Annotated in this window: 46 protein-coding genes (2 of these 46 only partly in view); 28 read left to right on the top strand and 18 right to left on the bottom strand. The window is 72.6% G+C overall.

Annotation, left to right across the window (positions count from 1 at the left end; all coding sequences use genetic code 11):
* Both OOJ98_RS27850 and OOJ98_RS27845 read right to left on the bottom strand, forming a co-directional pair.
* Positions 1-268, bottom strand: partial view of an FABP family protein gene (locus OOJ98_RS27850; protein WP_267057792.1) — the start only. It extends 308 nt beyond the left edge of the window; 268 of the gene's 576 nt are visible here — the first part of the coding sequence; it begins with the start codon at positions 266-268; its stop codon lies off the left edge, out of view.
* A gap of 585 nt (positions 269-853) precedes the next feature.
* Positions 854-1,981, bottom strand: coding sequence for a diaminopropionate ammonia-lyase (locus tag OOJ98_RS27845; RefSeq protein ID WP_267057791.1), 1,128 nt, complete (start codon positions 1,979-1,981; stop codon positions 854-856).
* Between the two features lie 124 nt (positions 1,982-2,105).
* Here OOJ98_RS27845 and OOJ98_RS27840 point away from each other — a divergent pair, with 124 nt between their 5' ends.
* Complete coding sequence (locus OOJ98_RS27840; RefSeq protein ID WP_267057790.1) at positions 2,106-3,020, top strand: LysR substrate-binding domain-containing protein; 915 nt, start codon at positions 2,106-2,108, stop codon at positions 3,018-3,020.
* A gap of 1 nt (position 3,021) precedes the next feature.
* Here the strand turns inward: OOJ98_RS27840 and OOJ98_RS27835 are convergent, their stop codons facing one another.
* Entirely contained in the window at positions 3,022-3,666 is a 645-nt protein-coding gene (locus OOJ98_RS27835; RefSeq protein WP_267058267.1) for a TetR/AcrR family transcriptional regulator, read from the bottom strand.
* 179 nt (positions 3,667-3,845) lie between these two features.
* Here OOJ98_RS27835 and OOJ98_RS27830 point away from each other — a divergent pair, with 179 nt between their 5' ends.
* From OOJ98_RS27830 to OOJ98_RS27815, 4 genes are all read left to right on the top strand, one after another.
* Positions 3,846-4,487, top strand: a complete 642-nt coding sequence (locus OOJ98_RS27830) for an SRPBCC family protein (protein WP_267057789.1) — start codon at positions 3,846-3,848, stop codon at positions 4,485-4,487.
* A gap of 141 nt (positions 4,488-4,628) precedes the next feature.
* The gene (locus OOJ98_RS27825) at positions 4,629-5,462 is read left to right on the top strand and encodes an FAD binding domain-containing protein (RefSeq protein WP_267057788.1); all 834 of its coding nucleotides are present in this window, start codon (positions 4,629-4,631) and stop codon (positions 5,460-5,462) included.
* Complete coding sequence (locus tag OOJ98_RS27820) at positions 5,459-8,266, top strand: molybdopterin-dependent oxidoreductase (RefSeq protein ID WP_267057787.1); 2,808 nt, start codon at positions 5,459-5,461, stop codon at positions 8,264-8,266. Before OOJ98_RS27825 ends, OOJ98_RS27820 begins: the two co-directional genes overlap by 4 nt.
* 620 nt (positions 8,267-8,886) lie before the next feature.
* Positions 8,887-10,392, top strand: a complete 1,506-nt coding sequence (locus OOJ98_RS27815; RefSeq protein WP_267057786.1) for a SulP family inorganic anion transporter — start codon at positions 8,887-8,889, stop codon at positions 10,390-10,392.
* A 97-nt stretch (positions 10,393-10,489) separates the two neighbouring features.
* Here the strand turns inward: OOJ98_RS27815 and OOJ98_RS27810 are convergent, their stop codons facing one another.
* Complete coding sequence (locus OOJ98_RS27810; RefSeq protein WP_267057785.1) at positions 10,490-11,641, bottom strand: hypothetical protein; 1,152 nt, start codon at positions 11,639-11,641, stop codon at positions 10,490-10,492.
* Positions 11,642-12,252: 611 nt separating this feature from the next.
* On the opposite strand from OOJ98_RS27810, the gene OOJ98_RS27805 reads away from it, so the two are divergent.
* The 3 genes from OOJ98_RS27805 to meaB are packed head-to-tail and all read left to right on the top strand — an operon-like array spanning position 12,253 to position 17,215.
* On the top strand, positions 12,253-14,061 hold the full coding sequence (locus OOJ98_RS27805) for a methylmalonyl-CoA mutase subunit beta (protein ID WP_267057784.1): 1,809 nt from the start codon (positions 12,253-12,255) through the stop codon (positions 14,059-14,061).
* Entirely contained in the window at positions 14,061-16,235 is a 2,175-nt protein-coding gene (gene scpA / locus OOJ98_RS27800; protein ID WP_267057783.1) for a methylmalonyl-CoA mutase, read from the top strand. Before OOJ98_RS27805 ends, scpA begins: the two co-directional genes overlap by 1 nt.
* Entirely contained in the window at positions 16,232-17,215 is a 984-nt protein-coding gene (meaB, locus tag OOJ98_RS27795; RefSeq protein ID WP_267057782.1) for a methylmalonyl Co-A mutase-associated GTPase MeaB, read from the top strand. Before scpA ends, meaB begins: the two co-directional genes overlap by 4 nt.
* 69 nt (positions 17,216-17,284) lie before the next feature.
* Here the strand turns inward: meaB and OOJ98_RS27790 are convergent, their stop codons facing one another.
* Positions 17,285-18,241, bottom strand: coding sequence for an MBL fold metallo-hydrolase (locus OOJ98_RS27790; RefSeq protein WP_267057781.1), 957 nt, complete (start codon positions 18,239-18,241; stop codon positions 17,285-17,287).
* A 103-nt stretch (positions 18,242-18,344) separates the two neighbouring features.
* On the opposite strand from OOJ98_RS27790, the gene OOJ98_RS27785 reads away from it, so the two are divergent.
* The 5 genes from OOJ98_RS27785 to OOJ98_RS27765 all read left to right on the top strand — a co-directional run bounded on the left by OOJ98_RS27785 (position 18,345) and on the right by OOJ98_RS27765 (position 23,709).
* Entirely contained in the window at positions 18,345-19,259 is a 915-nt protein-coding gene (locus tag OOJ98_RS27785; protein ID WP_267057780.1) for an AraC family transcriptional regulator, read from the top strand.
* A gap of 160 nt (positions 19,260-19,419) precedes the next feature.
* Entirely contained in the window at positions 19,420-21,273 is a 1,854-nt protein-coding gene (locus OOJ98_RS27780) for an FAD-dependent monooxygenase (RefSeq protein WP_267057779.1), read from the top strand.
* Positions 21,274-21,771: 498 nt separating this feature from the next.
* On the top strand, positions 21,772-21,957 hold the full coding sequence (locus tag OOJ98_RS27775; RefSeq protein ID WP_267057778.1) for a hypothetical protein: 186 nt from the start codon (positions 21,772-21,774) through the stop codon (positions 21,955-21,957).
* 202 nt (positions 21,958-22,159) lie between these two features.
* Entirely contained in the window at positions 22,160-22,699 is a 540-nt protein-coding gene (locus OOJ98_RS27770; RefSeq protein ID WP_267057777.1) for a hypothetical protein, read from the top strand.
* Between the two features lie 197 nt (positions 22,700-22,896).
* The gene (locus OOJ98_RS27765; protein WP_267058266.1) at positions 22,897-23,709 is read left to right on the top strand and encodes an SAM-dependent methyltransferase; all 813 of its coding nucleotides are present in this window, start codon (positions 22,897-22,899) and stop codon (positions 23,707-23,709) included.
* On the opposite strand, the gene OOJ98_RS27760 is transcribed toward OOJ98_RS27765, so the two are convergent.
* Entirely contained in the window at positions 23,706-24,644 is a 939-nt protein-coding gene (locus OOJ98_RS27760) for a helix-turn-helix transcriptional regulator (RefSeq protein ID WP_267057776.1), read from the bottom strand. The two genes, OOJ98_RS27765 and OOJ98_RS27760, sit on opposite strands and share 4 nt — an antisense overlap.
* A 90-nt stretch (positions 24,645-24,734) precedes the next feature.
* Positions 24,735-24,971: a DUF397 domain-containing protein gene (locus OOJ98_RS27755; RefSeq protein ID WP_267057775.1), complete on the bottom strand. Its 237-nt coding sequence runs from the start codon at positions 24,969-24,971 to the stop codon at positions 24,735-24,737.
* 257 nt (positions 24,972-25,228) lie between these two features.
* Between OOJ98_RS27755 and OOJ98_RS27750 the strand changes: the two genes are divergently transcribed.
* On the top strand, positions 25,229-26,065 hold the full coding sequence (locus tag OOJ98_RS27750) for an MOSC domain-containing protein (protein ID WP_267057774.1): 837 nt from the start codon (positions 25,229-25,231) through the stop codon (positions 26,063-26,065).
* Between the two features lie 3 nt (positions 26,066-26,068).
* On the opposite strand, the gene OOJ98_RS27745 is transcribed toward OOJ98_RS27750, so the two are convergent.
* A complete protein-coding gene (locus OOJ98_RS27745) occupies positions 26,069-26,443 on the bottom strand; it encodes a VOC family protein (RefSeq protein WP_267057773.1) in 375 nt (124 codons plus the stop codon).
* 279 nt (positions 26,444-26,722) lie between these two features.
* Here OOJ98_RS27745 and OOJ98_RS27740 point away from each other — a divergent pair, with 279 nt between their 5' ends.
* Positions 26,723-27,172, top strand: coding sequence for an OsmC family protein (locus OOJ98_RS27740; protein WP_267057772.1), 450 nt, complete (start codon positions 26,723-26,725; stop codon positions 27,170-27,172).
* Between the two features lie 162 nt (positions 27,173-27,334).
* Positions 27,335-28,120 carry an alpha/beta fold hydrolase gene (locus tag OOJ98_RS27735; RefSeq protein WP_267057771.1) on the top strand — a complete coding sequence of 262 codons (786 nt, stop codon included), beginning with the start codon at positions 27,335-27,337 and terminating at the stop codon, positions 28,118-28,120.
* A 45-nt stretch (positions 28,121-28,165) separates the two neighbouring features.
* On the opposite strand, the gene OOJ98_RS27730 is transcribed toward OOJ98_RS27735, so the two are convergent.
* Both OOJ98_RS27730 and OOJ98_RS27725 read right to left on the bottom strand, forming a co-directional pair.
* Positions 28,166-29,125, bottom strand: a complete 960-nt coding sequence (locus OOJ98_RS27730; protein WP_267057770.1) for an SDR family oxidoreductase — start codon at positions 29,123-29,125, stop codon at positions 28,166-28,168.
* A 124-nt stretch (positions 29,126-29,249) separates the two neighbouring features.
* Positions 29,250-30,452 carry a serine hydrolase gene (locus OOJ98_RS27725; protein ID WP_267057769.1) on the bottom strand — a complete coding sequence of 401 codons (1,203 nt, stop codon included), beginning with the start codon at positions 30,450-30,452 and terminating at the stop codon, positions 29,250-29,252.
* A 458-nt stretch (positions 30,453-30,910) separates the two neighbouring features.
* Here OOJ98_RS27725 and OOJ98_RS27720 point away from each other — a divergent pair, with 458 nt between their 5' ends.
* The gene (locus OOJ98_RS27720; protein ID WP_267057768.1) at positions 30,911-31,843 is read left to right on the top strand and encodes a LysR family transcriptional regulator; all 933 of its coding nucleotides are present in this window, start codon (positions 30,911-30,913) and stop codon (positions 31,841-31,843) included.
* Between the two features lie 122 nt (positions 31,844-31,965).
* On the opposite strand, the gene OOJ98_RS27715 is transcribed toward OOJ98_RS27720, so the two are convergent.
* The 6 genes from OOJ98_RS27715 to OOJ98_RS27690 form a co-directional block, all read right to left on the bottom strand.
* Positions 31,966-32,946 (bottom strand): AraC family transcriptional regulator, encoded by a 981-nt coding sequence (locus OOJ98_RS27715; RefSeq protein WP_267057767.1) that lies wholly within the window; start codon positions 32,944-32,946, stop codon positions 31,966-31,968.
* A 183-nt stretch (positions 32,947-33,129) separates the two neighbouring features.
* Positions 33,130-34,836: an MFS transporter gene (locus OOJ98_RS27710; protein WP_267057766.1), complete on the bottom strand. Its 1,707-nt coding sequence runs from the start codon at positions 34,834-34,836 to the stop codon at positions 33,130-33,132.
* Positions 34,837-34,913: 77 nt separating this feature from the next.
* The gene (locus OOJ98_RS27705; RefSeq protein WP_267057765.1) at positions 34,914-35,399 is read right to left on the bottom strand and encodes a MarR family winged helix-turn-helix transcriptional regulator; all 486 of its coding nucleotides are present in this window, start codon (positions 35,397-35,399) and stop codon (positions 34,914-34,916) included.
* Positions 35,400-35,807: 408 nt separating this feature from the next.
* On the bottom strand, positions 35,808-36,074 hold the full coding sequence (locus tag OOJ98_RS27700; protein WP_267057764.1) for a hypothetical protein: 267 nt from the start codon (positions 36,072-36,074) through the stop codon (positions 35,808-35,810).
* 311 nt (positions 36,075-36,385) lie between these two features.
* The gene (locus OOJ98_RS27695) at positions 36,386-36,559 is read right to left on the bottom strand and encodes a hypothetical protein (RefSeq protein ID WP_267057763.1); all 174 of its coding nucleotides are present in this window, start codon (positions 36,557-36,559) and stop codon (positions 36,386-36,388) included.
* Positions 36,560-36,646: 87 nt separating this feature from the next.
* Positions 36,647-37,942: a PAS domain S-box protein gene (locus OOJ98_RS27690; RefSeq protein WP_267057761.1), complete on the bottom strand. Its 1,296-nt coding sequence runs from the start codon at positions 37,940-37,942 to the stop codon at positions 36,647-36,649.
* Positions 37,943-38,350: 408 nt separating this feature from the next.
* Between OOJ98_RS27690 and OOJ98_RS27685 the strand changes: the two genes are divergently transcribed.
* From OOJ98_RS27685 to OOJ98_RS27675, 3 genes are read left to right on the top strand one after another with little or no spacing between them, the layout of a single operon-like run.
* Positions 38,351-39,724, top strand: coding sequence for an acetyl-CoA carboxylase biotin carboxylase subunit family protein (locus OOJ98_RS27685; protein WP_267057760.1), 1,374 nt, complete (start codon positions 38,351-38,353; stop codon positions 39,722-39,724).
* A complete protein-coding gene (locus OOJ98_RS27680; RefSeq protein ID WP_267057759.1) occupies positions 39,721-41,730 on the top strand; it encodes a PEP/pyruvate-binding domain-containing protein in 2,010 nt (669 codons plus the stop codon). Before OOJ98_RS27685 ends, OOJ98_RS27680 begins: the two co-directional genes overlap by 4 nt.
* Positions 41,727-43,106: an MFS transporter gene (locus tag OOJ98_RS27675; RefSeq protein WP_267057758.1), complete on the top strand. Its 1,380-nt coding sequence runs from the start codon at positions 41,727-41,729 to the stop codon at positions 43,104-43,106. The genes OOJ98_RS27680 and OOJ98_RS27675 overlap by 4 nt, the downstream gene beginning before the upstream one ends.
* Positions 43,107-43,118: 12 nt before the next feature.
* Here OOJ98_RS27675 and OOJ98_RS27670 read toward each other — a convergent pair whose 3' ends face one another.
* Positions 43,119-43,760 carry a hypothetical protein gene (locus OOJ98_RS27670; RefSeq protein WP_267057757.1) on the bottom strand — a complete coding sequence of 214 codons (642 nt, stop codon included), beginning with the start codon at positions 43,758-43,760 and terminating at the stop codon, positions 43,119-43,121.
* A 427-nt stretch (positions 43,761-44,187) separates the two neighbouring features.
* Between OOJ98_RS27670 and OOJ98_RS27665 the strand changes: the two genes are divergently transcribed.
* Positions 44,188-47,211, top strand: a complete 3,024-nt coding sequence (locus OOJ98_RS27665) for a BTAD domain-containing putative transcriptional regulator (RefSeq protein ID WP_267057756.1) — start codon at positions 44,188-44,190, stop codon at positions 47,209-47,211.
* Between the two features lie 65 nt (positions 47,212-47,276).
* Here the strand turns inward: OOJ98_RS27665 and OOJ98_RS27660 are convergent, their stop codons facing one another.
* Positions 47,277-47,456, bottom strand: a complete 180-nt coding sequence (locus OOJ98_RS27660; protein ID WP_267057755.1) for a hypothetical protein — start codon at positions 47,454-47,456, stop codon at positions 47,277-47,279.
* Positions 47,457-48,002: 546 nt separating this feature from the next.
* Between OOJ98_RS27660 and OOJ98_RS27655 the strand changes: the two genes are divergently transcribed.
* The 7 genes from OOJ98_RS27655 to OOJ98_RS27625 all read left to right on the top strand — a co-directional run.
* Positions 48,003-49,169, top strand: coding sequence for an AfsR/SARP family transcriptional regulator (locus OOJ98_RS27655; protein ID WP_267057754.1), 1,167 nt, complete (start codon positions 48,003-48,005; stop codon positions 49,167-49,169).
* Positions 49,170-49,460: 291 nt separating this feature from the next.
* A complete protein-coding gene (locus tag OOJ98_RS27650) occupies positions 49,461-52,238 on the top strand; it encodes a penicillin acylase family protein (protein WP_267057753.1) in 2,778 nt (925 codons plus the stop codon).
* 320 nt (positions 52,239-52,558) lie between these two features.
* Entirely contained in the window at positions 52,559-53,617 is a 1,059-nt protein-coding gene (locus tag OOJ98_RS27645) for a ketoacyl-ACP synthase III family protein (protein ID WP_267057752.1), read from the top strand.
* Positions 53,614-55,224, top strand: a complete 1,611-nt coding sequence (locus tag OOJ98_RS27640; protein WP_267057751.1) for a class I adenylate-forming enzyme family protein — start codon at positions 53,614-53,616, stop codon at positions 55,222-55,224. Before OOJ98_RS27645 ends, OOJ98_RS27640 begins: the two co-directional genes overlap by 4 nt.
* The gene (locus OOJ98_RS27635; RefSeq protein ID WP_267057750.1) at positions 55,214-56,632 is read left to right on the top strand and encodes a type III PLP-dependent enzyme; all 1,419 of its coding nucleotides are present in this window, start codon (positions 55,214-55,216) and stop codon (positions 56,630-56,632) included. The genes OOJ98_RS27640 and OOJ98_RS27635 overlap by 11 nt, the downstream gene beginning before the upstream one ends.
* A gap of 5 nt (positions 56,633-56,637) precedes the next feature.
* Positions 56,638-56,907, top strand: a complete 270-nt coding sequence (locus OOJ98_RS27630; protein WP_267057749.1) for a phosphopantetheine-binding protein — start codon at positions 56,638-56,640, stop codon at positions 56,905-56,907.
* Positions 56,908-57,016: 109 nt separating this feature from the next.
* Positions 57,017-57,671, top strand: the 5' portion of a protein-coding gene (locus tag OOJ98_RS27625) for a TauD/TfdA family dioxygenase (protein WP_267058265.1). It continues 305 nt past the right edge of the window; 655 of the gene's 960 nt are visible here — the first part of the coding sequence; its start codon is at positions 57,017-57,019; its stop codon lies beyond the right edge, outside the window.

Raw genomic sequence — 57,671 nt, 5'->3', positions numbered from 1 at the left:
TCTCACGCGCCGACGGGCGCAGGGGCGCGCCGTCCTCACCGATGAGCCAGGCCCGCGCCTGGTAGTGCAGGAACGGACGGCCGTCGTGGGTGAAGGTGACTTCCTGCGCGTAGGCGAAGTCCCCGTCGAGCGTCGGGTAGCCGCCCTCGCCGGTGCCGTACCAGGTGCCCAGGAAGCCGAGGACGGGCGCGAGCAGCGCGTGCGGCGCGGGCGCGGCGTCCGGGCGGTGGGCGTCGGGGTAGGGGAGTTCCGGTGCGGGGTCGAACACGGTGGGCGCTCCTGGGTCGGGGGTCGATACCGGACCAAAGCCTAGGGTGTCGCCCCTAGAAGGAAACGCCCTCCACTTCGCGAACGCCCCCCTGCACCAGACGGACAGACGCTACCCACACCGTCCGGCTGGTGCGGCGCCGGCCCGGCGGGACGCCTCGCGCCAGCCGGGCAGGAGCCATCCACACCGTCCGGCACCAACTGGTTTGGGGGCGCGGGGAACTGCGCGACCAGGCACGCACGATCCGCACCCTGAGAACGGCCCCCTGGGGCTCCGCCCCGGACCCCCTGCCCGGCTGCAAAGGCGCTCGTCCTCGAACTCCCCAACGCCGCAACGCCGCCAGCCCGCCGAGGCCGCCTCGGCCGGGCATGCCGCCCAGAGCCCAGGGCACCCCACCCAGGGGCGCGGGGAACTGCGCGACCAGCCCAGCACGGTCCGCACCCAACCCCCGGCGGCGCCACCCGCCGCAGCGCCCTGCCGGTGCGTCGACCGGGTGCCTGCAATCCCGCCGCTCCGGCCGCGACCCGCCCCGGTCGCCATCGACACGCCGCCACCGAGGCCACGCCCCCGGCCCCGAGCACGTCGTCAACTCCCTTCCACCGCACCCGGATTCGCCGCAACCCCCTCCGTACTCAGGAGTACGACCACCGACGACGGCCCGAGCCCCAACACCGCGCGGCGTTCGTCCGCGCCCGGCCCGGTGAGTGCGGCTTCGAGGCCGGCGAGGGCCGCGGCGCCGCACGGGCCGGAGGAGACTCCGTGGGACGCGAGGCGAGTCGTCGCGCGGGAGGCGGCGGCGTCGGAGACGGCGACCGCGGCGTCCAGGCCGTCGCGCAGGTAGGGCCAGGCGATGCTGGACGGGGTACCGCAGTTGAGTCCGGCCATGGCGGTGTCGCCCGTGGTGACGCTGACGGGTGCCCCCCGCGTGAGGCTCCGCAGGACGCAGGCCGCGGCCTCGGGTTCGACCGAGAGCAGCGCCGGAGCGTGCCCGGAAGGGCGGCTGCGGTAGTGCGTCACGACGGCTTGGGCCAGCGAGCCCACACCCACCGGCACGGCGACCAGGTCGGGCCCCGCGCCGGCCCCCCGCGCGGCCAGCTGCTCGTCGATCTCGGTGCAGAGCGTGGAGTAGCCCTCGACGATCCACCCCGGGATCCGCTCGTAGCCGGGCCAGGCCGTGTCCTGGACCAGGACCGCGCCGGGCTCCGCGGCGGCCTGCGCCGCGAGGCGTACCGCGTCGTCGTAGGGACCGGCCACCTCGGTGACCGAAGCGCCCTCCGATGCGATGGCGGAGACCGCCCGCGGATGGACACCGCGCGGCACGAAGACGCGGGCGTTCTGGCCGAGCAGCCGGGCCACGCGGGCCACGGCGCGGCCGTGGTTGCCGTCGGTGGCGGTCACCAGCGTGACCGGGCCCTCCCCTTCGCCGCTCGCGTCCCGCTCGGCGAGGACGCGCCGCACCGCCCACGACGCCCCCAGCACCTTGAACGCGGGCAGCCCGAGACGCGACGACTCATCCTTGACGAAGACCCGCCCGAGCCCCAACTCGGCTGCGAGGGAGGGGAGTTCAACAAGCGGAGTTGCGGCGTAGCCGGGCAGCGCGGCGTGGAAGTCACGCACCTCCGCCGGTGCGGGTCCGCACCGCCAGGTTCGGGCACCGGTGCGGGCGGACCAGGGCAGGGGCAGGGCGCGAAGGGATGCGGTGTTCTGAGGCACCTGCCCAGGGTGCGGCCCGCACGGTGCTTCGGTCCAGCTCATGTTTCCGACCTATACTCGTCGGACGATTCGACGGGATCGACAACGGCCGGCGCCCCGCGACGGCGAGTGGAGCGGGCCGCCCATGTTCGATCTGCACCGACTGCGCCTCCTGCGCGAGCTCAAGTACCGCGGCACGCTCGCGGCAGTCGCCGCCGCCCTGTCCTACGCCCCGTCCTCCGTCTCCCAGCAGCTCTCTCAACTGGAGGCGGAGGTCGGGGTGCCGCTCCTCGAACGGGTCGGCAGGCGCGTGCGCCTGACGGAGCAGGCGGAGATCCTCGTCGGCCACACCGAGGCGGTCCTGGAACGGCTGGACCGCGCGGAGGCGGAGATCGCCACCTCCCTCGCCGACCTCACCGGCACCCTGCGCATCGCCTCGTTCCAGACGGCGGCCCTCGCGCTGGTACCCACCGCGCTCGGCCTGCTGCGCGACCGTCATCCACAACTCCGCGTCCATGTCACCCAGTTGGAGCCGGAGAGCGCGCTCCCCGCCCTCCAGGCACGCGACTTCGACCTGGTGGTCGCCGAGGAGTACCCGGGGGACCCCGCCCCGCGCCCGGCGGACCTCGAAGAGGAGGACCTGCTCGACGACGCGCTGCACCTCGCGTCCCCGAACGCGGCCGACCCGTCGACACGCGGGGATCCGGCCGCCGCGCTGCGCCGACTCGCCCGTCATCCATGGGTCATGGAGCCCGAGGGGACCACCGCCCGGCGCTGGGCGACGGCCCTGTGCCGCGATGCCGGGTTCGAACCCGACGTACGGTTCGAGAGCCCCGATCTCCTGCTCCACCTCCGCCTGGTCGAGCAGCGGCACGCGGCGGCGTTCCTGCCCGAGCTGGTCTGGAGCGGCCGCCGGCCGACCGTCCCGCTCCATCCGCTCCCCCACGGGCGGGGCATCCGCCGCGTCTTCACCGTCGTACGCCGCGGTAGCAGTGCCCACCCTGCCCTGCGGGCCTGCCGGTCCGCCCTGGCCCGAGCCGTCGCGCGTCCGCTCAACTGACTCAGGGGGCAGGCAAGTCGGCGCTCTCGGCGAGCAGTTGCCGCAGCTCGGCTTCGTAGACGCGCGCGGGGTCGAATCCCATGCCCGCGAAGTGGCCGGCGACTTCCAGGGACAGGACGCCGTGCAGCCGGGTCCAGACGGTCAGCGCCCGACGGCGGGCGGCCTGGGCGGTCAGGGGCGTACGGGACGGCTCCGCCTCGCAGGCCTCCAGCAGCGGGGCCATGACGATGTCGGCGATCGCGGTGGCAGCGGGCGACGGGCGCCCCGGGACCGGGGTGCCGCACACGAGGAGGTAGCGGTGCGGGTCGTCGAGGGCCCAGCCGCGCAGGGTCCGGGCGAGGGCGGCGAGGTCCGCGCCGGGGCCCGAGGGCGCGCTCAGCGCGTCGGCGAGGCCGCGGTATGCGTCGTCGACGAGTTCGGCGATCAGTTCGTCACGGCCGGCGAAGTAGCGGTAGAGAGCCGGCCCGCTCAGGCCCATCCGCTTGGCGATGGCGTTGAGCGAGAGCGCCCCGGCCCCTGCGGTGGCGATCTGCTCCCACGCGTACCGCTTGATCTCCTCGCGCACCTGCTCGCGGTAGCGCTCGCGCGGCGAGCGCGGCACGTGCGCGCCGACGGGCCGGCCGGGCGCCGCGCCGAGCGGGTTCATATCGGGTCGCGCCATGCGGTGTCACCCCCTCCTTCCCCCGGTGCGCTATAAGGAAGATTGTTAGTTAGAGGCTATCACGAACCCTCTTGACGAGCCGTTTTCGCGAGCGTTATAACTTCTAACGAACGGCAAGCCACATAACACGCACCCGAAGACACCCTCTCTCGAAGGAGCTCCCCATGTCCCTGTTCACCCCGCGCGGCAACGGCACCCGGGCCGCGCTCGTCACCCTCCCGCTCGTCGCCGGGCTCCTCGCCACGGCCGTGGCGCCCGCAGGGGCGGCCTCCTCCCGCCCGGCCGAGCCGCTCACCTGCCGCGGCCAGGGCGTCGACCCCGGCGCCCACGTCCGCTACCGCACCGAGACCGTCATCCACGCGTCCCTCGGCACCATCTGGAAGCTGCAGACCGACGTCGCTCGCTGGCCGTCCTGGCAGGGCGCCGTCTCGACCGCGGAACGCCTCGACCACGGCCCCTTCCGCGCGGGGTCCGCGTTCCACTGGACGACCCCGGTGCCGCCCAACCCGTCGACCCCGGCCACCGAGTTGGACATCACCTCCACCGTCCGGCAGGTGGAGCGCGGCTCCTGCATCCGCTGGACGGGGCCCGCGACCGGCGAGGGGCTGCACATCGACGGCGTCCACGTATGGAACTTCACCAAGGTCAGGGGCGGCGTCCTCGTACGCACCGAGGAGACCCACACCGGCCCGCAGGTCGACGCCAACGTGCCCGCAGCCACCGACATCCTCCGCACGGGCCTCGACGCCTGGCTGCGGGACCTGAAGAGCGCCGCCGAAGCCCGCACCGCCGGCCCGCGGGGCTGACCCCCGGGCCGGGCACCACCTGGTGAATCATCCAATGCGCATGCCCCCGCGCCGCTGTTTTCCGTGCGCCGAACCAGTCGTTTTCGGCCTCGCTCCGGGCTTCACTGGCCTGGATGCAGTGGTCGAAGGGCGTGGAGAGACATGGATCTGAACACCGTGATGGACGTACGGGACGCGCGGCTCCGTGAACCCTGGCAGACGGGAGACGCGTGGCTCGGCGGGGGCACGTATCTGTTCTCCGAGCCGCAGCCGCATCTGCGGCGTCTCGTGGATCTGAGCCGGATGGGCTGGGATCCGCTGACCCTGGGCGCGGACGGCTCGCTGAAGATCGCGGCCACCTGCACCATCGCCCAGCTCTACCGGTTCGGGCGGGCGCTGCCCGTGGCGTCCGCGCCCCTCTTCGAGCAGTGCTGCCGCGCCTTCCTCGCCTCGTTCAAGATCTGGAACATGGCCACCGTCGGCGGGAACCTGTGCAACGGGCTCCCTGCCGGGCCCGTCATCTCCCTGGCCGCCGCACTCGACGGCAACTGCCTGCTCCAGTCGCAGGCGGGTGCCGTGCGCGACGTGCGGGTCGTCGACTTCATCCGGGGCGCGGGCGTCAAGGACCTCGGCGAGGGCGAACTGCTCCGCTCGGTCACGCTCCCCGCACGTGCCCTCGCCTGCCGCACGGCCTTCCGGCAGGCGTCGCTGTACGGGCTCGGCCGCTCGGGCGCCCTGGTCATCGGGACGCTCGACGCGGCGGACGGCTCGATGGCGGTGACGGTCAGCGCGGCGACCGTCCGCCCGTTCCGCTTCTGGTTCCCGCTCCCGCCCGAGCGGGGCGAGCTCCAGCGGGCGATCTACACGCACATCGCCGACGAGGACTGGTACGACGACATCCACGGACTGCCTCAGTGGCGGCGGCACATGGCGCTGCGCCTCGCCGAGGAAGTCCGCATCGAACTGACCCGCCCTTCCGAGGGCGGTGTGCGATGAGCTTCGGCATCGAGGTCAACAAGCAGCACTTCGAGGCCGAGCCGCGGGCCGGCCAGTGCCTGCGGACGTATCTGCGCGAGCGCGGCTGGTTCGGCGTGAAGAAGGGCTGCGACGGCGGCGACTGCGGGGCGTGCACCGTCCACGTGGACGGTGAGCCGGTCCACAGCTGTCTGTATCCGGCGGTACGGGCCGAGGGCCGCAGCGTGACGACGGTCGAGGGCCTCGCCTCACCGGAGGGTGAACTCCACCCCGTACAGCGGAAGTTCCTCGACGCGCAGGGATTCCAGTGCGGGTTCTGCACCGCCGGGTTCCTGATGACGACGGCCGCCCTCGAAGCCGAGCAGGGCACCCCGCACGACGACGGGAAGCTGGCCGACCTGCCCCGCGCGTTCAAGGGCAACATCTGCCGGTGCACCGGATACCGCGCCATCGAGGACTCGGTGCGCGGCGTGCGGCACACCGAACGGCCCTGTGCGGGCAAGGCGGTCGGCAGGAGTCCGGGGGCTCCGGCGGGCCCCCTCGTCGTGACCGGCACCGCGCGCTACACCTTCGACGTCGAGGTGCCGGGCCTGCTCCACATGAAGCTCCTGCGCTCCCCCCATCCGCACGCGCGGATCGTCTCCATCGACACCACGGAGGCGCTGCGGGTGCCCGGGGTGCACGCGGTCCTCACCCACCACGACTCGCCCGGCACCCTGTACTCCTCGGCCCGCCACGAACACCCCGGCGAGGACCCGGACGACACACGCGTCCTGGACGACGTCGTCCGCTTCGTGGGGCAGCGCGTGGCCGCGGTGGTCGCCGAGAGCGAGCAGGCCGCCGAGGAGGGCTGCCGCCGGATCGAGGTGGTCTACGAGGAGCTGCCGTACGTCATCGATCCCGATGAGGCGATGGCGCCCGGCGCCCCGGTCGTCCACGCCGGCAAGGGGCCCGAGATGCGGATCGCGCGGGTGGAGAACAACGTCGCCGGTGAGGTGCACGGCGAGATCGGCTGTGTCGAGGACGGTTTCGCTGAGGCCGACGTGGTCTACGAGAACACCTTCCGCACCCAGCGCGTCCAGCACGCCAGCCTGGAGACGCACGGCTGTGTCGCCTGGTTCGAGCCGAAGGAGGACGGCAGCGGGGAGCGCCTGACCGTGCGCTCCTCCACCCAGACGCCGTTCCTGACGCGCCGCGCCCTATGCGCCCTGTACGAGCTGCCCGAGGACGAGGTCAGGGTCGTGGCGGGACGGGTCGGCGGCGGCTTCGGCGGCAAGCAGGAGATGCTGACCGAGGACATCGTCGCGCTGGCCGTCCTGAAGCTGCGCCGCCCGGTGAAGCTGGAGTTCACGCGGGCCGAGCAGTTCTTCGGGGCGACCACCCGCCACCCGTTCACCATCGGGATCAAGATGGGCGCCCGTGCCGACGGGACCCTGACGGCGATCCAGATGCGGGTGGTCTCCAACACCGGCGCGTACGGCAACCACGGCCCCGGCGTGATGTTCCACAGCGTGGGCGAGTCGTTCGCCGTCTACCGCGCGCCCCACAAGAAGGTCGACGCCTACTCGGTCTACACCAACGTGGTCCCCTCGGGAGCCTTCCGCGGCTACGGCCTCGGCCAGGTCACCTTCGCCGTCGAATCGGTGATGGACGAGCTGGCCCACCGGCTCGGCATGGACCCGCTGACCATCCGCGAGAAGAACATCGTCGGGCCCGGCGAGCACCTGCACAGCCCCCTCGGCGAGGAGGAGGAAGACCTCTTCATCGCCTCGTACGGGCTCGACCAGTGTCTGGACGTGGTCCGCAGGGCCATCGCCGAGGACACCAGCGCCGAGCAGGCGCCCGAAGGGTGGCTGGTGGGGCAGGGCACGGCGATGGCGATGATCGCGACGAGTCCGCCGGGCGGCCACTACGCCGACGCCCGCGTGACCCTGCTGTCGGACGGCACGTACGACATCGCCGTGGGCACCGCGGAGTTCGGCAACGGCACCACCACCGTCCACCAGCAGATCGCCGCGGGCGCTCTGAACACCACCGTGGACCGCCTGACGGTGCGTCAGTCCGATACGGACGTCGTACGCCACGACACCGGCGCGTTCGGCTCCGCGGGCACGGTCGTGGCGGGCAAGGCGGTCCTGCTCGCCGCCACCTCGCTGGCCGAGCGCCTCCAGACCTTCGCCGCCCGCCACACCGGGGTGGCCCGGCACCTGTGCGTGCTCGGGGCGGAGGCCTTCGACTGCGCGGGCCGGGTGGTGACCCTGAAGGAGCTCCACGAGGCGGCCGTCGCGGCCGGCGCGCAGGACGAGCTCGCCGTGGACGGCCACTTCGGCGGCACACCCCGCTCGATCGCGTTCAACGCCCAGTGGTTCCGCCTCGCGGTCGACCCCGGGACCGGCGAGATCCGCATCCTGCGCAGTGTGCACGCCGCCGACGCCGGCAAGGTCATGAACCCGATGCAGTGCCGCGGACAGGTCGAGGGCGGGGTCGCCCAGGCGCTGGGCGCGACGCTCTTCGAGACGGTACGCGTCGACGAGCGCGGCGCGGTCACCACGGCCGCGTTCCGCCGCTACCGCCTGCCGCAGTACGCCGATGTCCCGCGCACGGAGGTCCACTTCACGGACACCAACGACTCGATCGGCCCGCTCGGAGCGAAGTCGATGAGCGAGAGCCCCTTCAACCCGGTGGCCCCCGCGTTCGCCAACGCACTGCGCGACGCGACGGGCGTCCGCTTCACCGAGATGCCGGTGCTCCGCGACCGCGTCTGGCAAGCCCTCGACCGGCACGCCCGGTCGGGCGGGAAGGCGGGCACGAGCTACGACGCGTAGGCGCCGACGGCGCGCACGGGGGGCCTGGCACACCCGGCCCCGGATACCGGCCCGCCCGCCGCCCGGCCGTAGCCCGGCCAGCTCCCGCCCGGCCGTCACGGCGCAGTGCGTGCCTCTCCGGATCCGCCCGGCCCTCCGACGCGTCGGCGTCCCGCCGCCCGGGTGCGCGCACCCCTCGGCCCCGGCCACCGGCCGCGCTCGGCCCCCGTACCCGCTCAAGGGGGTCGGGTAGAGTTGGCGGGTCGGGGCCGGCCGTGCCGGGCCCCTTTGGACGGCCGACCGCTTCCCTGGTCGGTCGTCGCTCGCGCCGGGGCCGATGCCGTCCCCTGCGACGGACGACGGAAGCCCGGAAGACCGAGCCCGCAGGAGAGAGCGTGCGCATGCCCGTGGTGTCCCGCGCCGCCACCTGCCCGCCGTGAACCCCGGCCCGTGAATCCTCGCCGCTGAGCGGCGCCGAGCACCCTTGACCGGCCGTGCGTCCACGCGCCGCCCCGTCCCGGGTCCTCCGAAGACCTCTCGCCCGCCGCGCGCGGGCCCCGCGAACGGCCACCCGGCCGCCCCGCGCCTTCTCGCACGTTCCGGCCGGTGCCCGGCGTGCCCGAGCACGACAGGTACCTGTCTTGACGACGTCCGCACTGTCCCCGGCCGCCCGGCTGCGCGGCCTCAGGCCCGACTGGCTCCACGATCCCCGGGTGTGGCGCACCGAGATCCTGGCCGGTCTCGTGGTGGGGCTCGCGCTGATCCCCGAGGCGATCTCGTTCTCGATCATCGTCGGCGTCGATCCGGCGATCGGTCTGTTCGCCTCGTTCACGATGGCCGTCACCATCTCCGTCGTCGGCGGCCGGCGCGCCATGATCTCGGCCGCGACCGGCGCCGTGGCCCTCGTCACGGCTCCGCTCAACCGAGAGCACGGCTTCGGTTATCTGGTGGCCGCGGTGATCCTGGCCGGTGTCTTCCAGATCGTGCTCGGGGCGCTCGGGGTGGCCCGGCTGATGCGGTTCGTGCCGCGCTCGGTGATGGTCGGCTTCGTCAACGCGCTCGCCATCCTCATCTTCATGGCGCAGGTGCCCGAGATGCACGACGTGCCCTGGGCGGTCTACCCGCTGATCGTCGTCGGCCTCGCCCTGATGGTGTTCTTCCCGAAGGTCACCCGGACGATCCCGGCGCCGCTGGTCTCCATCGTGATCCTCACCGTCGTCACGGTCGCCGCCGCCATCGCCGTGCCCACCGTCGGGGACAAGGGCGCTCTGCCCTCCGCGCTGCCCGTGCCCGGCCTGCCCGACGTACCGTTCACGCTCGACACCCTCACCACCGTCGCCCCGTACGCGATCGCCATGGCCCTGGTCGGCCTGATGGAGTCGCTGATGACGGCGAAGCTGGTGGACGAGATCACGGACACCCGCTCCAGCAAGACCCGCGAGTCCATCGGCCAGGGCATCGCCAACATCGTGACCGGCTTCTTCGGCGGCATGGGCGGCTGCGCGATGATCGGCCAGACCATGATCAACGTACGGGTCTCCGGTGCGCGTACACGGCTGTCCACGTTCCTCGCGGGCGCGTTCCTGATGGTGCTGTGCATCGTGTTCGGGCCGGTCGTCTCCGACATTCCGATGGCCGCGCTCGTCGCGGTGATGGTGATGGTGTCGTTCACGACGTTCGACTGGCACTCCATCGCGCCCAGGACGCTCCGGCGGATGCCGGCCGGGGAGATCGCCGTCATGGTGCTGACCGTCGCCGTCGTCGTCGCCACGCACAACCTGGCGATCGGTGTCGTCGTGGGCACGATCACGGCGATGGTGATCTTCGCCAAGCGCGTCGCCCACCTCGCGGACGTCACGTCCGTCGTCGACCCGGACGGCACGCGGGTGGTCTACCGCGTCACCGGCGAACTCTTTTTCGCCTCCTCCAACGACCTCGTCACGCGGTTCGCGTACGCCACCGACCCCGACCGGGTCGTGGTCGACCTCTCCGGCACCCACATCTGGGACGCGTCGTCCGTGGCCGCGCTCGACGCCATCGAGACGAAGTACGCCCAGCGCGGCAAGTCGGTGGAGATCGTCGGCCTGAACCAGCCCAGCGCGCGCATCCACGAGACGCTCAGCGGAGAACTCACCGGAAGCCACTGACGGGCGGCTGTTCGTGTGGGCATCGTCGCCGCCCCCTCGTCCGGGGGCGGCGCGTCGTCGAGAGAGCCCCGGCGACGAGGGCCCCGGACCGGGACACCTACTTGTTGGGGTCCCTGAACCGGCCGAAGGCCTTGGTGAGGGCGGTCAGGGGTGATCCGTCCGCCTTCGCCGGCCGGGGCACGGGCACCCGCGGTACGCCGTCGCCGCCGCTCGTCTCGGCCAGCGCCGCCTGGGCCGCTTCGGCGGCTTCGCGGTACAGGTCGCGCGACTTCGTCATCGCGTCCAGCGCCTCGGCGTACTTCACGACCATGCCCTGCGCGTGCACCAGTTCCTCGTCCGGCGTGAGCAGGTGCCAGCCCTGGCGCAGCCTGGTCAGGGCACGCTCGGCGTCGGCGGGCAGCGGGCGCGGCAGGGCGGCGAACTCCTTGATCCTGTCGAGGAGTTCGGTGGGCTGCGACCCGTCGAGGAAGACGGTGCGCACCGTGAAGGCCTCGCCGTCGTAGCCGGGGCTCGGCGGCACGGTGGGCAGGACCACTCCGCCCCCGCGCGGCATCCGCACGTTCAGCTCGCGCTTCATGGCGAAGTCGGCGATCTGCGCCTGCTCCGGAGTGCCCCGGTGTTCGATCACCCGGTGTCGCAGGCTCGGCGGCAGGAACGTCGAGACGGGCTGCTGCCCCTTCGCGTCCGGAGTCATCGCCTCGTGCACCACGACGTGGATGAACCAGCTCTGCCGGGTGCAGTCGCGCAGCAGGTGGCGCAGCTCGTCGTCGTCCTTCGGCAGGTGGTTCGTGGTGCGCAGGCGCAGGCCGGCGACGGTGTCGTGGTCCCAGGCGACGCGGTCGCTGTCGGGCCAGAACATGGTCGCGGGCGAGAGCCAGTGCACGTCCCACGGCCGCTCGGCCTCGGCGGCCAGGACCCAGGTGACGCCCTCCCCGTCCTTGCGCCGCGACTCGGGGTCGTACGTGGTGAGCTGCGCGCGCACCACGACGTCGCCGTCGGCGCGCCAGCGGGCCTCGAAGACGCGGCGGGCCGTGGGGCCGGGGTCGGCGGACTCGTCCAGCGGGTGCAGGACGGTGGAGCGGGCCGCCTCGACGGGGTCGAGGTCCAGGAAGTCGTCGAGCACCCCGGCCGCCTGGAGGGCGATCAGGTTGCGCCGGACGTCGAGCTCGGGCTCGGGCCCGAGGTGGCGCCCGCGCCCCAGCCACGCGGTGTCGGGGACGGTGGTCGAGGAACTGCTGTTTTTGGCCATGGATTCGTTCTGTGGGTGATCGGGGCCCGACCAGTATGGTCGCTCGGCCTGACAGGGCAACGCAGTACCCCACCTACGGCCACGTCACGCCGCCCTTGCTCCCACGAAGTCCGAAATGACCTCCGCACGGGCGAGCCGAAACCCCCGAATACCCCCGCCGATCACCCGATCCGCACCCGCTCGACGACCCCGAGCACGGCCTGGACGACGACGTCCGGCCGACTCCGATGAATGCAGTGGCCGGCGTCACGCACCTCGATGTGCTCCCCCCGACCGGCGGTGGCGATCTCCGCCCGTCGCGCCGCCCGGCAGGAGCGCGTCGAGCGCCCGCACTACAACGTTGGTCACAACTCCCCCTCCCCGAACCGACGTTGTGGTCCGGGACGCCAGCGTACCGATCATGCGGGCGGCGGGCGGTTCCTCGCGTGCGGGGTCCGTTCGCTGCGCCTGTCGTGGCCTGTGACTCGGCGGCACAGTCCGCGGGCCGCCGGACGCAGAGCGCGGTCCGGCCGCCGCGCTGTCCGTAGATGCCGAGGTCACGGCGGCAAAGAGGTCAAGGTCACAGCCGATCCCTCTGCTGCTCCTTTGAAGAACTGCCCTAGCATCCGAGCATGACGGTCCTGCCTGACGACGGGCTCTCTCTGGCCGCCGAGTTCCCTGACGCGACCCTTGAGCAGTGGCACAGCCTCGTGGCTGGTGTTCTGCGCAAGTCGGGCAAGGAAGCTTCCGGCGTGGCAGCGGAGGACGCCCTGTCCACCGCGTTGGAGGACGGGTTGCGCACCCGCCCCCTGTACACCGCGCACACCACCGCGCCCGACCCCGGTTTCCCCGGATTCGCGCCCTTCGTGCGAGGGAGCCGAGCCGAGGGCAACACCGCGGGCGGCTGGGACGTACGCCAGCGGCACACGGTCGGTGACGGCGCCACGGTGCTCGCGGACCTCGAGAACGGCGTCACCTCGCTGTGGCTGGTGCTCGGCGAGGGCGGTTTCCCCGTCGACTCGCTCGGCCGGGTCCTCGACGGCGTCTATCTCGACCTGGCGCCCGTCGTTCTCGACGCGGGGCGCGATGTCGGCGCCGCGGCACGGGAGTTGTTCCGGCTGTACGAGGAGCGCGGCGTCGCCAAGGACGCGGCGCGCGGCAGTCTCGGCGCCGACCCGCTGGGTCACCAGGCGCGTACGGGCGAGGAGTTGGAGTTCGCGTCCGCCGCGGCGCTCGCCCTGCGGTGCGCCGAGGAGTACCCGGGGCTTCGCGCGCTGACCGTGGACGCGCTGCCGTACCACGAGGCCGGCGGTTCGGCCGCGCAGGAGCTGGGCGCGTCGCTCTCGACGGGTGTCGCCTATCTGCGCGAGCTCACCGAAGCGGGCCTGAGCGTCGAACAGGCCTGTGCGCAGCTGGAGTTCAGGTACGCGGCGAGCGCCGACCAGTTCCTGACGATCGCCAAGCTGCGGGCGGCGCGCCGGCTGTGGGCGCGGGTCGCCGAGGTGTGCGGGGCGCCGCAGGCCGGCGCCCAGGTGCAGCACGCCGTGACGTCGCCGGTGATGATGTCGCGCCGCGACCCCTGGGTGAACATGCTCCGCACCACGCTCGCCACCCTCGCGGCCGGGGTGGGCGGCGCCGACGCCGTCACCGTGCTCCCCTTCGACCACGCGCTCGGCCTTCCGGACGCCTTCGCGCGCCGCATCGCCCGCAACACCTCGACGATCCTGATCGAGGAGTCGCACCTGTCCCGGGTCATCGACCCCGCGGGCGGTTCCTGGTACGTGGAGCGGCTGACCGATGAACTCGCCCACGCGGGCTGGGAGTTCTTCCAGCAGATCGAAGGGCTCGGCGGCCAGGCAGCGGCCCTGGGATCGGGCCGGCTCGCCGAGGATCTGGCCGCGACCTGGCGCGAGCGCGGCACGCGCCTGGCCAAGCGGCGCGAACCCATCACCGGGGTCAGCGAGTTCCCGCATCTCGGTGAGCGCCCGGTGGAGCGCGAGCCGCAGCCGGTCCCCCCGTCGGGCGGGCTGCCCCGCGTGCGGCGCGACGAGGCGTACGAGGCGCTGCGCGCCCGCTCGGACGCCCACCTCGCGGCGACCGGGGCCAGGCCGCGGATCTTCCTCGCCACGCTCGGCCCCGCCGCCGCCCACACCGGGCGCGCCGGCTTCGCGGCCAACCTGTTCCAGGCGGGCGGCATCGAGGCGGTCACGGAGGGCACGTTCGAGGAGAGCGGCGCGACGGAGGCCTGTCTGTGCTCCAGCGACGCCGTGTACGAGGAGCAGGCGGAGAACACCGCCCGGTCCCTCGGCGCAGCCGGCGCCCGGCACGTCTTCCTCGCCGGCCGCCCCGGGCAGTACACCGGGGTCGACTCCTACGTCTTCGCGGGCTGCGACGCCGTCGCCGTGCTCACCGCCACCCTCGACCGCATGGGAGTGTCCTGATGGGAATCCCCGACTTCTCCGGGATCGAGCTGGGAACCCCGGCCGCGGACGGCGGCGCCGAGGAGTGGAGCGACGCGGCACGGGCCGCGGCCGGCGGCGACGTACCCCTGTGGGAGACCCCCGAGGGCATCGCGGTCAAGCCGCTCTACACCGGCCGTGACGTGGCGGACCTGGACTTCCTCGGCACCTACCCCGGGGTCGCCCCCTATCTGCGCGGCCCGTACCCGACCATGTACGTCAACCAGCCCTGGACGATCCGCCAGTACGCGGGGTTCTCGACCGCCGAGGAGTCCAACGCGTTCTACCGCCGCAACCTCGCGGCCGGCCAGAAGGGTCTGTCGGTCGCCTTCGACCTGCCGACCCACCGGGGCTACGACAGCGACCACCCCAGGGTGACGGGTGACGTGGGCATGGCGGGCGTGGCCATCGACTCCCTCTACGACATGCGGCAGCTCTTCGACGGCATCCCGCTGGACAAGATGACCGTGTCGATGACGATGAACGGCGCCGTGCTTCCGGTGCTCGCGCTGTACATCGTGGCGGCGGAGGAGCAGGGGGTGCCGCCCGAGAAGCTCGCCGGGACCATTCAGAACGACATCCTCAAGGAGTTCATGGTCCGCAACACCTACATCTATCCGCCGAAGCCGTCGATGCGGATCATCTCCGACATCTTCGCCTACACCTCGCAGCGGATGCCGCGCTACAACTCGATCTCCATTTCCGGCTACCACATCCAGGAGGCCGGTGCCACGGCCGACCTGGAGCTGGCGTACACCCTCGCCGACGGCGTGGAGTACATCCGGGCGGGGCGCGAGGCGGGGCTGGACGTGGACGCGTTCGCGCCCCGGCTCTCCTTCTTCTGGGCGATCGGCATGAACTTCTTCATGGAGGTCGCCAAGCTGCGGGCGGCCCGGCTGCTGTGGGCGAAACTGGTGAAGCAGTTCGACCCGCAGAACACCAAGTCGCTCTCCCTGCGCACCCATTCGCAGACGTCCGGCTGGTCGCTGACGGCCCAGGACGTGTTCAACAACGTGACGCGTACGTGTGTGGAGGCGATGGCGGCGACGCAGGGGCACACCCAGTCGCTGCACACCAACGCGCTCGACGAGGCGCTCGCGCTGCCCACCGACTTCTCGGCGCGCATCGCCCGCAACACCCAGCTCCTGCTGCAGCAGGAGTCGGGCACGACCCGGGTCATCGACCCCTGGGGCGGCAGCGCCTACGTCGAGAAGCTCACCCACGACCTGGCCCGCCGTGCCTGGCAGCACATCGAGGAGGTCGAGCGGGCGGGCGGCATGGCCAAGGCCATCGACGCGGGCATCCCCAAGCTCCGTATCGAGGAGGCGGCGGCGCGCACGCAGGCCCGCATCGACTCCGGGCGCCAACCCGTCATCGGCGTCAACAAGTACCGCGTGGAGAGCGACGAGCAGATCGACGTGCGCGCCGTCGACAACTCCTCCGTGCGCGCCCAGCAGATCGAGAAGCTGCGCAGGCTGCGGGCCGAGCGCGACGAGCGGGCCTGCCAGGACGCGCTCGACGCGCTGACCCGGGCGGCCGGCGGCGAGGGCAACCTGCTGGAGCTCGCCGTGAACGCGGCCCGCGCCATGGCCACGGTCGGCGAGATCTCCGACGCCCTGGAGAAGGTGTACGGCCGGCACGCGAGCCAGATCCGTACGATCTCCGGTGTGTACCGCAACGAAGCAGGCGAGTCCCCCGCCGTGGAGCGCACCCGCACCCTGGTGTCCGACTTCGAGGAGGCCGAGGGCCGCCGTCCGCGCATCCTGGTCGCCAAGATGGGCCAGGACGGCCACGACCGGGGCCAAAAGGTGATCGCCACGGCCTTCGCCGACCTGGGCTTCGACGTGGACGTCGGCCCGCTGTTCCAGACGCCCGCCGAGGTCGCCCGCCAGGCCGTGGAGGCGGACGTCCACATCGTGGGGGTCTCCTCCCTGGCGGCCGGCCACCTCACCCTCGTACCGGCGCTGCGCGAGCAGCTCGCCGCGGAGGGGCGCGAGGACATCATGGTCGTGGTGGGCGGTGTGATCCCGCCACAGGACGTGCCGACGCTGCTTGACATGGGCGCGGCGGCCGTGTTCCCGCCCGGGACGGTGATCCCGGACGCGGCCCACGACCTGGTGCGCCGCCTGGCGGCCGATCTCGGGCACGACCTGTGATCGATGTCGACGCCTATGTGAAGGGTGTGCTCGACGGGAAGCGGGCGCTCATCGCGCGCGCCATCACGCTCGTCGAGTCCACCCATCCGCGCCACCGCGCGATGGCACAGGAGCTGCTGACCGCGCTTCTGCCGCACAGCGGCCGGGCGCGCCGGATCGGGGTCAGCGGCGTGCCCGGTGTCGGCAAGTCGACGTTCATCGACGCGTTCGGCACCCAGCTCACCTCCGCCGGGCACCGGGTGGCGGTCCTCGCGGTGGACCCGTCGTCCAGCCGTACGGGCGGCTCGATCCTCGGCGACAAGACCCGGATGGAGCGGCTCGCGGTCGACCCGGCGGCGTTCGTACGCCCCTCCCCCACCGCGGGCACGCTCGGCGGGGTCGCCAAGGCGACCCGCGAGTCGATCGTGGTGATGGAGGCGGCGGGCTACGACGTGGTCCTGGTGGAGACGGTCGGCGTCGGCCAGTCGGAGACCGCGGTGGCCAACATGGTCGACTCGTTCCTGCTCCTGACGCTGGCCCGCACCGGCGACCAGCTCCAGGGGATCAAGAAGGGCGTCCTGGAGCTGGCCGACGTGATCGCCGTCAACAAGGCGGACGGCCCGCACGAGCGTGACGCACAGTCCGCCGCACGGGAGCTGGCGGGGGCGCTGCGCCTGATGCACGGCCCGGAGGCGTTCTGGGCGCCGCCGGTCCTGAGCTGCAGCGCGCGCGAGTCCACCGGCCTAGACACCGTGTGGGAACGCCTCGAACAGCACCGCACCCTGCTCGACTCCACGGGCCGCCTGGCCGCCAAGCGCCGCGACCAGCAGGTCGACTGGACGTGGACGATGGTCCGCGACGAACTCCTCGGCCGCCTGCGCTCCGACCCCGCCGTCCGCGCCGTGACCCCCGAACTCGAACAGCGGGTGAGAGAGGGCGAGTTGACGGCCACATCCGCCGCGGAGCACATCCTGAGAACGTTCCGCACCCGGGGCGACTGACGCCCCGGTCGGCTTGGGGATGTCCGGCGGGTCAAGTGACTGGACCCGCCGGACGGCTCTACGGCCTGTTCAGGCGCTGCGCGGACGGTCGTGGTGGGCGGAGCCCCGAACCACGTGCGCCCGGTGCGCCGCCCATCGCCCGAGGGTGAACCCGTCGCCCTCCTTGCGGACTTCCACCGCGCCGGCTCCGCCGAAATGTGCAGGAACCACCAGCTCCCGGGTGGCGGCGGCCCGCTCCAGAATCCGACGGCGGCTGGCCGCGGCCAGTGCGGCGTCGAGACAGAAGCAACTGTTCCAGCAGGGTTGCAGGATCTGCACCGGGCTGTGCAGCAGATCGCCGACGAACACAGCCCGGTCGGTCCCCGACGCGAGCCGGAGCACTGACGATCCCGGAGTGTGGCCGGGTGCCGACTCCAGGGTGAGGTGATCGTCGATGCGGTGGGTGCCGTCCCACAGCACGGCTTGTCCTGCGCGGTGGACGGGCGCGATGCTGTCCTCGTAGATCAGACGGTCGTCCTCTCTCAGGCCGTTCCCGTACGCGTTGTCGGGCCCGAAGTGGAAGTTGTCGGCGGCCGGAATGAGGTACTGGGCATGCGGGAACGTCGGCAGCCACTCTCCCTCGGTCCCGGCCGTGTTCCAGCCCACGTGATCGCCGTGCAGATGAGTGTTGACGACGACGTCCACGTCCCCCGGGGCGATGCCGGCCTGGGCGAGCAGCCCGAGGAAGTCGCCCTGCCAGTGGTGGAACTGAGGTGAGCCGGGCCGCTCGCGCCCGTTGCCCACCGGGGTGTCGACCAGGATGGTTCGCCCACCGCTGCGCAGGGCCCAGCTCTGCAGAGCGACCACGGCCCTGTCAGTGGCCGGGTCCCAGTGGTGCGGCGCCAGCCAGTCCTCGTTGTCCTGCCATGCCTCGGCGTCCGACTCCGGAACCAGGTCACGGGCAGGCGCGTACGGTGCCTGCCACTCGACGATCCGGATGACCTCGACATCCCCCAACACCATGCTCTGCACGCTCTCGCTGCTCATGGACTCGACCCTAGGAAGAATGGTCAGAGCCTCTCCATGTGTATCCGGCTCATGCACATACGCGTTCGTCTCACGTCGATGCGGGCGGAGATACGCTGAGCCGATGGATGTCCTGAGTGACGCGATCGCAGCCGTACGCACCGGGCGCCCCTCTTCCAACCGGGTCCGCATGACGGGGAGTTGGTGCGCCCGGCTCCCTGCCTACGACGGCGCGGGGTTCCACGTCGTACTCAAGGGCGGCTGCTGGCTGCTGCCCGACGGCGGCGCCCCTGTCTCCCTCAGCGCCGGAGACGCGGTGCTGTTGCCCCACGGCACAGGGCACGTACTCGCCGACTCGCCGCCCGATGCGGCGGCGGTGAAGCGAGCAGTGCCGTTCGAGCGCCGACTGAACGAGGCACCGCCTCGCGAACTCCCGGGCGGGCGCGGGGAGGTCGAGGTACTCTGCGGGACGTACCGGCTCGATCGCAGCCGCGTACACCCGCTCATGGCGGAGCTGCCGCAGGTCCTCCATCTGCCGAACCGCGTGGGCAGCCATCCCGAACTCCACGCCGCGATCGATCTCCTCGGCCGTGAGCTCGACGCACAACGGCCCGGATCATGCATCGCGGTGCCCAGCCTGCTCGACCTGTTCCTCGTCTACATGATCCGTTCCTGGATGTCCGAGAGCACCGCCGGTATATGGCCTGCCGTGCTGAGCGACCCGGTGACCGCCGCCGCCCTGAGGGCGCTGCACTCGGACCCGGCCGCTCCCTGGACCATCGCCCGGCTGGCTGCCGAGGCGGGCGTCTCCCGGCCCACTCTCGCCCGCCGGTTCACCGCCCTGGTCGGCAGCCCTCCGATGACCTACCTCACCTGGTGGCGCCTCACCCTCGCCGCCGCCCTGCTCCGCGACACTCCCGATCCGTTGGCCGCCGTCGCCCGCCGGGTCGGCTACGCGACCCCCTTCGCCTTCTCGCACGCCTTCAAGCGCGAGTTCGGGGTCACCCCGGGGCGGTACAGGGAAAGCATCGAGGGCTGACCTGCCCCTGTGACGCATCCCATGCGGCGGACGCAGGAGCAGGGAACCCCCGCCATGCGGCCCGACCTCGCGGTGTCCGGTTCGTCTCGACGGGCTGGTCGGGCGGGGTGACAATGGGAGGCGGATCGCGTCCGGGGGCCCGACGGGCCGGGAGGTACCCGTGGCACACACCGACACCACCGACGTACTGATCGTGGGCTCGGGCCCGGTGGGTCTGAGCGCGGCGGCCGAACTGGCCAGGCACCGGGTGCGCAGCCGCATCGTCGACCGGCTGCCGGCCCGCCTCCCCTACGCCAAAGCCGTGGGCATCCAGCCCCGCACGCTGGAGATATGGGACCGCATGGGCCTGATCCGCGATGTCCTGGAGGCCGCGGTTCCGCTGCGCGGCCAACTGGCGTACGTCAACGGCGTCGAGCAGTTCCGGATCGCGCTCGAACTGCCGCCCGAAGTCCCGTACGGTTTCGCCGCGTTGCCCCAGTACGAGACCGAACGCCTCCTGGAGGAGTATCTGGCGGATCTCGGCACGCAGGTCGAGCGGGGCACGGAGCTCACCTCCTTCGAGCAGGACGCGGACGGGGTGACCGCATGTCTGACCTCGGCCTCCGGGGCCCAGGAGCAGCTCAGGGTGGGCTACCTCATCGGATGCGACGGCGCGCACAGCACCGTGCGCAAGGGGCTGGGGCTGTCCTTCGAAGGAGGGGCGCTCCCGGCGGAGTACATGCTGGCCGATGTCGAAGTGGACTGGGACATGCCGCGCGGCCACAGCGTGCGCTGCACCCATCGCGCCGCCGACGGTTCCATCGACGACGCGCTGGTGTGTGTGCCGCTGCCCGGCGCCAGTCGCTACCGCCTGTCGATGCTGACGCCCGCCGGGTTCTCCGACGAGCTCGACAGCCGCGGCACCGCCCTTCGGCCCGCCGCCCCGGTCCCCGCCGGGGCCACGGCGGGGACGGCCGCGGTGCCCGCCGCCGACAAGGTGGCGCACGGCCTGGGAGGCCCCAGGGTCCCGGAGCTGTCCGACATTAAGGCCGTCGTCGACCGGCTCGCGCCGGCCCCCGCGGCCCTCTCCGACCTGCGCTGGTCGTCGGTCTTCCGCATCAGCCACCGCATCGTCGACCGCTACGGCGAGGGACGGGTCTTCGTCGCCGGCGACGCGGCCCACATCCATCCGCCCACCGGCGCGCAGGGCATGAACACCGGCATCCAGGACGCCTGCAATCTGGCCTGGAAGGTCGCCCTGGTCGTGCGGGGCGTGGCGGGCCCGGCCCTGCTCACGAGCTATGACGCCGAGCGGCGGCCGGTGGGCGAGGAGGTCGTGGGCCGGACGACCGTACGGCACTCCTCCACCAGCGGCCATGACGACGACGGCGACCCGAAGCGCCAGATGATCGGCGAGGCCCAGCTGTTGGTTGGCTACCGTGACGGCCCGCTCGGTACCAAGCCGTACGGTCCGGCCGACGCGCCCCAGCCCGGTGACCGCGCCCCGGACTGCGGCGGGCTGGCCGCGCCGCCCCTGGCCGCGTACCGGCTGCGGCTGCTCGACGTCCTGCGTGGCTGTCCGGGCCACGTCGTGGTTCTCTACCTCAGCGACCCCGACGACATGGCGGCCCCGGCGGAGGCCGCCGAAGCCGTCGCGACCGCATCGGCAGCCACGACGGCCACGGGCGAGGTCTCCGCCGGGCCGTCCGGGACCTGCCGCACCTCGGTCGTGACGCGGACGGTCGCCGTCGTCGCCCGGGAGGCGGCCTCCGCGGCGGACGGCGGCGCTCCCGCCCTCGGTGACCTCTCCCGTCTGACGGTGCCCGGATATCTGGACGCGGCGGGCGAGTTCGCCCGGCTGTACCGTCCGGAGGGCCCGACCGGGTTCGTCATCCGGCCGGACGGTCAGCTCGGCGCCCGGTTCCCGCTGGCCGGCACCGAAGCGGCCCTGGCCGAATACCTCGGCACCCTTTCGGTCTCCGCCCAGCGCGCCGGTGTGCGCCGGCCGCAGGGTTCTCCGGCGAAGCGAGCGTGACGATCCCACCACGCCGCCCTCAACCGCTTCGGGCGGCTTCCCCCATGAAATTGCGAGCACGATGGGTGACGCTGTTCCATGTTCATACGTTCGGGTTGTTTGGGGGCGCGTGCGTGGCGACCGGCTTGCAGGGGCGCCCGCCCTCACCGTCGGGCATCATGCCCGTACTTGACCGATCGCGATCGCTTGCCGATCAGCTGAGACGCATGCCGAACGCCGACGACTGCATGGTGGCGGTACGGGGCGATGGGGCTGAGGTGGCGTGGGAGTGCCCGTTGCGTTTTCAGGGATTTCCCGCGATGGCGGGGCCGGCCCGGTGCTGGTTGTGTTCGGTGCCCGGACATGAGTAAGGGCTCCGAGGGGTTGGTCGCCTGACTCGAAGCCCTGACGCGTCCGTTCCCACGCTTCCATCTCTAGGAGGACGACGTGCTTGACCGCGTCTACCGGAAGGTCGCCGCGCTGCTTCCGGAGCGGCCCGACCTTAGCATTCCGCTGCAGGTGATCGCCCAAACCGCCGTGGTCGGCGTCCTCGCCGTCTCGGCCCGCTGGGCCTCGGTCCTGGTGACCGCGACGGTGGCGGGAGTGGTGTGGAAGGGCCTGCCGCCGGAGGCCCTGATGATGGCCGCCCCGGCGGCCTGGGCGGACCGGACGATGGTCTCCTATCTGCGCGTCACACGCCTGTAGGGCGCTCGCAGTACCCCGTGCGCCGCCCAGCGGCCGCCTGATGTCCCTGGCGGTCCGCGGGGTGGGCGCGGTGTTCGCCCGCCCGCGGTTTTCGGTCAATGTGCCGTCCCCGCACGGCCGTTGACCGTCGCGGTTCTCGCGCCGGGACCGCCGGGCGGGCCGGACCGGTTGCTCATGTCCGCCGCTGACGCGAGGAGTCCCGATGCCGTCGGGCCACTTACCCCACCCGCCCTCCGGACGCCGAACCGTTGCGCCCCGCACCGCGGGTGCGACCATCCTCAGGCCCCGCCTCCAGGGCCCGCCGCCCGGATCGGCGAACGCCCCGCGGGTCGCCTACGACGCGTTCCGCATGCGGTACGAGGGCGTCTACGTGCGCTACGCGCGGGTCCGGCTGCACAGCCCCGAGGCGGCCGACCTCACCGTCCGCGCCGCCCTGGAGGGCGTCGCCGAGCGTTGGCACCTCGTACTGCGGGAGGCATCACCAGCCGCGGCCTGCTGGTCGCTGGTCCGCAGCCGGATAGCCGACACCGCCCAACCCCCGCGGTCGGCGGGCCTGTTGACGCCGGACGAGACGGACATGCTGGTGCTGCGCTACCGGCTGGGGCTGCCCGTGGCCGAGGCGGCGTCCGTGATGGGGATGGACGCGCCGCGGTTCGCCGTCGGGCTCGGCGGCGCGATCCGTCTCCTCACGTCCCGTCCCGGAAGCTCCCTGCGGGAAGCGGGCCGCGGCGAGAGGCCCTGACCGGTCCCGACCGGGTGCATGCCGGTTCCGTTCGCACCACGTTGCGCGGCGTCCGGTTTGCTCCCCCGTGCGCCCGTGTCACCCCCGAGCGCACTGGTCGGCGCACGCCCTCGCTCCTAGCATGTCTCTCCTGTCGACCGGCAGCGACCGCAGCCCGGTTGAGCGGGCCGCGCCTGAAGAGGGAGAGAGCCATTTCCATCGACGTCAGCACACCCAGCGTGGCGCGCATGTACGACTTCCTCATCAACGGGACCGACAACTATGCGTCCGACCGGGCCGCCTGCCGAACTCTCCTCGAAATGGCGCCCAGCACAAGGGAGTTGGCCCTCATCAACCGGGCCTTTCTCGTACGGTCGGTGCGCTACCTCGCCCAGGAGTGCGGAATCCGCCGCTTCCTCGACCACGGGTCCGGCCTGCCCACCCGCCCCAACGTCCACCAGGTCGCGCAGGAGAGCCAGCCCGGCGCCCAGGTCGTCTACATCGACAACGACCCGCTCGTGCACGCGCACGGCCGCCTCATGCTCGCCGAGGACCTGAAGACCACCGCCGTGATCGAAGCCGACATGCGGGACGTCGAGGGGAACTTCGAGCGCCCCGAGGTGCGTCGGCTGCTGGAGGACGGCGAGCCGGTGGCAGCCCTGTTCGTGTCGGTCCTGCACTGCATCCCGGACGACGACGACCCCTGGCAGCTGGTCAAGGACGTCGCCGACCGGCTGCCCGACGGGAGCTGTCTGATCGTCTCCCAGCTCACCAGCGACAACGCTCAACTCCGGGACAGCGTCACGGAGTTCATGCGGCAGACCACCGGCGGCACATGGGGCCGGGTGCGCTCCACCGCAGAGGTCGGACGGTACTTCGACGGCCTCGCCCTGCAGAAGGCCGACCGGCCCGTCGAGGTGTCCACCTGGTATCCGGACACCGACATCGCGCCGCGTCAGGCCACCCAGGAATGGATCGAGTACGGCGGCGTCGCCAAGGTCGTACGGAACGGGTCCGCAGCCCGCGGCTAGCCCGGGGGCGCGTCGGCGAAGCCCGTGATGAGCCGGTCCAGCAGCGTCAGCGTCTCCTCCTTGCCGAGGCTGTGCTGGATCAGCTCCAGCATCGAGGCGGCGTGCAGGTCGACGTCGGCGGCCTCGCTCAGCCAGGCTCCGCCGCTGTTCATCCCCTCCCGGTACACCAAATCGGGATCGCCCGGCGCCGGGAACTTGAAGACGGTCATCGCGACCGTCAGCGGGCACACCTTCTCCCACGCACGGTCGGTGAAGATCCGGATGTGCACCCGGTCGCTGTTCTCCGCGAGGTTGAACAAGTGCCGCAACTGCCCCCGCATCACCTTGCGTCCGCCGACCCACGCGCGGAGCACCGATTCGGCGATCACGGCCGAGTAGTCGGGTGCGTCGGGCGGCTCCAGGACCTCCTGGCGCCGGCGCCGCACCTCCCACCGCCGCTTGATCGCGGGATGGTCGGGCCTGCCCGTGTAGGGCACCCGCATGATGGCGCGGGCGTACTCGGGGGTCTGCAGCAGGCCGGGCACCAGGGATCCGGAGTAGGTACGGATCTCCTTTGCGGCGCTCTCGACGATCATCAGCTGGCTCAAGGACGCGTCGACCACGTCGCTGTAATCCGTCCACCAGCGGCGCTGCTGCGTGTCGTCCACCAGGCGCGTGAGCGTCCGCAGCGACTCCTTGTCGGCGTGGCCGTAGAGCTCGGCGAGCCGCAGGACCGTCGCGAGGTCCGGCTTGACGTCCCTGCTGCCGGTCTCGTACCGGCTGAGCATCGACGCCGAGCTGATCGCCCCGGCGGCCACCACGTCCTTGCCGAGCAGGTTGGCCGCGGCCCGCATCGCGCTCAGCCGCAGACCCAGCACCCGTGCCGGCGGCGCCACACCCGAGAGGCGGTCTTCAGCCCCCTCGTCCGGAACCGGATCAAGCACGCGTGCGGCCACCCTGACTCCTCCAGCGCACGGCGACCCTCGCCGGTACGCGCCCCATCCTGAGGAACCACGGTGGCCACCACAACCCGCGGCTACGGCATTTCAGCCAACCATGCCGTCGAACTCCCCGTTGCGCGCCCCGTCGAGGAAGGCCGCCAGTTCGGAGGAGGTGAAGATCAACGCGGGTCCCTCGGGGAAGCGGGAGTTGCGCACCGCCACCTCGCCCCGGGACAGCCGCGCAATTTCAACGCAGTCGTTGTAGGCGTCGCTCGCCGTCGCCTTCACCCATGTCGCACCCGCGATCGCGTCGGCCCGTACACCGTTGTCGTAGTCCGTCATCGTCTGCCGCCTTCCTTGACCCGAGCCGCGCGGCTCCCCGGTTGGCGCCGCGCCCCGTGCACCTCACCGCGGGCCCCGGACGGAGACGTTCCCCCGCCGCTGAAATTTCATGGCCCCCTGGAGTGCCGCCGATCGTAGCGACGTCACGACGATCCGTACTGTCCCTCGAAAGTGGGCAATTCCCGTCCCCGGCAAGGGTTTCGATGGGCGATGGGCGGCCCTTGCCCCCTCCGGCGCATCAACCGCATGATCAACACATGGGAACCGTCACGGCGTTGCGCCGATACCCGGTCAAGTCCATGCTCGGTGAGGCCGGACGTGAGATGCGGGTCACCGAACACGGCCTGGCCGGGGATCGCGCGTACGCCGTGCTCGACGCGACCGGCGCGGTGGGCAGCGTCAAACACCCGCGCAAATGGGGCGGGTTGCTGGCCTGCCGCAGCAGCTGGGACGGAGCGGGCGCGCCCCGCGTGGAGCTGCCGGACGGCACGACCCTGCACGCGGGCGACGCCGAACTCGACCTGCGGCTCTCGACGTTGCTGGGCCGCGAGGTGACGCTGTCGGACCGCCCGCCGCTGAAGGCCACTCTGGAGCGCGCGGTCCCGGAGTACGAGGGCGGAGTGCCGGACGTCGTGCGCGAGGAGGCGTACGTCGACGCGACCGGGACGAGCGTCACGGCCGGAGGGGTCGCGGCGGGCAGCTTCTTCGACTTCGGGATGGCCCACCTGGTGACCACCGCGTCCCTGGAACGGCTCCGGGCCGCGCACCCCGCCGGTGATTTCGACGCCCGCCGCTTCCGCCCCAACCTGGTGGCCGACGTACCCGGCGGGCCGGGCTTCCCCGAGGACGCGTGGGTGGGCCGGACCGTGCGCGTCGGGGAGGTCCTGTTCCGGGTGACCGTGCCCACGCCCCGGTGCGTGGTGCCGTCCCTGGCCCACCACGACCTGCCCGCCGACCCGGGCATCACCCGGGCGGTCGCCCGCGAGCACCGTGTTCCCGTCCTCACCCTGGGCCGGCTGTCCTGCCTCGGCGTGTACTTGGACGTCCTGGAGCCGGGCACCGTCAGGGTGGGCGACGCGGTGACCGTCGGCTGAGGCTCAGTGGAAGCAGAGGCAGAACGGGTGGCCCGCCGGGTCCGCGTAGACCCGCCAGTTGGCGTCCGCGTGGAGCTGGTCGGTCCGCTCGAGGACGGTCGCGCCGAGGGCCAGCGCCCGCTTCTCCTCGCCGTCGAGGTCGTCCACGTCGAAGTCCAGGTGGAGCTGTTGCGGGCGCTGCTGCCCCGGCCACTCGGGCGGCGCGTATCCGTCCACGCGCTGACAGGCGATCGGCGTCCCTTCGAACCCGTGCACCTCGACCCAGCCGGGATCGTCCGGGTCGGCCACCACACGGCCGCCGAGCAGCTCCGCGTAGAACTCGGCCAGCCGTGCCGGATCGGCACAGTCCAACGCGACGGCCTGAAGCTTTCGGATCACGTCCAACACCCTTCGTTCGTCGTCCACTTCCGTGGAACCGCGTACGGGAGTGGGCGTACCCATCGCGCGGCCGGGAATGCGCGGACCCTACACCGGGGAGGTGACACCCCCTCGGCACACGAGCCGGCCGGAGGTCCGGCATGCGTGCGACGGCCGGTCGTCGCGCCTTCCGGTCAGGAGCCGGGCACGCCCTCCGGTCATGGGCCGGGGCCGCCCGGCGGGCGCGGGGCGGGCGCGGCATGCGGACGGTTCGCCGGGCGTGGCGTTACCGTCGTCGCCATGACCGACAACTCGCTGCGTTCCGTCAGTATCGAGCGGGCCGGCCCCGGCCTGTTCACCGCGACCAACTCACGCGGAGGGACGGTGACCTTCGGCACCGGCTCGGGCACCGACTTCACGCCCGTCGAGCTCTTTCTCGCGGCGATCGGCGGTTGCAGCGCGGCCGACGTGGAGGTCGCCACGAGCCGCCACACCGAACCGACCGTCTTCTCCCTCACCGTGACCGGCCACAAGGTCGAGGACGAGGACGGCAACCGGATGTCGGACCTCGTGGTCACCTTCACCGCCGCCTTCCCGGACGGCCCGTCGGGCGACCGTGCCCGCGCGATCCTGCCCCGGGCCGTGAAGACCTCGCACGACCGGCTCTGCACCGTGAGCCGTACCGTCGAGGCGGGTACGCCGGTCGTCGCGACCGTGGCCGACACGACCGACACGACCGAAGGGGCCTGAGGCGTCAGGTCCTGGGGCTCTGGACCTGACGCCCCGGTCGGCTCGGCTTCGAGGGCCGTGGCGCACGCGCCACAACTCCCCCCGCCGCGGCGGTGGGTCGCACCCTCCGCCTGCCCCCTCAATGCGATGGCTTCGGCCATCGTGACCTGCGATCATCCTCGGATGCTCACCCTTGCCGACGATCTCGGCCATCTCGCTTACACCGTCACCGGCGAAGGCTCGCCCGTCGTGCTCGTGCACGCGGGCGTCGCCGACCACCACATGTGGGACGCCGTGGTGCCCGCCCTCGCGGAGCTGCACACCGTCATCCGGTACGACCTGCGCGGATTCGGCGTATCCGCGCCGCCGACCGGGGCGTTCACCGAGACCGAGGATCTGCGGCGCCTCCTCGGCCACCTCGGGCTCGGACCCGTGGACCTCATCGGCGCGTCCTGGGGCGGCCGGGTCGCCGCCGACTTCGCCCTGGCCCACCCGGAGCACGTACGGTCGCTGACGCTGCTCGCGCCGCCGTGGCCGGGATACGACTGGTCGGCGGAGATGATCGCGTACGACGAGGCCGAGACGGCGGCCCTGGCCGCAGGTGACCTCGACACCGCGGTCGACGTGAACCTCGACATGTGGCTGCGCGGCCCGGACCGCGACTGGGCGGACGTCGCCCCGGGGCTCGCCGACGGGCTCCGCGCTCCGATACGCACGTCGCTGGTGAACCAGGGCGTCGTCGACGAGCACTCCCAGGGCGGCGCCCGGGGCGATCTCGCCACCCTCGCCGTTCCCACCCTGGTGGGGATCGGGCGCCTCGACGTCGCCGACTTCCAGGAGATCGCCCGCCGGTACGCCGCCGGGATACCGGGGGCCGCCCTGGTCGAGTTCCCCACCGCGGCCCACCTCATCGCCCTGGACGCGCCTGCCGAACTCGCCGCGGCGATCCTCGGGTTCCTCGCCCGCTGACGTGCCGACGCGACACCCCGCGGGTCAACTGACGTACGAGTATGGCTAGTTGTGGGGGCGGGGTTCGCCCCATCGCCGGCCCGCGCGGTCGCCCAGCGTCGTCACCCAGCGCGGAAGCCGGGACTGTCCGGCCGCCTCGGCGCCGGGTACGTCACGCCGTGGGCGGTCCCCGGCCCCGGGCAGCACGCGGTCCGTCACCGAGAGGAGGCGGGTCATGGAGGTGGGCGCCAGTCCCTGGAGGCGTACGGCGACCTTGGCGGCCGGGGTGAGGACGAGCTCGGGCCTACCGCGTTCGGCGGCGCGCACCACGGCCCTGGCGGCGCGCTCGGCGTCCATGGAGAGCAGGGGCAGGGTGGCCGCCGCGCCGAACCAGCCGTACTCCGCACCCGGCCGGCCGTGGAAGCGGGCCGCGGTGTGCGAGCCGGTGCGCATGAGGCCCGGGAACACCGTGGTCACGCTGACGCCGGAGCCCGCGAGCTCGGCGCGCAGCCCCTGCGAGAACCCGGCCACGGCGAATTTCGCCGTGACGTACGGCAGCAGGTGCGGGGCGGCGATCCGGCCGCCGATCGACGCGATGGTGACCAGCGAACCCTGCCCGCTCTCGCGGAGGTCGGGCAGCGCCGCCAGGGCGATCCGCAGGGGGGCGAAGCACATCGTGTCCATGGCCTCGCGGAAGTCCTCCTCCCCGAAGGCCTCCATGGGGCCCACCTGGATGATCCCGGCGTTGTTGACGAGCAGGTCCAAGCGCCCGAACCGTTCGTGGACGGCGTCGAGCAGCCGCTGGGGCGCGTCGGCGTCGGTGATGTCGCAGGCGACGGAGGCGACATCGGCCCCGGTGGCCCGCAGGGTCCGCTCCGCGGCGGCGAGCTCCGCCCCGTCGCGGGCGCAGAGCATGACGCGACAGCCCCGCGCGGCCAGCTCCCGGGCGATGAGCAGGCCGAGGCCGCGCGAGGACCCCGTGACGAGTGCGGTACGGCCTCCGAAGCGACTACGTCGAGGGTTCATGCTGCTGCTCCCGGGGGTGTGGGGCGGGTGAGGTGGTCCACCGCCCTCCCGGTTCCCAGCGACGCCGTTCTTACACCAGGGTCACGCAGGCCCCGGCCGGCGCAAGCGATCCGGACGATCCGGCCTAGTTCTCCACGACCGCGCCGTCATAGACGTGGTCCGGGGTGACGACCTGGGTGATCGCGCGGGCGAGCAGCGTGGACGGCTCCTGGCCCTGGACCGTGATGTCCGTGTTGATCATGACGACGAGGGTGGCCTTCTGCTCGGGCAGGTACACCGTCACGGTCTCGTAGCCAGGGATGGAGCCGTTGTGGCCGATCCAGCCGTTGGTCTCCAGGATCCCGAGACCGTAGGTGGTGCCGGGGAAGCCGGTCGGCAGCGTCTTGAGCCGCTCCTGCTGGGTGTGGCGGCTGAGCAGTTCCCCGGTCGCCACCGTCTTCGCCCAGTGGTGCAGGTCGTGCAGGTCCGAGATCATCGCGCCGGCCGCCCAGCCCCAGCTGGGGTTCCAGTCGGTGGCGTCGGCGACGTCACCGCTGAGCGTCTGGTCGGTGTAGCCGCGCGGGTGGGGCATGGGGAACTCGGCGCCGCGCGGGAAGAGCGTGTTGTTCAGGTGCGACGGGCCGAGGACCCGGTGGTGGATGACATCGGCGAGCCGGTGACCGGTGACCTTCTCGATCACCTGGCCCAGGAGGATGAGGTTGGTGTTGGAGTACTGGAACTGCTGTCCCGGCGCCGCCGTGTTGTCGTGCTTGTAGCCGTACGCAAGCACTTCCTGCGGCGTGAACGAGCGCTCCGGGTTGCTGAGCAGCTCGTTGATGAAGTCCGGGTCCGAGCTGTACGGGAAGAGACCGCTGCGCATCTCGGCGAGGTGGCGCAGCGTGATCCGGCTGCCGTTCGGGACGCCGCGGAGGTACTTGGCGATCGGGTCGTCGAGCCGGACGCGGTGCTCGTCCACGAGCTGGAGCAGCGCGGTGACCGTGAAGGTCTTGGTCTCGCTGCCGATCCGTACGTAGGAGTCGACGGCCATCCGCTGGTGGGTGGCGGTATTGGCGACGCCGGTTGCGCGTACGTAGCTGCCCTTGCCCGGCATCCACAGCCCGACGATGGCACCCGGGATGTTCGCCTGCCGCCTGACCTGCGCGATCGCCTTGTCCAGGCGGGCGGTCAGCTCCGTGCCGAGGCCGCCGTGTCCGTGGTCGTCCTGGTGGTGCCCGGTCGCGGCGATCGCGGTGTGGCCGGGCGTGGCGGAAGCCGGCGTCGTCGGGGCCAGCACGGATGCCACCAACAGCGTGGAGGCGAGCAGCCGGCGGCGAGGGATACGACGCATGGGAACGCCTCTTTCAGTCACGGGCACGATCACAGTCGCGGGTCGGAACGCAGCATGACCACGGGACGCCGTGCGGGGCGTTCGCGGTGAACCCCGGTGCGGCGAGTCCACTCGTTCGGGGCCACGGCCGGGGCGGCGGACCCGGCCGGGGCGGCGGACCCGGCCGGTCGCGGCGGCGGGGGCCCCTTCCGGGACCCTCGCCCAGGGCCCTGGCCGTCGGCCCGGCCGGTCGACCTGGCCGCCGCTCCCCCTCCGCCCGGCTCACGGCAGGCGGCCCCTGCGACTGTCCCGGGTGACTCCGGTCAGGCCCCGCGCCGCGGTCGTCCCCGGTATGGGTGAACAACCGGTGGTTTCGGGCAGGGCGGGGCGCGGCTGGGACACCGCCTCGTGACGCTCACGTCCGACAACCGGGACCGCGTCCGTCACAACCCATGGTTGGGCGCGTCTAGAGTGGCCGGGTGGACACCGAGGCGTTGCGATCGTTCGTCCGGGCGGCGGAGCTCGGGCAGTTTCACCATGCGGCCGGCGAGCTGGGCGTGACTCAGCAGGCGGTCTCGAAGCGGATCGCCGCGCTGGAGCGCACCCTGGAGGTGCGCCTGTTCGCACGGACCCCCCGGGGAGTCGAGCTGACCCTCGACGGCCAGGCGTTCCTCCCTCACGCGCGGGCCGTCGTCGCCGGTGTGGAGCGGGCCGTCGCCGCGGTCAGGCCGGGCTCCCGTGCCCTCCGCGTCGACGTACTCGGCCGGCGCAGCGCCCAGGCCGTGGTCCTGCACGCGTACTGGCGCTCGCGGCCCGGGACCGATCTCGACGTGGTGACCCTCCGCGTCGACGATCCTCGCGCGGCGGTCGCCGCCGTCGAGGCGGGCGACGTCGATGCCTCGTTCCGGTCCGTCACCGACCCGGCGCTGCTCCCGCCCGATGTGCGCATGATCCCGGCGTTCCACTCCCCCCTGGAACTGCTCGTCGGCCCCAGCCATCCGCTCGCCTCTGCGCGGCGGCTGACCCCGGAGCAACTGCGCGGGCACCGGATCTGGGTGCCGGGCATCGCGCCGCTCAGCGAATGGGCGGAGTTCTACGACCAGCTCGCCGCCGCCTTCGATCTGCGCATCGACGCGGCCGGCCCGCACTTCGGCGACGAGGTACTCCTCGACACCCTCGCGGAGTCGGCGGACGTGGCGACCCTGGTGGGGGCGCGCGACCGTTACATCTGGCCGGCCACCTACGATCTGCGCCGCATCCCCCTGGTGAACCCCGCCATCGCCTATCCGCTCTCGCTCCTCCTGCCCCGGACCAATCCCCACCCGGGGCTGCGCGGGATCATCGACCACCTCGCGACCCTCCCGAAGCCCGAAGGGCCCGTCTGGCTCCCGACCTGGGCTATGGAACGCTGACGACTGTCAGCCGTCAGCCGTCAGTCAGTAACTGACAGTCAGTAACTGACATTTGTCAGGTGACCGTTCGCTTTGGCTGTAGGCCAGCGACGGCTGACGGCTGGCGGTCGTCCCGCGCCTTGTCAGACCGGGAGGCCGAGGGACTGTCGGCGGAGCGCCGTCGGGGTCGTGCCGTAGGCGTCGCGGAACGCCCGGCTGAACGTCGCCGGATGGGCGAATCCCCGCCGGGCCGAGATGACATGGACGGGGACGCCACTGCTCGCCGGGTCGGCCAGGTCCCGGCGGGCCTGCGCGAGCCGATGCTTGTGGAGGTAGCCCGCGACCGTCGTGCCGTCGCCCTCGTACTGGAAGAGACGGTGGAGGTAGCTGACCGAGATGTGATGGGCGGCGGCGATCGACGCGACGTCGAGGCGGGGATCGTCGGAGTTGTTCCGGATGAAGGCCTTGATGCGCAGGGTCAGGGCCCTGCGGTGGGATTCCGGTGTCAGGGACCGGTCGTCGTCGAGGGCGCCGGAGAAGAGCGCGCCGACCAGGTCGGCCAGCACCGTCCTCAGACGCGGGCCGTCGGCCGGCTGGTAGGAACGGCTGTCCCGGGCCAGTTGGCCCAGGAACGTGGCCAACAGGGCGCCCATGCCGTTCGAGGCCGACATCTTCCGGCCGATGACCCGGTCGGCCGCCGCCCTCGGCAGCGGGAGGAGCGCCTTCGGGATCTCGACGCCGACGATCTCGACGGGGTCGCTGCCGGTGCTCAGGTCGAAGGAGCGGGAGGTGTCGCTGGTGTGGAAGTGCCCCGCGGTGTGGACCACCGTCTCCTTGCCCAGGGTGATCGCGCCCGAGCCGCGGACCACGTACGAGAGGTGGTAGGCCTCCGGGTCGGACTTCTTGATCAGCCGCGCCGTGCGGCGGAAGGTGAGCGGGTGGCATTCCATGGGGTACACCGCTACGTCGTCCAGGAGGATGTTCCGCTGGTTGACCCAGAAGTCGTCGGCGTGTTCGCTGCTCATGTCCATGGGCGCGTGTGTCTGCGACATCAGGTCCCGCCAGCGCTCGAACCGCTGGGCGGGCGGCATGCCGGAACTGCGGAACGTGATTTCGGGCAACATGATGACGGGTCTACATCCGGTCGGACGGCGGACGCAAGGCGAGCCCGACGGCCGCCCCGGGGAGTCGGGAACAGATCCCTCCTTGGGGTACAACTCGGGCCTCCCAGGGGGCGGTTCCCCTGGGAGGCGGGCCTCCTGGGAGGCGGGCCTCCTGGGAGGCGGGCCTCCTGGGAGGCGGGTTCCCTAGGAGGCGGGGCGCCGTCCTCGCAGTGCCGATGCGAGGGCCGCGACCAGGGACATGGCCGTGGCCACGCCGAACACCGTGACGAGGCCGTCGTGGAAGGGGCCCGAGACCAGTTCGGGGAAGAAGCTGTGGCCGGTGAGGACGGCGACGTTATGCGCGGGCAGGGTGTCCAACACCCCGCTGGGCGCCAGCAGATGACTGATCGGGTTGTTGCCGAGGAACGTGGCGAACAGGGTGCTGACCGGGGGCAGACCCGCGACCTGTTCCGCCGTGCCCGTCGGGACGCCCTGTGCCTGGAGTCCGCCGGTGAGGGCGTGCGGCAGCGATCCGGCGAGCCCGACGATCATCAGCGAGAAGGAGAGGCCCATCGACAGGGCGGTGCCCGAGTTCTGGAACGTCGAGCGCATTCCCGATGCCACTCCGCGCTGTTCCGGCGCGACGCTGCCCATGATCGCGGAGGTGTTGGGTGCCGAGAACATGCCCTGGCCGATCCCGCTGAGGAGCAGCAGTCCGGCGAACATCGGGTACGAGAAGTCGACGGGCAGGGCGAGGAGTCCGAGGAAGGAACAGGCGACCAGGAGCAGCCCGCTCGTGGAGAAGAGCCGTGCCCCGAAGCGGTCCGAGAGGTAGCCCGAGACGGGCCCGGCTATGAGGAAGCCGAGGGTGAGCGGCAGCATGAAGATGCCGGCCCATAGGGGTGTGCGCTCGAAGTCGTAGCCGTGCAGGGGCAGCCAGATGCCCTGGAGCCAGATGATCAGCATGAACTGCATGCCGCCCCGTGCGATCGCGGTGAGCAGTGCCGCCATGTTGCCGGCGGCGAAGGCCCGGTTGCGGAAGAGCGAGAGGCGGAACATCGGTTCGGCGATGCGGGTCTCCACGATGCAGAAGATGATGAGGAGCAGGAGGCCGGTGCCGAGTCCGCCGAGGACGAGGGGGTTGGTCCAGCCCGTCGAGTGGCCGCCGTAGGGCTGGATTCCGTAGGTGATGGATGCCAGCAGGGCACCTGCTCCTGCGGTGAAGGTGAGGTTGCCGATCCAGTCGATCCGGCCGGGCCTGCGGCTGCCGGTCTCGCGCAGGCTGCGGTAGGACCAGATGGTGCCGATCACGCCGATGGGGACGCTGACCCAGAAGACGGCCCGCCAGTCGATGGTGGCGAGGAGGCCGCCGACGATGAGGCCGAGGAACTGGCCTGCCAGGGCGGTGATTTGGTTGATGCCGAGTGCCATGCCGCGTTGCCGGGTCGGGAAGGCGTCGGTGAGGATGGCGGCCGAGTTCGCTGTGAGCATCGATCCGCCGACGGCTTGGACGATGCGGAAGCCGATCAGCCAGAGTGCGCCGCTGCCGCCCTTGAAGGGGTCGAGGGAGAGGGCGAGGGATGCGCAGGCGAAGACCGCGAAGCCCATGTTGTACATGCGGACTCGGCCGAACATGTCGCCGAGGCGTCCGAGGGAGACGACGAGTACGGCGGAGACGAGGAGGTAGCCGAGGATCATCCAGAGCAGGTAGCCGATGTTGCCCGGTGCGAGGGGGTCGAGTCCGATGCCTCGGAAGATGGCGGGGAGGGAGATGATCACGATCGAGCCGTCGATCGTGGCGATGAGTACGCCGAGGGTGGTGTTGGAGAGGGCGACCCATTTGTAGCGGTCGTCCTGGGAGCGGTCGCCCTTGGAGCGGTCGTCGCGTTCTCTGGGGGGTGGGGTGCTCATGCCCGTGCGGGCACCGGAAGTAGCCCTGCCTGCGGGGCTGTTGGGCGGGGGGCCGTCGGGCGTGGGCCCCTTGGCGCTCACAGTCGTTCCGCCAGTCGTTCGAGCAGGGAGAGGGCGTCGACGAGTTGGCGCCGTTCGGCGGGGGTGAGTTCGTCCTCGATCGCGTGGGCGAGACCGCGTACGGACTCCGACCGTCGGTCCAGGATGACCGTGCGTCCGGCTTCGGTCACCGTCATCACGACTCGGCGGCGGTCGGACGGGTCGGGCTCCCGGTTGACGAGTCCGCGCTGTTCGAGGGCGGCCAGGGTGGTGGCCATGGCCTGGGGCCTGACGCGTTCCAGTTCCGCGAGCGCTCCCGGTGAGTCCGGTCCGTCCCGCTCCAGGCGGGCCAGGACGGACACCTCGGACAGTGTGGTGTCGCCGACGGCGTGTGTACGCCGCAGTTTCCGGGCGATCCGGCCCACGGCCAGTCGGAGCGTCGCCGCCACTTCGCCGGGGTCGTCGGTGCCCCCGGCGCCCCGTGCGTCCTGCGCCTTGTCCGTGGGAGGTATGACGTGATCCATGGATAGTTACAATAGGCTTATCAAGCTGTCGTAACAATAGGGACCGGGTCGGTCCGGGGGCGCATGGCACCGTGCGCCCCCGGGTGCCCCCTTCGCGACCGCGCGGCTCCCGGCCGTTGTCCCTTTTCTCGGGCGGGCCGACGAGCGTCCTTTCTGGACGCGGCATTTCCTTGAACGGTTGCAGAACAAGCTCCAGAACAAAAGGTCAAGCTCTGGAATAACCGCCCCTCGGCCCCATTGAATGCCACCCCCTCCCGCGGACCGATCCACCCACAGTCAATTCACAGAAATATACGCAAACAAAACGGCGCGGCGCCGCCCGTCGGTTTTTCCGACGGGTGACGCCGTGCCGTTTTTTATGAGCTCTTGAGCGGCGGCTCGCCAACTTTTTGCGCGAGCCGGGCGGGATTAACGATGGCAGACCTTGTGCGCCTTGTGCCAGGTCTTGGTCCAGTACCCCGGGTGCACCTTGCCGTGCCGGTCGCGGGTGGCCTTGTGCCAGGTCTTGGTCCAGTACCCCTTGACCACGTGGCACTTCTCCTTGCCGTGAGCCGCGGCCGCGACCGTGTGCTGGGGCGCCGCCTCAGCTGCACCGACCGAGGAGAAAGCCACTCCTCCGGCGAGTGCGGCCGTGGCAGCACCGAGAGCGATCGCCCGCTTGACGTTTTCAATCATGACTCCACCTTTCTGTTTTTAACACCGTCCGACGAGTTGGACAACGACAGTTTTATCACCGATGCCCCGACGGAATACGGGTGTTGCTCGGGCGCGCGGGAGCATGAAGCAGTTGCGAGTTAAACCACGCGCGCCCCCAGAAATGCGACCCCCCTCTTTCCTGCGTACTTCTCCGCTCTGTCCAATCCCGGAACGGCTACAAGTGCGGGGGACATGTCATACGCGGAAAGAACGGGCGAGGGCGGCGCCCGGGGCCCTCGGGGAGGGACGGGCGCCGCCCTCGGGGTGGGCGGATCGTCGGGTGGTCCGGCTCAGCGTCGGCGGCGCCCGGACCAGCCGGCGCCGATGCCCGCCACGTGGAGGGCCAGCGCGGCCAGCCCGAGCAGCATGACGTTCGTGGACGTGAACACGTGGTTGGTCGACATGTCCGCAGCGTTGATGAGGAACGCGATCACGAACAGAACTGCCGCGCCTATGGCCAACATGGCATCTCCCCTATCCGGTTGATGCCCTCCGAGTGCCCCTTCTCATCAGCGGGAACCCCCATGGGGGCGCCGGCGCCGCCGTCGGGGTCAGGCGGTGCTCAGCGGATGGGCCGCCGTCGCCGAGCGCGGGGGCCAGGCCCGGGGGGCGAGGATCCCGAGGACGTAGGCGCGGGCCACGAGGGCGGGGCGGGTCGCGGCGCCCAGCAGGTCGCGCAGCCGGCTCAGGTGGTAGTCGACGGTCTGCCGGGACAGGTTCAGGGAGGTGGCGATGTCACCGTTGCTGCTGCCCTCCGCGAGCAGGGAGAGGATGCGGACCTGCGCCGCCGTGAGGGAGGGGTGGGCCTCGTGGGCGAGGCTCTGGTGGGTGATCACCGCCCAGACATGGCGGGCGCGGGCCGTGGAGTGGCCCACCGTCGTGAGGTGGAGCTGGGCGCGGCGCTGGCGTCCGTGGGCGTCGATGAGCACGGCGTAGGTCTCGACGCGTCTGGTGCGGCGCGCTATCAGCCCGTTCCACCTGCGGTGCAGCCGGTCGAGGCCGGGCTCGGGGGCGAGCAGGGTGTGGGCGCGGCGGCCGACCAGGTCGGGCAGGCTGAGCTGGAACAGTTCGGCGGCTGCCGAACTCGCCTCGACCACCCGCCCGTTGGTGGAGAGCAGGGCGCAGGGCAGGCCGCTGTGGTCGCGGAGGGCCTGGAGGCTGTCCTCGGCCTCCTGGCGCTGGACGGTGGCGCGCAGGTGGTCGGTGATGTCCACGTAGATCCCGGCGACGCAGGTGTGCGCGTTCTCCCTGACGGGGAAGCGGTGGCCGACGGCCTGGCCGGCGCTGCCGTCGGGGCGCCGGTAGTCGAGGGTGTGGCGCACCGGGGTGCCCCGGGTGAGGATCTCCTGGTCGAGGGCGCGGAACTGGGCGGATTCGGCGGGGGCGTCGAGGTCTTCGATGAATTTGCCGACGACGTCCTCGGGGACGGTGCCGTAGAGGTGCGCGTAGGCGTGGTTGGCCCACAGGTAGCGGCCGTGGCGGTCGCGGATGAAGGCGGCCGCGGGGGCCAGGTCGACGAGGTCGGCGAAGGCGGCGTACCGGCGGGGTGCTTCGGGGTGGGCGTCGACCTCGACGGCGAGCCCGCGGGTGCGGCCGGCGGTGGCGTTCTCGTCGAGGTGCCGGCTGACGTCGAAGGTGCGTCCGTCGAACCTGGCCTGCCAGCGGCCGTCCCGGGGTGGGTGTCCGGGGCCGGCGAGTTCTTGGCGCATCCGGTCGAGGAAGCGTTGCGCGGTGCCCGTGTCGGCGAAGGCGCCGCCTCCCCGCTCGCGTACCTGCCACGGCTCGTCGACCTCCCACCAGAAGACGGGAAGGTCTTCGAGCAGTGCTTTGAAGCTGGAGTCGTTCACAGCGGTCTCTCCGTCCGTAGGCAATCCGTACGCAATCGGCTGACGCACTGTCACAGGGCGATGGGTATCCCGTCCCGGTCCCGCGCATGCTCGGTTCTCGGCCGAATGGTGGCCGGATGCGGGTGCTCGGAAAACGTTCGCGGTCGCCAACGCGGCCTGCGACTCAGGCATTTGCCTGAACGGCAGGCGTCCTTGGTGGCATTGCGGGCGTCTGTCGCGTGGTCCCCTTGAGTGTGCGGGTGACCACGCTCCGACACATACGCCGGGGTGTTCCCCGCACCCGATGCGCATCACCGGCCCCCACGCCGGCGCATACGACGACACGTACGACGCACAGGCCGCCATGTGCGGCGCGTACGGCACGCGGCACATCACGCGATCAACACGGATGAATGGAGACGAACTTCAGTGAGCAAGGTGCTGTTAGTGCATGCCAAGGGTGGTCCGCCGCTCGGTCACGTCCTGTCCAGGACGGCCGCGCGGGCTCAGGTGCACCTGCTGGCGCTCAGCGCTCTTCCTCCCTCGGTGGCGGGTTCCGCCCGGAGACTGTGCGCGTCGGTCGTGACGCCCGATGACGCCGAGCGCTCCGACCTGGTGTCCCTGATCGTCACGCGGGCCAAGGCCGTGGGCGCGGAGGCGGTGCTCACCTTCTCCGAGTACGCGGTCGTCGCGGTGGCCGAGGCGTGTGAGGAGCTCGGCCTGGCGGGGGCGGGTGCCGCGGCGTCGTTGGCGCGTGACAAGCGCCTGATGCGCCGTACCTGGCGGGAGCGCGGTCTGTCGCAGCCCGAGTTCCGTGCGGTCGCCTCGGAGGCGGATCTGCGCGAGGCGGCCGGCGTGCTGCGCTTCCCGCTGCTTCTCAAGGCGGCCTGGAGTGCCGGTTCCACCGCGCACCAGATCATCCGGGCTCCGCACGAGGTGGCCGGTGCGTGGCGTCGCTCTCGCGAAGTGATGGCCGAATCCGCACAGTTGGGGTATGCGGAGCTTCATGTGGCGCGGGCGCAGGGCGACTTCGTGGTCGAGGAGATCGTGACGGGCACGGCCGCCGACTGGTTCGACGAGCCGGGCTGGGGCGACTACGTCAGCGTCGAGGGTGTCGTGGCGGACGGTGTGTTCCACCCGGTCTGTCTCAGCGGCCGGATGCCCACGGTCGAGCCGTTCACCGAGCGGGCCGGGATCACCCCGGCCCTGCTGTCCTCGCAGGCCCAGGAGCGGGTGGTGGCGCTGGCCCGCGAGGCCGTCGACGCGCTCGGTCTGCGGGACTGCGGGACGCACACCGAGATCAAGCTGGGCGCGGACGGCAGCATGTGGCTGATCGAGACGGCGGCCCGGTTCGGTGGGGCGATGACGGTGCCGCAGATCGAGGATGTCTTCGGGCTGGACCTCGTCGGCATGCTCGTGGACCAGCTTCTGGGCCGTACGGTCCAGTGGCCCGAGCGGGCCCTCACTGCGGCCCACGCGCGCGGCGCGGCGGGTTCGCTCGTGGTGCTCGCGGTCGACGGTCGGGGCGAGGCCTGGCGGGACCGCAGGGTGTGGGACTTCCCGGCCGTCGCGAAGGAGGTGCTGCTCAGCCGGGGCAGTGAGCTGTCGGTGGTCGCGGAGAGTTCGCTCGCCGACGGCGGTGTCGTTCCGGTCTACGACCCGGCCGGCGGCGCCAACACCATGGCCGCGCTGTGTCTGCTGTCGGCCACCGACGCGCGCACCGTGCTGCGTGACTTCGAGACGCTGGTGGACGCGCTGCCCCGCGTCCTGCCCGTCGCCACGCCCGAGGAGGTCTCCGCATGACCGCCCAGTTGTTCGCCGGCGCCGCCGAGCCGGCCACGGACCGTACGGTCGTCGGCGAGAACCTCTCGCTGCCGCTGTTCCGCACCCTGTCGGGTGTGCTCGCCGGCCATCCGTACCTGAAGGTCGTCGTCGACCGGGCCGAGAACACGTGGCATCTGCTCGACACGGCGGCGCACCCCTTTCACGTCAACTACATAGCCACCCGCGTCCTCGGCATGAGCCTCGCCGAACTCGACGCGGATCTGGACGCGTTCAACGCCTCCGTGTACATGGATCCGGCGCGCCGCTTCCTGCTCGGGGTGCTGTCCCTGCACACCGACGAGGACGCGGAGGGCCGCGAGCGCACCTTCCTGGTGCTGGAGACGACCGAGGCCGACACCATGAACGGTGAACTCCTGGCGTTCTTCTACGCGTTCGTGCGGGAGCGGGTCGACGGTCGGCTGCCGGTGCTGCTCAAGCCGGCCAACCACGGGCAGGAGGAGGAGCTGGCCGCGATCAGTGAGCTGCGGGTGCCGCGCATCCTGAGCCATGAGCTCTTCGGCTCGCGCGTGCGGACCCCCCTCAATCCGGGTGAGGCGACCGGGCGGCTGCGGTACTTCCGGACGGGGGCGCAGTACGCGGCCGCGGAGGCCGGGCTCGGCTGGGCGGACATCGTGGCCATGCCGTGCCTGCCCGACGACGTGCCCCGGGTGGCCGGGTTCGTCAACACCGCGCCGATCACGCCGCTTTCGCACACCAATGTGCTGGCCTCCGGCTGGGGCATACCCAATGCGATCGTGCGTGATCTGGAGGAGCTCGTCGAGAAGGACGGCCTGGACGGCGCGTGGGTGCGCTACCGGGTGGGCGAGGAGGAGATCTCCCTCGAACTCCTCGACGGGGAGCCGGAGTTGCGGGCGCCGGCCTGGCATCAGCAGCGCATCCGGCTCGAACCCCCGCTGCTCGAGGACGCCCCGGTGCTGTCCCTGCACCGGCTGCGCGCCGCCGACAGCGACCGGTACGGCACCAAGGCGGCCAACCTGGGCGAGCTGCACCACGTCCTGGACAGCCGCACGGCCGATCTGACCGCCTTCTACGGCCGGCCCCGGCCGCCACGCGAGGACCTCTACGGTCATCTCGCCGCCCGGCTCGGCCTCACGGACCCGACCGCCGCCGAACTCCGTTCGCGTGCGGCCGGCTTCGTGGCCTCGACGGTCGGCGCCCCGGAGGGCGTCGCGCTCCCCTTCTCGCTCCAGCAGCACTTCCTCGCCTCGTCGCCGGCGCTGCAGCAGGGCATCGGCAAGCTGAAGATGGCACTCGAACTGGATGCGGCCGACGTCCTGGACTCGCTCTGTCTCCAGCTCCAGCAGCTGATCCGGCACACGCCGGTGCCCGACTCCGTGACCCGGCAGATCAGCCAGGCCTTCCCCACGCCGCCGGGCGAGTGCGGGCGACTCGTGGTGCGCTCCTCGTCCAACGCCGAGGACCTTCCGGGGTTCTCCGCGGCCGGGGTCTACGACTCCGTCACCACCGTGCACGGCACCGGTGAACTCCTGGACGCCGTACGCCAGGTGTGGGCCTCCCTGGTGTCGCCGCGCAGTGTGCGGCTGCGCCACCAGGTGGGGATCTCCCTCGACGACACCTACATGGGTGTGATCATCCAGGAGTACGTGCCGGCTTCGCTCGGCGGTGTCCTGGTGACGTGCGACCCGACGCGCAGGGCCGACTTCCGCAACGTCTACCTCAACTGCTCCCCCGGCTCGCCGGAGCAGGTCGTCGACGGCTCGGTCCTGCCGCAGCAGTACCTGTACAACGTGGTGGAGGGCGGCGGTCGTACCGTCGCGCTCGGCTCGTGGGGCGACGGGCTTCCCGCCGCCACCCGTGCCCGCCTCGCCGATCTGTCCCTGACGGGGCGGCTCCTGCAGTCGCACTTCAGCGGGTCCGATGTGGACCGGCCGCTGGACATCGAGTGGCTGATGACCGAGCGGGGCGACTTCCGGCTGGTCCAGATCCGCCCGTACGCGCTGTGAGCCCGCGTCTCGCGCGGCGGCCCGGCGGGAAGGCGGGCGCCCCTCTGACGGACCGGGCCCGGCGGATCATCCGGCTCAACTACGGCTTCCAGCTGCTGTTCAACCTGCTGTGGTGGATGCCGGTCTTCTACGAGTACCAGAAGACGGCCGGGCTCTCCGACGGGCAGATCTTCGGCATCCAGAGCATCTACTACGTGGCGTTCTGTCTGTTCGAGATCCCGACCGGGCTGATCGCGGACCGGATCGGTGCCCGCAACTGTCTGCGGGCGGGCGCCGTGGTGATGACGGCGGCCAACCTGGCTCCGGTGGTCAGCGCCTCGTACGGCGGGTTCCTGCTCCACTTCCTCGCGATCGCCCTGGGCCGTTCGCTCACCTCGGGCGCGGCCAGTGCCTATCTGTACGACGGGCTGCGGGCCGAGAAGTGCGACGCGCACTATCTGAACGCGGAGGGCACGGCGCGTGCTCTGGGGCTCGCGGCGAAGGTGGTGTGCTGGCCGCTGGTCGGGCCGCTGATGGCGGTGGCGCACACGGCGCCGTACGTGTTGAGTGCCGCGAGCGCGGGGGGCTCGCTCGTCTGCGCGCTGGCGTTGCCCAGGGCGGCGGGCGCGGACCGCGCGCCGCGGGCGGGCGGCGGGCGCGGCGCGTTCCTGCGGGACGCGGGGGCCGCGCTGCGCTGTGTGGCCTCGTCGCGGTGGCTGGGTCTGGTGATGGTGCAGGGCGTGGCGGTGTTCACGCTGTCGCGGATCTGCCAGGTCAACCTGTTCCAGCCGATCCTCCTCGACCACGGCATCGGGGAGGGGTCGAGCGGTGGCGTGCTGGCCGCGATGACGGTGGCGGAGGCGGTGGCCTCGGCCCGCCCGCAGTGGCTGAGCCGCCGGCTCACGCCGGTCGCGTGGGTGTCGGTCCTGAGCCTGGCGCTCGCGGGCACTCTGGCGGCGATGGCGGTGGGCGGGCCCTGGAGCGTCGTCGTGCTGCTGTGCCTGTTCGCCGCCGCGACCGGTTTCGTCTATCCGGTCCAGCGCAAGCTGGTGAACGACGCGGTGCCCGCCGACGCCCCGCGCGCCACGCTGCTGTCGATCGAGAGCATCGTGGACCGCGCGGTGTGCGCCCTGGCCGCGATCGCGGTGGGTGCCTATGTCTCGGCCGGGCATCTGGACACCTTGTTGCTGCACAGCGCGGTGGCGACGGCGGTGCTGCTCGGCGTCGTTCAACTGCTGCTGCACACCGGCGTGGTGAAGCGCGAACACGCCGCGGCCGGGCCGTCGGCGGGCCGGGCCGCCCGCGGGCCCGGAGCGGGCGCCGGGGGCGGGCAGCAGAGCGGCGACCCGGTCGGCTCCGCGGACGGTGTACGTCGCGGGCCGCCGTCGGCCGCGTAGCGGACCGGCGGTTCAGCCGCGCGACAGACGGCCGAGGAGTTCGACCAGCCGTACGGGCAGGAACGCGGGCAGGTGGGGCTGGTCCACCTGGTAGGGCACATAGCCGAGGGAGGCCGCGACCTGGACCTCTTCGGCCGTCTCGGCCTGGTAGACGAGCACGCAGTGCCCCGACGCGGCCTTGGCGCGCTGCCACAGGACGGGCGCCGGTTTGCGCTCGGCATCGGTGCGCGGCGTGAGGATCCGGTCGCCGAAGTCCTGCCAGGCGAAGGGCGTGGGGCCCCGCCAGGTGGCGTCGACCTCCTTCTTCAGGCGGGCGGCACGCTCGGCGTCGGTCGCGCCCCAGGAGGGCGGGACGTTGGTGATCAGGCCGATCGTGATGTGGTGCGCGCGCAGGGCCCGGAGGTAGGCGGCGGCGCCCGGCTGGTAGCCGGTGCTGCCGTCGTCGGCCGTGTGCACCAGTGTCTCGCCGAGGTCGAAGTAGACGACGGGGCACGCGCGTTGGGCGGTCGCGGACGCAGCCGTGCCGCTCCCGGTGCGGCCGGCGGCGCCGATGGGTGCCGCCGCGCTCACCGTGGCGCAGAGCGCGGTCGACACCAGGGCCGCGCCCAGTGCGAGGCTCACCCGGCTCAGGCCCCGGGATGTGGATCGGTCCATGGCGTACTCCCCCAACGTCGTGCGCGCCGCGGGGGTGTGCGGCACGCGACTGTCCGGTACATGACATGCGATGGACCAGAGTGTCTCATGGGGCGGCCGGAAACTCTCGGGATTCCGGGCTCGACAGCGCCTTCATCGCCGCGGGTGCCGCCTCCTTGCCGTTCGCCGCCGTCACGGGCGCGGGGCCGCTGACGGCCGGCGAGGAGCGGCTCGCGCCGTCCCGCGAATCCGCCGGGCGGGGCCGCGGGTCGCCGGGGATTCTCCTGCCCGAACGTCCTTCGCGCGGGGGTCGTTCGGGCAGACCGGTTCCGACAAGTAAGGACATCCCGCCGCTCGATGTGATAATCGAGACCTGCTCGTCAGGGGTGTGGGGGCGCTCCATGGAGGCGGCACGACCAGCGTGACCGAGGGGAAGGAAAGCGGATCCATGGGGGAGGCCATCCGGTTCACCGTGCTCGGAGCCGTGCGAGCCGTACGGGAAGGTGGCGTCCTGCCCACCGGATCGCCGCAGCAGCAGGCGCTCCTGGCCGCGCTGCTGCTGCGGGCCGGCCGCGCCGTGCCGGCCCACGAGCTGATCGCCGCCGTCTGGGGCGAACAGGCGCCGGAGTCCGCCCTGTCGAGCCTGCGCACCTACGCCTGGCGGCTGCGCGGGATCGTCGAGGAGGACCGCTCGGCCCCCAAGGTCCTCGTGTCGCTGCGCGACGGCTACCAACTGCTCGTACCGTCCAGCTCGGTGGACGCCCTGCACGCCGAGGAACTCGCGGCGGCGGCGGCCAGGGCGCGGACCGCAGGCCACGAGGAGGAGTGCGGCCGGCTGCTCGGCGAGTGCCTCGGGCTGTGGCGCGGCGAGCCCCTGGCCGGCGTGCCGGGGCCCTTCGCCGAACAGCAGCGCTCCCGGCTGGGCGCGCTGCGGCTCGCGCTCCTGGAGGAGCGGTTCGCGCACGACCTGCGGCAGGGCCGGTTCGCGCTCGTCATCCCGGACCTCATCGGCTTCACCCAGGAGAACCCGCTCCAGGAGCGGCCGTACGGCTTCTTGATGCGTGCCCTGTACGTGGCGGGGCGCCAGGCCGACGCGCTCGCCGTGTTCGGCCGGGCCCGCCGGATCCTCGCCGAGGAACTGGGCATCGACCCGGGCCCCGAACTGAGCGCCCTGCACGAACGCATCCTCGCCAACGATCCGCTGCTGATGGGCCGCGCGGACGGCGGGCAGGAGCCGGAAGCCGGCCTCGCCGCGGCTCCCGCGCCCGCCCCCGGCAGCGCCGCGCCGCACTCCGCCGAGACGCCGGTGCCGACCAGACCGGCGCAGCTCCCGGCCGACATCTCCGACTTCATAGGCCGCACCGGCCAGGTCCAGGCCCTGTACCGGGCCCTCACCTCCCCCGCCCGCCCCTCCCTCACGGTGGTGTCCGTCACCGGCATGGGAGGCATCGGCAAGAGCACCCTCGCCCTCCAGGTCGCCCACCTGGCCAAGCCGGACTTCCCCGGCGGCCAGCTCTACGCCGATCTGCGCGGCAACGGCCTGGAGCCCGCCGACCCCGGCGCCGTCCTCGGCAGCTTCCTGACCGCTCTGGGGATCCCCGGGCAGGGCCTGCCCGCCTCCACCGAGGACCGCGCCCTGCTCTTCCGTACGGCGCTCGACGGGCGCCGCATCCTGGTCGTGCTCGACAACGCCCGCGACCCCGCGCAGATCAGACCGCTGCTGCCCGGCTCCGCGGACTGCGGCGTGATCATCACCAGCAGGGCCATGCTCGCCGGGCTCTCCACCACCGTCCAGAGCGATCTGGACGTGTTCGACACACAGGAGGCGATCGCCCTGCTGCGGGCGATCGTCGGAGCCGAGCGCATCGTTGCGGAACCCGAGGCCGCCGCCGAACTGGTCTGCCTCTGCGGCCACCTCCCCCTCGCCGTGCGCATCGTGGCGGCGCGGCTCGCGGCCCGGCCCCGGTGGCGGGTGGCGACCATGACCGGCCGCCTCGCCGACGAACGGCTGCGCATCGGTGAGCTGCGGGCCGGAGACCTGGGCGTGGCCGCCGCCTTCGAACTCGGCTACCGCCAGCTTCCCCGCCCGCAGGCCCGGGTGTTCCGGCTGCTCGCCCCGGTCGCGCGCCAGGGCATCGGAACGGCCGCGGCGGCGGCGGCGCTCGGTCTGGACGAGTACGACGCCGAAGAGCTCCTGGAGTCGCTGGTCGACGCGGCCATGCTGGAGGCGCCCCTGCCGGGCCGCTACCGCTACCACGACCTGGTGCGTTCCTTCGCGCTGCAGCTCGTGGTGGCCGACCGGCCGGGGTCCGAGCCGGCGGAGGGCGACGACGCGGCGGCGGCCCTGGGGCGGCTCCTGGACCACCTCCTCGACGGGGCGTGCTCGGCTTTCCAGGCGATGGTGCCCGGCGATCCCGTCGGCGCGATCCTCGGCGGCAGACCCGAGTCGGGTCCGCATTTCGCCACGCTGGCCGAGGCACGCGCCTGGGTGGCGGCCGAATTCGACTGCGCCGTCAACGCGGCGGCCCTCGCCGCCCAGTGCCCGGCGGGCGCCGACCCCGGGCTGCTGCGGACCGCGGGCGATCTGCTGGTCGCCCTCAGTCCGTTCGGGCGGGACATCCCCTACCTCCAACTGGCCGCCGCCGCACGCAAGGTGGCCGACACCGCCGCCGCCCACGGCGACGACCAGGCCGAGGCGCGGGCCCGTTTCGTCTGCGGCAACGCCGCGGTCCAGTACACCCAGCTGGCCGAGGCCGAGCTGCACACCCGGCTGGCGACCGAGGCCTGCCAGCGGGCGGGCGACGAGGTCATCCTGCAGCAGATCCTCAACGACCGCGGCCTGATCGCCCAGTGGCAGCGGCGCTTCTCGGACGCCGTGGACTTCTACGACCGCGCCACCGAACTGGCCCGCGAGCTCGGCCACCGCTCGGGCGAGCTCATCACCGTCCTCAACGCCGCCCAGGCCCGGCTGCGCAGCGGCCGCCCCGCCGAGGCGGTGCGCGCGTGCGAGAGCGTCCTCGACCGGCTGCGCACCGTACGGGATCCGCACGGAACCTCCTACGCCTGGTACGTCCACGCGATGGCGCTGCACGAACTGGGGCGGCCCGCCGACGCCGTGGTGAGCTACACCGCGTGCCTGGACATCTGCGCCTCGGCCCGGCTGCTGGGCCGGGAGACCCAGGCGAGGTTCCGGCTCTCCGAGAGCCTGCGCGACCTGGGCCGGCACGACGAGGCGCTGGTGGAGGCCGAGCAAGCACTGTCCCTGAGCGAGGAGTTGGGCTCCCAGCGCGAGCGCGGGCACTGTCTGCTGGCGCTGGCCCGCGCGCTGGCGGAGACCGGCGACGGCGCGACGGCCCTGGCCCGCGCGGGCCAGGCCCACGACGTGTTCACGGGGCTCGGCCTGCCCGACGCGGACCAGGCCGAGTCGCTGGTGCGATCGCTCGGCGGTCTCGTGGGGGCCGCGGAGGGGTGAGCGGCCCGGCGCCGGGGGGACACCGGACCGCTCGGTCTCCGAACACGCCGGTGGCGTGCGGTGGTTCAGCCCTGGCTGTTCCACTCCTCCGGGTTGGACGGGCCGCCCGCCCGGACGCTCACGGTGCTTCCCGACGCCGGCGTCGCGTCGTGGGAGACGGCCACCGAGACCAGCGAGGCGGCGCACGCCGCGGTGATCACAACCGCGGCCTTGCGCAGGATCAGGGACTTGATGGATCGCTTCATGAGGTGCCGTCCGCTCCGTGGATCGTTTCTGAGTACGGGGAGAGCCGGTGTCCGTCGTGAGGTTCTCGGCTGCTCGGTGACCACCTTCGCGCCCACCGATCTACGGCGGATATATGCCGGATAGGAGGCCGCTCGTCCGGGCCCGGCGGGCTTGAGGATCCCACGTATATGCCTCCCGTGCAGCATTCCCTGTCAGACGGTGGCCGACCCCGGCCCGCGTCGCGACGCAAGCGAACCAGGGAGTGACATGGACGGTGGCGAACCGGTATCCGGCTCCGGCCGCCCGCCCGGACTCCGGCACGGGCACAACGGCCCGGCGACGACCGGCCACTCGGGTGCTGCCGCGCGGCGACAACTCGACCTGATTGCACCGGTGTCGGGGGCGCATGACCGGCGCCCCCGGACCGGCACCACCACCCGCACCACCCGGACCGTCCGGACCGCGCTCCGCACCGTCCCGGCGCGGGTCGGCCACGACCCCGCTCCGTACGCCCACAACTGCGCCCGAGCCGTCACGCGACGGGGCCCGGCTCGGCGGAGGTTCGCATGACCACCCCCCTCTCCTCCTCCACCTCCTTCTCCTCCTCCACCGACCTGCCGACAGGCCTCAGCTTCGAAGTGCTGGGGGAGGTCCGGGGATGGCGGGACGGCGTCGAACTGCCCCTCGGCGCACCCCGGCAGCGCGCCCTGCTCGCCGTCCTGCTGCTGCGCGCCGGCTCCCCCGTCGGCCGCGACCATCTGATCGACGGGATCTGGGGCGACACCGCCGTGCTGGACGGCGCCAACCTGGTGCAGGCCTACATCTCCAAGCTGCGCAGGCTCTTCGAGCCCGACCGCGCGCCGCGCGCCGCCAGCGAGGTACTCACCCGGGTCGGCGCGTCCTACCGGCTCTCCGTCAGCCCCCGAAGCTGCGACCTCGGCCGGTTCGAGCAGGCGACGGCCGACGCGCGGGCACTGCGTACGTCCGGCCAACTGGAGTCGGCGGAGGGAACGTTGGCCGCCGCGCTGGATTCCTGGCCCGGTCCCGCCCTGACCGGTGTGAGCGGTCCGCTGCTCGACGTCGAGCGCGCCCGCCTCGCCGAGCTGCGCCTCGCGGCCGTCGAGGAGCACGCCGAACTGGCGCTCGCCCTCGGCGGCCACGCACGCCTGGTACCGCATCTGATGGTCCTCACCACCGAACACCCCTACCGTGAACGGCTCTGGGCCCTGCTGATGGTCGCGCTCTACCGCGGCAGCCGGCAGGCCGACGCGCTGGCCGCCTACCAGCGCGCCCGGCACACACTGACGGAGAACCTGGGTCTGCTGCCCGGACCGGAACTGCGTCGGATCGAGGAGGCGATCCTCGCCGGACGCCCCGACCCGCTCGCACGTCTCGTACCGCCGGGGCCGTCCGGCGCGGCGCCGCACCACGACGAGCCGCGTCACGACGAGCGGGGCCGCAACGAGCCGGGCCAGGACGCGTCGGGGCACCACGCGTCGGTCCACCGGGCCGGGGGGTACTTCGGGGCTCGCCCCGGGAGCCACTCCGCGGGCCATGCCGGTCCGGGGGACGACGGGTCCGGCGGCGCACCCGCTGCGGCCCACGGCCCGGAACCCGTCCCCGGCCGGCCCCGGCTGACCCTGGTCGGCGCGGCGCCGGCCACCGGAGCCGCCCCGTCCACGGCCGCAGGTGGCCCCTGGTCCGACTCGGCGGGCCGCCGCCTGGCCCGCTGACCCGACGGCCCCGCGCCGCCGCCCGAACCCCGGCTCGCTCTTCAACCCGCTCTGCCCACAGGCCTCTTGAGCACGAGAGCACCGCTCTCGCCAGGCTCGCACGCCTCATCCCTCTCACCCCGCTCGCCCCACTCATCCCCTCGCCCCACGCCCTCTCGTCCGCCGGCCCCGCCACCGCCGTCGTGCGTCGCGTTCTCGCGCGCACACGGCGGCCGTCGCCATGGCCGCAATCCCCCCGACCCTGACGACCCTCGAATCCCGCACCCCCGCCGACCAAGGAAGCACCGCCCCATGACAGTCCAGACCGATACGTCGCCACCGGACGAACCCCGTCCCACCCCGGCCCCGGAGGAGGACCCCGCGTCCCCGGCCGGCCCCGGCCCGCACGCCGAGGAGAACTCCGTGCCGGCCTCCGGCGCCGAGACCCTCGCCACCGGCCCCGGCGCCCCGGCGTCCGGGACCGCGCCGCGCTCCCGGCGCCGGCGCGTGCTGCGGATCGTCAAGCGCACCGCGGTCGCCCTCACCGCCCTGGTCCTGCTGGCCACCGGATCGCTCGCGGGGTACGCGTACTGGACGGTCCACCGCTCGCTGCCCCAACTGTCCGGCAGCACCGGTGTGCCGGGCCTGGACGGCGAGGCCCGGATCGTCCGGGACGCGTCCGGCATCCCGCAGATCTACGCGGCCACCTCGCACGACCTGTTCATGGCCGAGGGTTACGCCCAGGCCCAGGACCGGTTCTGGCAGATGGACACCCAGCGGCACGTCACCTCCGGCCGGCTCTCCGAGATGTTCGGGCCGAGCCAGGTGCAGACCGACAAAGTGGCGCGCACCTTCGGCTGGTACCGGGTGGCCGAGCAGGAGGTGACCCTGCTGTCGCCCGAGACGCAGCGGTACCTGCGGGCCTTCTCCGACGGCGTGAACGCCTATCTCGCCCATCACCAGGGCGCCGAACTGTCGGTGGAGTACCCGGTCCTCGGTTTCGTCTCCGGCGACTACCGGCCCGAGCCGTGGACGCCGGCCGATTCGGTGTCCTGGCTGAAGACGATGGCGTGGAACCTCAACACCGGCATGATCGACCAGTTCCAGCACTCGATGCTGGCGGCCCGGCTGCCGGCCGGGACGGCGGACGCGCTCTCTCCCGGTTACGACTATCAGCGCTGGGCGCCGATCGTCCCCGACCGGGCACCCGCCAACGCGCCCGAGGCGCAGACGCTGCCGCAGGCCCCGGCACCCCCGGCGCCCGCCGCGCAGGCCGCACCCGGCGAGCCCGCTCCCGTCGTCCCCGCCGCCGCCTCCGCCGCGCTGGCCGACAGCGCCGGGGTGCGTACGGTACTGGCCGCCGTCCTCGGCCCGCAGGGCACCGGCATCGGCTCCAACTCCTGGGTGGTGTCCGGCAGTCGGACCACCACCGGCAAGCCGCTCCTGGAGAACGACCCGCACCTGACGCCCTCGCTGCCGGGCATCTGGTACCAAGTCGGCCTGCACTGCACGCGGACCGGGCCGGAATGCCCCTACGACGTCACCGGCTTCACGTTCGCCGGCATGCCCGGCGTGGTGATCGGCCACAACGCCGACATCTCCTGGGGGTTCACCGATCTGGGCGCCGCCGACTCCGACCTCTTCGTGGAGAAGGTCAGCGGCTCCGGATACGCGTACAAGAATGAGCAACTCCCCCTCACCGTCCGCAAGGAGACGATCAAGGTGGCGGGCGGGCGCCCCGTGGAGCTGACCGTCCGCTCGACCCAGCACGGCCCCCTCATATCCGATGTGCTCAAGTCGGCCGACGAGGTGGCCGACGACGGCAAGGAACCGGACGTGCCGCCGCACGGCGCCCGGGACGGTTACGCGGTGGCCATGCGGTGGACCGCGCTCGACCCCGCGCCCACCATGAACGCCCTCTTCGCCCTCGACCGGGCCAAGGACTGGAACGACTTCCGCGCCGCTGCCGCCGCCTTCGCCTCCCCCGTGCAGAACATGATCTACGCGGACCGGGCCGGGAACATCGGCTACCAGACGCCGGGCCGCATCCCCGTACGCAAGGCAGGCGACGGCCGCCGCCCGGTGCCGGGCTGGACCGGGGCGTACGACTGGACCGGATACCTCCCCTTCGACCAGCTGCCCACGAGCTTCAACCCGCCCGAGGGCTACATCGTGACCGCCAACAACGCGGTCGTCGGCCCCGACTACCCGCATCTGATTGGCAGCGACTGGGGCACCGGATACCGGAGCACACGGATCATCGACCTCATCAAGGCGGCCGGCAAGCTGGACGTCGCGGCGATGGAACGGATCACCCAGGACACGTGGAACGGCAATGCCGCCACGCTGGCGCCCCAGCTGCTGCGGGTCGCGGTCGGCAAGGACGCCGCACCGGCCCAGAACCTGCTGCGCGGCTGGGACTTCACCCAGGGCGCGGACTCCGCTCCGGCCGCCTACTTCAACGCGGTCTGGGCCGAGTTGCTGAAGGAGGCGTTCACCGACCGCCTGACGAAGGCCGGGGTCAAGAGCTACGCCTACCCCGACGGCGGTGGGCGCTGGTTCGACGTGGTGCGCGCGCTGCTCGACGAGCCGGACAGCCCGTGGTGGACCAGTGCCACCGACCCCTCCGTGCACGGCCGTGACGCGATGCTGCGCCAGGCGATGGAGAAGGCCTCCGCCGATCTGCGCAAGCGGCTCGGAGACGATCCGGCGAAGTGGCGCTGGGGCGCGCTGCACACCCTGACGCTGCAGAACGCCACCCTGGGCACCGGCGGCCCCGCCCCCTTGCAGTGGCTCCTCAACGCGGACCCGATCGGCGTCGGCGGCGGCACCGACACGGTGATGGCCAACGGTTGGGACCCGCAGAAGGGCTTCGACGTCATCTGGGTGCCGTCGATGCGCATGGTGGTGGACATGGCCGACTTCGAGCGTTCCCGCTGGATCAATCTGACCGGTGCGTCCGGCCACGCCACCGCGGACACGTACACCGACCAGACCGGGCTCTGGGCCGACGGCGGCAGCCTGCCGTGGCCGTACGGCACGGCGGCGGTGGACAGGGCGGCCCGCGACCGCCTGCGCCTCACCCCCTGAGGCCGGTCCCGGCCGGCGGCTCCGGTGCCCGGCCCCCGCTCAACCGCGGGGGCCGGGCACCGTCGCGTGGGGCCCGGCAGCGACGCCGCGCGCCGGCGTGGCACCAGAGGGAGTTCAGTCGTACGTCAGACCGGCTCGGGCCCCCGGTCGGCGGGGCGTCAGCGGGGTGTCAGCGCGCGGCCCGTGGGCGGCAGGCCGGAGCCCAGAGCAGCACCGTGCGGCGGCCAGTGCGGGACAACCGCGCGGCAGGAGGCGGACGGCAGGCTCGTGACCGAAAGTCACCCCGGGCGTCCTGCCACGGGGCCGGAGATCGGAGAGACATGCGCTGGGAGCAGGTGTATCTGGCCGGCACGGGTGTCTGGCTCGCGGACCGGGCGGAGGCCGCGCGGGCGGTCGCGGACGGTGCGTACGACGCCGACGAGCACGCCGTCAACCAGATCCACTCGGTCAGCTCGGCCACGGCCGGCGGAGCGGACGATCTGGCCGCGCCCGAGATGGCGGTGCGCGCGGCCCGCACCGCCTTGCGGCGGGCCGGGCGGGCGGCGGAGCGGGTGGGCACCGTCTTCCACAGCTATCTGTGGTTCCAGGGCGCCGAGTTGTGGCCGGGCGCCGCATATGTGGCACAGCACACGGTGGGCTCGTCCGTGCCCGCCTTCGACCTGCTGCAGCAGTGCAACGCCGGCCTTGCCGGTCTCGAACTCGCCGCACGGCAGCTCGGTGCGGGGCGGCCCGGCGGGGACGAGGCGGTGCTGCTCACCACGGCCGACCGGTTCACGCCGCCCGCCTTCGACCGGTGGCGGGCCGAGCGGGGCATGGTCTACGGCGACGGCGGCACCGCGCTGGTCCTGAGCGCTTCGGCCGAGGGCGCGGCCGCCCGGCTGCTGGCGACCGCGACCCGGGTCGACAACTCCCTCGAAGGCCTGGCGCGCGGCGCCGGATTCCGCTCGGGTCCCGAGCTGGCGGCCCGGCCGGTGGACCTGGCGGCGCGCGCCGAGGAGTACTTCCGCGCGGAACGCAATCTGCGGACCGCGACGGTGCGTACCGCCGAGGTGGCGGCCGAGTCGATCCGCGTCGCGCTGGCCGACGCCGGCACTCCGATGGAGCGGATCGACCGGGTGGTGCTCAACGCCACCGGCCGGCAGCGGATGCGCTGGCAGCTCGAACACCAGCTGGGCCTGGAGGAGAAGGTCTCCAACTGGGAGTTCTGCCGCGAGGTGGGGCACCTGGGTGCGGGGGACCACTTCGCCGGCCTGAACGAACTCCTCGAAACCGGCGAGGTCGGCGAGGGCGACCGGGTGCTGCTGGTCGGTGGCGGCACCGGCTACAGCTGCACCAGCGCGGTCGTGGAGATCACCGACGCGTCGGGGTGGTACGCGTGAGCGGCCCGGTGTCCGCGGAAGCCACCGCGAGTGCCCGCCCGCCCGCCGGCCTCCTCGCGGACGGGGGGCTGTCCGCGAGCACACCGCTCCCGGACGGGGGCCTGCCCGGGAGCACACCGCTCGACGGCACGCTCATCGTCGATCTGCTGGACGCGACCGCCGCCGCCCGCCCGGATGCCGCCGCCGTCCGGGACGGTGACGGGGCCTGGAGCTACGCCGAACTGGCCGATGCCAGCAGGGCGGTGGCCGACGGGCTGAGCCGCGCCGGGGGCGTCGTGCCGGGCGACCGGGTGGTGCTGCGGCTGGGGAACCGCCGGGAGTTCGTCGCGCTGTACTACGGGGTGCTGCGCGCGGGCGCCGTCGTGGTGCCGCTGAACCCGGAGATGAAGGCGTTCGTGCTGCGCGGGGTGCTCGCGGACGCGGCGCCCGCGGTGGTGGTCCTCGACCCGTCCGAGACGGCGCCGGTGTGCGAGGCGGTCGCCGTGAGCGGCGCCCGGACCGCCACGCCCGCCGAGCTCCTGGACCGCGGGGCAGGGCCTGCCGGCCCGCCGCGCCGCCCCGCTCCCGACGCGATCGCCCAGCTGCTCTACACCTCGGGCAGCACCTCCGCGCCCAAGGGCGTGGTGTGCACCCAGCGTCAGGTCGTGTTCGCCGCCCGCGCGATCGCCCGCCGTCTCGGCTACCGGCCCGACGACGTGGTGCTCGCCGCGCTGCCGCTCTCCTTCGACTACGGCCTCTACCAGGTGCTGCTGGCCGCGATCGGCGGGTCCGAGCTGGTCCTGGCGGACGCGTCGGCGCCGGTGCGGGCCATGAGCGTGCTGCGCCGGTGCCGGGCCACCGTGGTGCCCGTGGTGCCCTCGCTGGCCGAGATGCTGTGCCGGCTCGCGGCCCGTGGCGCGCCGCCCGGCCATGTGCGGCTCTTCACCAACACCGGTGCGGCGCTGGCGGGTTCGGTCGCCGGAGCGCTGCGCGCCGGGTTCCCGGGCGCGGCGGTGGTCGCGATGTACGGGATCACCGAGTGCAAGCGGGTCACGATCGCGGAGCCGGACTCCGACCTCGTCCGTCCCGGCTCGGTGGGCCGGCCCCTCGACGGCACGACGGTCGAGGTGCTCGACGCCGCGGGCCGCGCGCTGCCGCCGGGCGAGGTGGGCGAGATCGTCGTCGGCGGGCCGCATGTGATGGCCGGGTACTGGAACGCGCCCGAACCGACCGCGCGCCGCTTCCGGCCGGACCCGGACACCGGACGGACGCGGCTGCACACCGGCGACCACGGCCGGCTCGACGCCGAGGGCCACCTCTACTTCTCGGGCCGCCTGGACGACCAGTTCAAGCGGCGCGGCGTACGGATGGGGACGCCGGAGATCGAGGCCGCCGCCCTGGACGTGCCGGGCGTGCGGGCCGCCGCGGCGCTGGCGCCGCGGGACGGGCTCGATCTGCGCCTGGTCGTCACCGGCGACGCCGGGCTGACCGCGGAGCACGTGATCGAGGGCGTCGGGCAACGCCTCGAACCGGCGAAGGTGCCGGCCGTCTGCCGGGTGATCGCCCGGATGCCCCTCACCCCCAACGGCAAGATCGACCGGAAGGCCCTGGACACCGATGCGCACTGACCCCTCCCCCACGGGACCGGCCCCTGCGCCGGCGGTCCGTGCGGAGCCGCCGCCCGCCGAGGACCTGCTCGCCGCCGAGTTGGTGCGTCGCTACGGCAGCCCGTTGTACGTGTACGACCTGGGCCGGGTCGAGGCGGCCGCCGCAGATCTGCGCGCGGCGCTGCCCGACGGGTCCCGCCTGTACTACTCGCTCAAGGCGAACCCGCACCCCGAACTCGTCCGCACCCTGCGGCTCGCAGGCTGTCTGCCGGAGATCTGCTCGACCGGTGAGCTCGCCTCGGCCCTCGCGGCGGGTTTCGAGGGTGCGGACTGCCTCTACGGCGGGCCCGGCAAGACGGCCGGGGAGGTGCGCGAGGCGCTGGCCGCCGGGGTGCGCACCTTCTCGGTCGAGTCGCCCGCCGACCTGCGCCGGGTCGGCGCGCAGGCGAGCGCCCTGGGGGTGACCGCGCGCTGTCTGCTGCGGGTCAACGGGGCGGGCGCAGGCGCGGGCGTCGGTCTGCGGATGACCGGCGGGGCCTCGCAGTTCGGCCACGACATCACGGACACCCTGCCGGACATCTCCCATCTCGTCGTCGAGGGAACGGAGTTGTGGGGTCTGCACTTCTTCCCGCTCACCAATGCCGCCGATCCTCAGGGCCTGCTCGCGGAGGCGGTCGCCTCGATCCGTACCGCGGCCGCCCTCGAAGCCCACTGGGGGCTGCCGCTGCGCATGCTCGACCTCGGCGGCGGTTTCGCCTGTCCGTACGCCGCGCCGGGCGGGCGGCCGCGCTATCACGAGCTGCGCGAGCCGCTGACGGCGGCGCTCGACGAGCATCTGCCGGGCTGGCGGGGGCGGTTGGAGCCGTCCTTCGAGTCCGGGCGGTATCTGGTCGGTGACAGCGGGCGGCTCATCTGCACCGTCACGGAGGTCAAGGAGAGCCGCGGCACCACGTTCGGCATCCTCGACAGCGGGATCAACCACCTCGGCGGGCTCTCCGGTGTGGGCCGGCTGCCCTCGCTGCGCGCCGAGCCGCTGCGGATCACCGGCCCTGATCCCCTCCCCGAACCCGAACCCGAATCCGGCCCGGGTCTCGCTCCCGAGCCTGCCCCCACCCGCCGGGTGACGCTGGTCGGCCCGCTCTGCACCCCCGCCGATGTGATCAGCCGGGCCACCGAATCCGTACCGCCGCGGCCCGGAGCCCTGCTGGCGGTGCCCAACGTCGGCGCGTACGGGGCGACCGCGAGCCTGCTCGGCTTCCTCAGCCGGCCCGCGCCCGCCGAAGTCACCGTGCGCGGCGGCCGGGTGGTCGGCGCCGACCGGCTGGCCCTCACCCGCGAGCCGCTTCCCGCCCGTCCCCGCGCCGAGACCGAGGGCGCCCACTCCACCGACCACCACCGCGACCGCGCCGGTCGCACCACGAGGAGCTGAACACCGTGATCACACAACAGCATTGGGACGACCGGTACGAGTCCGTCCTGACCACCCTGCTGCCCCGGCTCGGCGCGGAGCTTCCGCTCCGCGCCGACCGCGGCCTTCGGGGCGCGGGCCTCGACTCGATGGCCGTCGTCGAGCTGCTCATCCGCCTGGAGGACGCCTACCAAGTCGCCATTCCTGACGAGGAGTTGGGACCGGAGGCCTTCGAGACCGTCGGCAGCCTGTGGACCGCCCTCGCCCGGCAGCTCGACGCGGCCGGCCCGCGCTGACCGCCCCGACCGTCCGGCCGCCCCCGGCCCGACGGCCCGACCGTTTCGAGAAAGGCTGGCAGCCGTGCCGGTTTCACTGGACATCGACACAACGACTCCGGACCTGGTCCTGACCGGGGCCGAGACCACCGCCACCGAGCGGGTCGCCGCGCTCCTCGGCGCGGGGCCCGACGCGCGGGTCGACGAGCCCGCCTGGGTGGCGTCCGCCCGGGACCGCTGGGAGGAACTCCCCGCCCGTCTGCGCCGCACCCTGCGCTCCTTCCGCCGCGATCCCGGGCCCGGCGGCGCCCTCCTGGTGCGCGGACTGCCCGTCACCGGGGACGCCCTCGGCGCCACTCCCCTGGCGGACGGCTCGGTGCAGCGCACCGCCCGGGTGCCGGCGGCGGTGCTGATGCTCGCCGCGTGCGGGCTCGGCGATCCCGCCGCGTTCCGCCCGGAGAAGACCGGCGCGCTGGTGCAGGACGTCGTCCCGGTGCCCGGCCGGGAGGACTTCCAGGGCAACGCGGGCTCGGTGCTGCTCACCTTCCACAACGAGAACGCCTTCCACCCGCACCGCCCCGACTTCGTCATGCTGCTGTGCCTGCGCGCCGATCCGGGCGGGCTCGCCGGGCTGCGCACGTCCTGCGTGCGCGAGGTGCTGCCGCTGCTCGACGACGCGACCCGGGCGGCGCTGCACCGGCCGGAGTTCCGTACCGCGCCGCCGCCGTCGTTCGGCTCGGCCGCCGGCTCCGCCGAGCCGCATCCGGTGCTGACCGGCGCCCACG

The sequence above is a fragment of the Streptomyces sp. NBC_00083 genome, from assembly GCF_026343295.1.
Classification (GTDB): domain Bacteria; phylum Actinomycetota; class Actinomycetes; order Streptomycetales; family Streptomycetaceae; genus Streptomyces.
This window is presented reverse-complemented; position numbering and strand designations above follow the sequence as displayed.

What these genes read in the sequence shown, in the direction of transcription:
- OOJ98_RS27840 (WP_267057790.1), top strand. Translation starts at nt 2,106, where the DNA reads ATGTTCGATCTGCACCGACTGCGCCTCCTGCGCGAGCTCAAGTACCGC.
- OOJ98_RS27835 (WP_267058267.1), bottom strand. Translation starts at nt 3,666, where the DNA reads ATGAACCCGCTCGGCGCGGCGCCCGGCCGGCCCGTCGGCGCGCACGTG.
- OOJ98_RS27830 (WP_267057789.1), top strand. Translation starts at nt 3,846, where the DNA reads ATGTCCCTGTTCACCCCGCGCGGCAACGGCACCCGGGCCGCGCTCGTC.
- OOJ98_RS27825 (WP_267057788.1), top strand. Translation starts at nt 4,629, where the DNA reads ATGGATCTGAACACCGTGATGGACGTACGGGACGCGCGGCTCCGTGAA.
- OOJ98_RS27820 (WP_267057787.1), top strand. Translation starts at nt 5,459, where the DNA reads ATGAGCTTCGGCATCGAGGTCAACAAGCAGCACTTCGAGGCCGAGCCG.
- OOJ98_RS27810 (WP_267057785.1), bottom strand. Translation starts at nt 11,641, where the DNA reads ATGGCCAAAAACAGCAGTTCCTCGACCACCGTCCCCGACACCGCGTGG.
- OOJ98_RS27805 (WP_267057784.1), top strand. Translation starts at nt 12,253, where the DNA reads ATGACGGTCCTGCCTGACGACGGGCTCTCTCTGGCCGCCGAGTTCCCT.
- scpA (WP_267057783.1), top strand. Translation starts at nt 14,061, where the DNA reads ATGGGAATCCCCGACTTCTCCGGGATCGAGCTGGGAACCCCGGCCGCG.
- OOJ98_RS27790 (WP_267057781.1), bottom strand. Translation starts at nt 18,241, where the DNA reads ATGAGCAGCGAGAGCGTGCAGAGCATGGTGTTGGGGGATGTCGAGGTC.
- OOJ98_RS27785 (WP_267057780.1), top strand. Translation starts at nt 18,345, where the DNA reads ATGGATGTCCTGAGTGACGCGATCGCAGCCGTACGCACCGGGCGCCCC.
- OOJ98_RS27770 (WP_267057777.1), top strand. Translation starts at nt 22,160, where the DNA reads ATGCCGTCGGGCCACTTACCCCACCCGCCCTCCGGACGCCGAACCGTT.
- OOJ98_RS27755 (WP_267057775.1), bottom strand. Translation starts at nt 24,971, where the DNA reads ATGACGGACTACGACAACGGTGTACGGGCCGACGCGATCGCGGGTGCG.
- OOJ98_RS27750 (WP_267057774.1), top strand. Translation starts at nt 25,229, where the DNA reads ATGGGAACCGTCACGGCGTTGCGCCGATACCCGGTCAAGTCCATGCTC.
- OOJ98_RS27740 (WP_267057772.1), top strand. Translation starts at nt 26,723, where the DNA reads ATGACCGACAACTCGCTGCGTTCCGTCAGTATCGAGCGGGCCGGCCCC.
- OOJ98_RS27735 (WP_267057771.1), top strand. Translation starts at nt 27,335, where the DNA reads ATGCTCACCCTTGCCGACGATCTCGGCCATCTCGCTTACACCGTCACC.
- OOJ98_RS27730 (WP_267057770.1), bottom strand. Translation starts at nt 29,125, where the DNA reads ATGAACCCTCGACGTAGTCGCTTCGGAGGCCGTACCGCACTCGTCACG.
- OOJ98_RS27725 (WP_267057769.1), bottom strand. Translation starts at nt 30,452, where the DNA reads ATGCGTCGTATCCCTCGCCGCCGGCTGCTCGCCTCCACGCTGTTGGTG.
- OOJ98_RS27715 (WP_267057767.1), bottom strand. Translation starts at nt 32,946, where the DNA reads ATGTTGCCCGAAATCACGTTCCGCAGTTCCGGCATGCCGCCCGCCCAG.
- OOJ98_RS27710 (WP_267057766.1), bottom strand. Translation starts at nt 34,836, where the DNA reads ATGAGCACCCCACCCCCCAGAGAACGCGACGACCGCTCCAAGGGCGAC.
- OOJ98_RS27705 (WP_267057765.1), bottom strand. Translation starts at nt 35,399, where the DNA reads ATGGATCACGTCATACCTCCCACGGACAAGGCGCAGGACGCACGGGGC.
- OOJ98_RS27700 (WP_267057764.1), bottom strand. Translation starts at nt 36,074, where the DNA reads ATGATTGAAAACGTCAAGCGGGCGATCGCTCTCGGTGCTGCCACGGCC.
- OOJ98_RS27695 (WP_267057763.1), bottom strand. Translation starts at nt 36,559, where the DNA reads ATGTTGGCCATAGGCGCGGCAGTTCTGTTCGTGATCGCGTTCCTCATC.
- OOJ98_RS27680 (WP_267057759.1), top strand. Translation starts at nt 39,721, where the DNA reads ATGACCGCCCAGTTGTTCGCCGGCGCCGCCGAGCCGGCCACGGACCGT.
- OOJ98_RS27670 (WP_267057757.1), bottom strand. Translation starts at nt 43,760, where the DNA reads ATGGACCGATCCACATCCCGGGGCCTGAGCCGGGTGAGCCTCGCACTG.
- OOJ98_RS27665 (WP_267057756.1), top strand. Translation starts at nt 44,188, where the DNA reads ATGGGGGAGGCCATCCGGTTCACCGTGCTCGGAGCCGTGCGAGCCGTA.
- OOJ98_RS27660 (WP_267057755.1), bottom strand. Translation starts at nt 47,456, where the DNA reads ATGAAGCGATCCATCAAGTCCCTGATCCTGCGCAAGGCCGCGGTTGTG.
- OOJ98_RS27655 (WP_267057754.1), top strand. Translation starts at nt 48,003, where the DNA reads ATGACCACCCCCCTCTCCTCCTCCACCTCCTTCTCCTCCTCCACCGAC.
- OOJ98_RS27650 (WP_267057753.1), top strand. Translation starts at nt 49,461, where the DNA reads ATGACAGTCCAGACCGATACGTCGCCACCGGACGAACCCCGTCCCACC.
- OOJ98_RS27645 (WP_267057752.1), top strand. Translation starts at nt 52,559, where the DNA reads ATGCGCTGGGAGCAGGTGTATCTGGCCGGCACGGGTGTCTGGCTCGCG.
- OOJ98_RS27635 (WP_267057750.1), top strand. Translation starts at nt 55,214, where the DNA reads ATGCGCACTGACCCCTCCCCCACGGGACCGGCCCCTGCGCCGGCGGTC.